This is a genomic window from Liquorilactobacillus sicerae (assembly GCF_029916425.1).
Lineage (GTDB): Bacteria > Bacillota > Bacilli > Lactobacillales > Lactobacillaceae > Liquorilactobacillus > Liquorilactobacillus sicerae.
The window spans coordinates 57672-115342 of the sequence record NZ_JAHAVQ010000008.1 but is presented as its reverse complement, the minus strand read 5'-3'; the positions used below and the strand labels follow the sequence as shown (position 1 = coordinate 115342).

Below are 57671 nucleotides of genomic sequence, written 5' to 3'. Positions count from 1 at the left end.
TTATTTAGGACTGACTTTGATCTTACCACTTTCAATTTGTTGCTGATAATTTTGAACCACTTTCCAAGTTTTGGCTGACATATTATCATTTACCAAACCAACACCGTTATCTTTTAAATTATAAGTAACCGTTTTTCCACCTGGGAATTTGCCCTTCATTGCTTGATTCGACAAATCCTTAACAGCTGTCCCAACTTTCTTAACAGCTGAGGCTAAAGTTACATTACCGCCTTTATAAGCACCATCGGCTTTTTGATCTTGATCAACACCGATTACCCAAACCTTTTTACCATTTTTAGCTGCATTTTTAGCTGCTGTGAAAACACCAGCACCAGTGCCACCAGCCGCATGGAAGATAACATCCTCATTATTGTTATACATTGCTGTTGCCAATGATTGACCAACATCAGCTTTACTGAATGAACCAGCATATTTAACATCAACTTGGATCTTTGGATTAACCGCTTTGACGCCTTGTTTAAAACCTGCTTCAAAAGTCTTGATCACATCACTTTGCATTCCACCAACAAAACCAACTTTATCAGTTTTAGTCGTTTCTGCTGCTGCTACTCCAGCTAAGAATGATGACTGTTCAGTTTTAAAAGTTACCGAAGCAACATTTTTCCGATTTTTTACGACCGAGTCAATAATTGCAAAATTAGTTTTGGGATTTTCTTTAGCTGCCGTTCCAATGGCATTGTCCAACTTGTACCCAATTCCAAAAATAGTTGCATATTTTGCCTTGATCAACTTGTTGATGTTAGGCAAAAAGTCTGAATCATCATCTGACTGCGCGTAATTATAGCCATTTACACCCTTTTTCAAATTATGGCTCTTGCCCCAGCTTTTCAAGCCTTCCCATGCCGACTGATTGAATGACTTATCATCGATCCCTCCGCCATCAGTAACTAATGCGGCAGAATGTTTAGTGCCTTTGCTACTTGAAGATTGATTACCACATCCCACCAGAACTGTTCCAAGTGCGAAAGTCGTTGCAACCAATGCCATCCATTTCTTTTTCAATCAAATGACCCCCAAAGTTATTTTTTCATGACTCATAGTATACCCTTCTTTTGTAATTAAATCAATACATTTATTTGAACACAATCAAAAATAGTTCGCTTTCTATCATATATCCTAACATATTAGCGTTATAACAATGATTTTAATTAATTTTGACGAACGTTTTCATATTTTATATAATTGAATTAATTTTATAATGTGAGGAGTTTAATTATGATCAAAAATGTGTACTTCGACCATGATGGTGGAGTTGATGACTTAATTTCACTTTTTTTATTACTACAAATGGATACTATTCGCCTAATCGGAGTAGCAGCAGTTAATGCCGATAGTTATTTACAACCTTCCTTAGAAGCTAGCCGCAAAATCATTGACCGCTTTGGTCACGGTAAAAAATTAGCTGTAGCGGCTTCCAGTGCTCGGGGGGTCCATCCCTTCCCTAAAGAATGGCGACTGACAACTTACTCAGAAAATGCTTTGCCTCTTTTAAATGAAAGCGGCAAGATTATTACGCCACTAGCTGAACAACCTGCCCATTTAGATCTGATAGCTAAGCTGCAAGCTGCGACCCAACCGGTAACCTTGTTATTTACTGGCCCACTCACCGATTTAGCTGCAGCCTTGAAAGTTGCTCCAACCGTTAGCCAAAAAATCGAACGAGTGATTTGGATGGGCGGAACCTTTCTAAAAAAGGGTAATGTTGAAGAACCTGATTCTGATGGAACACAAGAATGGAATGCTTTTTGGGATCCAGCAGCTGTCAAAACAGTTTTTGATGCGCCAATCAAGCTTGACTTGGTCAGTTTGGAAAGTACTAACAATGTGCCATTAACACCCAAAGTCAGACTTCATTGGGCTGCCCAACGCCGCTTCACTGGTCTCGATTTTATTGGCAATAGTTATGCCTTTGTCCCTGAGCTTAATCAATTTGCTACCAACTCAACTTATTACTTATGGGATGTATTAACTACCTGTTATTGCTATGACTCCTCTCTCGTCAAGACTAAAGCCATTAATTGTGATGTCAGTTTAGCTGCTCCCAGCGATGGAAAAACCTTCTTGACTACTAGCGGTCGACCAGCTACTTTAGTTTATGACGTTGATCGACAGCATTTCTTTAATTTGATCGATCAATTAGCTAAACGAGCCGACAATTAAATTTCAAATTCCCGGCCTGTAAGCGTATAATGAGTGTTAACAGTTTAATTCTTATTACTATACTCTTTCTGGTGAAAGGTGAACTAAATGACAAAGTCAAACAATCCTCAATTGCCTTCATTCCTAGAACTTGAAAAAAGCGTTCAATTGTTTAAAGCTTTTGGTGATCAGACAAGATATAAGATTTTATTCCTACTAGCTGAAAAAAGTTTATCTGTTAACGAATTAGCTGATATCATTGGCATCTCTCAGTCAGCTATTTCGCATCAGCTGAAACTATTGCGGCAAACAGGATTAGTCCGTGGCTTACGTGCTGGACAAAAGATAAATTATCAACTTTCTGATCGACACGTAATTACTATTTTCAATCAAGTTAGAGAACATATTCGTGAAAAAAACACTTAAAAAAAGCTCTAGAGTCTTACGCTCTAGAGCTTTTTATCTACTTATCATTTAAGCTTATCTGATACATTTTTCAAATAACCGCTAGCTTTTGTTTCACATGGAACGAAATTATGCTTGTGTGCCATTTTTGATGTTTTTAGCAATATTTTTGATCAATTCCACATCATGTTGATATTCCTCAACAGTCATATCGACTTGTGAAAAACAAGACTTCATTTTTCGCTTAATCTCACATTTTTTGACTTTGGCTTTGCGGCTTAAACAAATATAAACTTTACGTGCATCAGTCTGTGAATGTTTTCTAACGATCCAATCACCTTTTTCCATTCTTCGTAATAAAGGCGTTAAGGTTCCGTTATCCAAATCTAACTTTTTCCCTAATTCTTTAATCATCATCGGTTCATCACTTTCCCAAAGTGCCAAAAGCGTAATATATTGTGGATAAGTTAAATGATATTCTTTTAAAGAATTGACATAGAATTTATTGTAAACTTTTTGGGCAGTATAAATAGCAAAGCAAAGCTCGTCATCTAATTTGTTAGGTTCATGATTTAATCCCATTTTTTTGCCTACTTTCTTCATTTCTTATCAGGATAAATTTTAACATATCGATGTGGCTCCTTGCCTACCGATATAGTTTCAACATTGCTTCTAGCTAAAGTTTGGTGAATAATTTTTCGCTCAAAAGCCAACATTGTCGGACAATTAACTGGTTGCTGAGATTTGAGAACCTGCTCCGCCTTTCGTTTAGCCATTCTCACCAAGTTTTTTCGTTGTTCTTCGCGATAATTAGCAACATCTAAAATTATATCCAATTTTTGGCCTTTATGTCTAGCTAAAAAATTTTCTGCCAGTGTTTGCAATGCATCCAAGGTTCGACCGTGTTTTCCGATCAGTTGGCCAACTTGTTGCGTGTCAAAAGCATAAGTGACTAACTTTTCATCTTGAGTAACTTCAATCTCTGTTTTAATACCCATTGCTTCAGTTACATCTGCTAAATACTCGCCTAAAACCTCAACTGCTTGATTTTTAGCTAATCTTCTTTCTGCTGCTAGTGTTACATCTTTTTCAACAACTGTAGCTTCTTTGTTTATTTCTTGCAAATCAATAACTGCTGGCTTATTTCCAATTCCCAAAAAGCCTCGTGAACCCTCAGTTATAACTTTTAAATTTACTTGATTTCGATTTAACCTTAATGCTTTCAGCCCTTTATTCAAAGCATCATTAACCGTTTTTCCAGTAAACTTTGTCATTATCTATCCTCCGTGTACATTTATAAAATATTATAACATTAAAATCTATTGAAGGTTTGGCTAACTTCTTAACTTCCAAAATTCAGAAAATAGTTTAAAAATCATTTTACAATCAAATTGTAGTAGAATAGTGGTGAAAATCAAAATAATAAGTGAGGTCTTGTTGAATGAAGAGCTTAGTTGACACTTATACCTTAGCAAATGGTGTAAAGATTCCAGTAGTTGGTTTTGGTACTTGGCAAACCCCAGCTGGCGAAGTTGCCAAAACTGCTGTTAAAGAGGCTTTAACCTCAGGATATCGTCATATTGACACAGCTGAAATGTATGGCAATGAACAAAGCGTTGGTGAAGGCATCAGAGAAAGTGGAATTGCCCGGCAACAAATTTTTCTAACTAGTAAGTTGAATAATCATGCTCATAACTACCAAGCTGCTACAGCGGCGATTGATCAATCATTGAAAGCTCTTCAAGTCAAATATCTGGATCTATTTTTAATTCATTGGCCAAATCCTAAGGCTGCCCGCAATGCCAACTGGAAGCAGCACTTGCAAGATACTTGGGAAGCTTTGGAGGATGCCTACAAAGCCGGCAAAATTAAAGCTATCGGAGTTTCCAACTTTCGTCCCCATCATTTACAAATTTTAGCAGAAACACAGACCGTTCAGCCAATGGTCAACCAAATTCGGATTTGTCCTGGTGATTTAGATCTGAAAACTATTGATTACTGCCGGCAAAATAATATTTTGTTGGAAGCTTATAGTCCCCTAGGAACTGGTAAAATTTTTGCTAATGATACTTTAAAACAAATTGCTGCTAAAAATCAGCGGACGGTCGCTCAAATTTGCTTACGTTGGTCTTTACAACATCAGTTTCTTCCATTACCTAAATCAGTCCATGAGAATCGGATTGAAGAAAACTCACAACTTTTTGATTTTAATTTATCTAAAACCGATATGAAAACAATTGATCAACTTAAAGGAATTGTTGGTTATGCAGCTGATCCTGATACAGCTGAATTTTGATTGAGCTAAAAATAATTTAAATATCATTTTGCAAGTCTCATCGATATTGATTATATATGATTTTTCTTCTATACTTTAGTGTAAAGACGATATGGTATTTGCATAACCATTTTGTATGTGCAAGACTATTTAACCTGTTCGCCAATTTTTAGCGTCCCCTTTCGATTTTTAAATGTTTGGCTTTGACACCTACATTTTAAATCTTATGGAGGCGTTTTGGTTTAACCGTTTGCTTTTCCACCCGCAAAGCAGGTGGTTTTTTTGTTTCGCACGCAAGCGAGCTCAACTAGGTCTAAAGACATTAATAAAAAGAGTCAAGGCAAAATAACTCGTGCCTTGACTCTTTTTAAAACTAATGATTAACCCTTGACAGATATTCATCATTGAAACGTGTTTTTGAATAAATCAGCAATAACATCAATGAACAAAGAACCATCTGTAAAATCAGCATAAAAGAAATATCAAAATAAACAAACCCAACTACCATCGTAATAATCGAACTAACACCAATTGTATTAAGTGTTAAGCCAACTGACTCCCGATACGTATTAATCGTTACATAAGGACTTTTGCGTGCCATCCAAACGAAGACCGCAGCTAAAAAGACTAATATCATATTGGTTAAAACAATGACACTACCAATAATCAATAACATTGAAAAAGCAACTGCTCCCTTATTATTTTGATACCATAACCAATTAACTTGTTTTTTAAAAGATCCTGCTTGCATATTACGCAAAGCTGAATAGTTTAATTTATAAACCGCACCCTTTTCTTTCAAATAAATATTATTTGAATTAACACTGACCGCAACTTTATAATTTGCTAGTTGTTTTTTCGTCAGTTCAATTCCTAAAATTTCAATTTTATTCCTTTTTAAAATTTTTGTTCCATGAAACTTAAATGTCTGTTTAGTATAATCAGCTTGTTTTATTTCTCTTCCTAATTGAGTATTAGCTAATAATTTATTAACCTTTGGCAGATAATTCCCCATATCGACCTCTTGCATATGTTGGTAATGAAAAGGAATCGGCAAAACCATCAATGCACATAAAAAAGTAAACATCAAGATAATCTGCATCCACGTCATAGATTTTCTTCCTGAAAAAGATCTAATTGGTGAAACCATATTATAAAAAAAACTTAGCGGAAATTTTTGACTGATCATAAACTATTCAACACTCCAATACTAACTAGCCCTTAGTACCTCCAGCGGTTAATCCAGTTACAAAGTATCTTTGTAAGTAGAAGAACAGCAAACTAATTGGCAAAGCAATTAAAATTGCACCGGCTGAAAATAGAGTAACTTGCTGGTTTTCAGTGTTTTGAATAAACTGTTGCAAGCCAACAGCAACCGTCAAATGGGCATTAGTCCTTAACAAGTAACTGGCTGTCATATATTCTCCGAACGGTGTCATGAACGCCCACAATGCTTGAACCGCGATCATTGGTTTAACTAATGGTAACACGATTTTCCAAAAAATGGTAAAGTTTCCTGCCCCATCCAGCTTGGCAGATTCATCAAGATCATACGGAACGGTATCAAAATATCCCTTCATTAGCCATGCATTCATTGGTATTCCACTCCCAATATAAATTAAAGCAAGAAACCAATAATGATCTAATCCATTTAAAATCATTGCTAATACATAAAATGCAGTCAATGCAGCCAAGGTAGGAATCATTTGAACAACTAAGAAGAAAATTAATGTCCATTTTTTCCCAACAAACTTGTAACGACTATATGCATAACCAGCCAATGTAACTGCTGTGACTTGAATAAGCATGGTACCAATTGAGATTACTAACGTATTCCAATACCATCTGCCATAGAGTGTATGAGTAAATAAATCTTTAAAGTTCTCTAATGTCCATGGTCCCTTGAAACTTAATGTAAAAGCAACAATGTTAGTACTCTTAAAAGCCGTAATTGATGTAATTAGTAGTGGATAAATAATAATAATTGATAAAACTACCAAAAACAAATACGTAAAAAAATGAGTAAGAAAACGTCCTCGTTTAATTGATCCTGCTTTTTTTACTTTTATTTTCTCAGCCATAACTATCCCTCCATATCAAATGCATGTGATTTTTTAAATACAAATAACGAAACTGCAATGACGATAGTAGAAATAATTAAAGTAATCGCTGAAGCTAACCCATATTGTGGTGTATTGCCAGTTGTCAGTTTGTAAATCCAAGAAATTAAAATATCTGAGTTTCCAGCTCCACCAGCTCCAACATCACCTGGGCCACCATCATTAAACAAATAGATAATGGAGAAGTTATTAAAGTTAAAGGTATATTGTGTTATAAAAGTCGGAGCAGCCACACCTAAAATTGCTGGAAAAGTAATATGATTAAACTTTTGAATTGCCGTAGCACCATCCATTGTAGCAGCTTCATACAGATCGTCTGGAATTGACTGCAAAATACCTGTAACCAAAACATAAATATATGGGAAGCCCAGCCATCCTTGAATCATAATCAAAGCAACCTTGGTCCAAAACGGATCAGTCGTCCAACTAATTTGTGGAATTTTAAACAGTAAGAAATGATTTAAAAATGGAATTACTTGTGCATTAATCGCACCAGCAGAGTCATTAAAAATATTCGAAAAACTCATAATTGTTACAAAAGCCGGTACAGCCCAAGGAAGTAAAAATATGATTCCAAAGAATTTTTTCCCTTTTATAAAATTTTGATGTGCAATAACTGCAGTAAAAATTCCAAGTGCTATTTGTAAAGTTGAAGCACATAAAGTCCAAATTATTGTCCAACTAAACACTGCTCCGAACGTTGCTCGATATGAACTTAGGAAAAACATATCAGTAAAGTTCTTCAATCCTGTCCAAGAAATTAGGACAGCTGGCGGAATATGATTGAAATCATAATTAGTAAATGCCATAAACAATGTTACTAAAACTGGCAAAATAATTACAAAAATCATCAATATATACGCAGGAAAAGTTAACAAGTATGGAAATCCTGTAGTGACTGTTGCCCTAAAAAGCTCTTTAGGAGTTGAAGTAACATGTTCCCCTCCATTTATCGCATTAGCAACTCTTTTTGCATCGTACATATTAACAAAATAGAATATCAAAAAAATTATCGTTATTAATAATTGCAATGTTCCTTCAATCATTAAAAACATTGAATTATCTCGCATTGGTACGGTACCTAGAGTAATCAAGCCTTTGAGTGCTGAAAAACCAAATAATATCATTTCAATTACAAATAGAATAAAAATTCCAAGAAATGTATAGCCTTTGATTTTTTGACCATTGCTAATTTGCCCTAGGCCTGGAACTAATGAAAGCCACATTGCCTTTTGCGGATCTTTCTTTCTCATTTCTGTCCTCTCCTTTGTGCTAGCTTTGGTGGATGGTGGAGTGTTGCTCCATAATAATGAAGGGCTTTGATTGCCCAAAACCCTTCAAAAAAAGTTTTAAATCTCGTTATTCAATTTAGTTACTATACTTTTGCTTGATTGTCTGTGCAATTTCTTTAACAGCAGCATCTGCAGACTGTTTTGGCGTCTTCTTGCCAGAAGCTGCATTAACTATCAGATTTTCTGCACCAGTCCAAACCTCGGTCATAGCAGGCATATTCGGCATTGGTTCAGCAGACTTGAACTCTGTCAAAACAGCTTTAGCTACTTCACCACGAGTTCCACTTGCCTTTGAGGCTGTCTTACGAGCGGCTTCATTAGCAGGGACCTCATATGTCATTTTGTTAAACTTATTCTGATTCTTTGTATTAGTTACGTAGTTTAACCATTTTTGAGCAACTGACTTATGCTTTGAGTACTTCGAAATAACCCAAGCTTTACCACCAGCAAATGGCTGATACTTCTTACCATTTTTCAAGGTAGGAATTGCTGCAACACTATACTTCAAACTCTTTGTTTGGTTATATGTTGAAGCCATCCATGAACCATCTAAAACAACTGCAGTCTTACCACCAGTAAATTGAGATGTAATGAAGTTTTCATTAGAAGTTGTTGATTGCATCCCTTTTGGCCAAACATTTTTAAACCAATTAGTGATATAAGTCAATCCTTCAACAGCTCCAGAATTATTCAAGCCTAAATCATTGATATCTTTATTATTTTTACCCCCAAATACATAACCACCGTAACCTTTAATTAAACCATAAGCATCATAAAAGTTTGTCCATTGTACCAAAAAGCCAACATTTTTAGTTTTATCATTTGAATACGCATACTTACTGTCTTTTGAGATATCTTCTAATTGTTTAAAATTCGTTGGCGCTGTTTTAAGGTATTTTTTGTTATAGTACATAACCATGGTTTCAACAGTTGCTGGTTCACCATAATATTTGCCATTCATTGTAACCAGTTTCTTATCTTTAGTACTGTAACGTCCTGAAGCTAATTTAACTGACGCTAATTGTCCTTGCTTACCTAAAACACCTACATTATCATACGCAGCCATCATAACATCAGGAGCTTTGCCTGATGGTCCATCAAGTTTCAATGCATCCAATTGATCTGACATTGCTTTAGTCCGAACCTTAACTTTAACATTATACTTCTTTTCAAACTTACCTTTAATCTGATTTACAAATTTTTTGTAAGTATTACTACTATTATCAACCGAAACTGTCAACGTCTGTTTCTTACTACTGCTACTACTACTGCTGCCACAAGCTGCCAACGAGAAAGTCAAACCCACGGCCAACACCAACATTCCTAACCTTTTGAAGTTTTTCCTCATTTGGAAAATCCCCCTTCTTTTTTTCAAATTCTTTACAGTTTTCATTATTATCCTGTTCTTTTTTCAATGCAACCGTTTTCTTAATGTTATCGGTAACATAATGAAACTGGTTACACTATGTAACTATTTCAAGATCATAAAACCTTCCGCATCTAAAGTATTTGTTGCCTGTTGCCATCCCTGACTGAATAAAATTTGATCTTTAACTTGCGAAAGTGACTGCTGTTGCTGACTATGGTTAAAAATAGCCGTAATTTGTTGCTGTCCCAATTTTCTTTGCACAATGATCATTCCTGTCCGATCATCAACTAACTTCCAAATCAACTTTCCTTGACTTAAGACGGTGGCATAATTTCTTCTAAAATGAACTAGTTGTTTAATAAATTGCAGCATTTGTTGATCTTGCCTAGCTGGATCCCAAATCATACAAGCTCTACAATCCGGATCGTAACCACCAGCCATTCCAACTTCAGTGCCATAATAAAGACAGGGAGCACCAATTTGCAGAAACATAAAAGTCAAAATTTGTTTTTGCAATTGTTGATCACCTTGACATAAAGTTAGCAAACGAGCAGTATCGTGAGTATCCATTGCGTTAAACATAACTTCATTTGTTTGTCGTCGATAAAGCATTAATTGTTCATTTAAGGCTGAGACCATTTCACTGGCCGTTAAGGTTTTTTTAACAAAACATTCACTAATCAATTCTGTATATGGATAATTCATTGCAGCATCAAATTCATGACTGCTTAACCATTCCTGAGCTGAATGCCAGACTTCTCCCAAAACGTAAAAATCTGGCTTTAACGCATGGGTTGCCTGATAAAATCTACGCCAAAAATGATGATCAATTTCATTAGCAACGTCCAAACGCCAAGCATCAATATCAAATTGTTTGATCCAATAAGTCGCAATTTCTAGTAAAAAATCTTGAACCTGCGGATTAGCCGTATTCAGTTTAGGCATATGTGGCGTATTGGCAAAAACATCGTAAGTAATGTTTTGGGCTAATTCATTATTAGCCGTTTTCTCGTAAGAAACTGGAAACTTTTTGATGTGAAACCAATCAGCAAAGTGTGAGCCTTTGCCTTTTTGAATCACATCCTGCCATTGCATCGAAGTATCCCCTAAATGATTGAAAACCGCATCTAACATAACTCGAATTCCCCGAGCATGAGCTTCATCAACTAATTTTTTAAACGTTGCTTTATCACCAAAGGCTGGGTCGATCGCTAAATAATCAATGGTGTCGTATTTATGATTGGAATGAGCATAAAAAATCGGACATAAATATAAACCATTGATTCCTAAATCCTTTAAATAATCAAGATGATCAATAATACCTTGTAAATCGCCACCAAAAAAGTTAGTTGGAGTTGGCTCAACACTGTCCCATGGTAAGGTTCCCTTAGGATCATTTGCTTTGTCACCATTAGCAAAACGTTCCGGAAAGATTTGATACCAAACAGTTTTTTTGACCCATGTTGGTGGAGCAATTCGATCAATTTCATGAAAATATGGCATCCGAAAAGCTGCTAGATTATCAATTGCTGCTTGACTATATGAACAGATATGGCGATCGTCATAAAAAACTTCCTCTCCATCTCGACCATATACATGAAAAGCATACTGCAAGCGTCGAAGTGGCATTGAAACACTTGCTTGCCAGTAATCATGCGTTTTGGTTGCTGCAACCAGATTCATTGCCTTTAATTGGTAATCCCAGCTGCCTTGAGCTTTTTCATTGACTTTCAGTCCATATGGATCACCGTAAAGTAATTCAACTTTTTGTACATCATCATGTTTCGTGCGGAGACGAATATGAAAATCATCCTTGGTATACAAATAAGCCATTTCGCTATCTGGACGATGATATAAAGCTGATTTTTCCATCTAAAAAAATTCCTCCTTAATTAACTTTAATAACCAAGCTGCCATAAGCTGAAAGGGTAATCAAATCCTGAGCAAGCGTTATGCGACCATTTTGCAGCAAAATGTCATCAGCCGGTTGCTGCAACTGATATTGCTGAGCTTGATGAGTTAAATTACAAATCACTATGGCAGTCTGATTTTTAAGCGTCCGACGATAAACATATAAGTCATCATTAGTATTTTCCAAAGTAATTTTTCCATCAACAAACAATTGCTGCTTTTTTAGTTTTAATAACCGGCGATAATACTGCAAAACACTTTGATCATTAACTAATTCATCGTGGACATTAACTGCTGTGTTGTGTCCAAAATTCCATGGCTTGACATCTGAAAAGCCGTTATACTTACTAGCATCCCATTGCATTACCCCACGTGCAGCCATTTTATGACTGCGGCAAATTAGCTCTAAAGCTTTGTTAGCTGACATCTGCTGGTCAACTGCTGCTTGCCAAGCCTTTTTTGCTTGTTCATCATGAAGCGCATCAATTTGATCATAACTTAAATTCTGCATACCAATTTCCTCACCATAATAAATGCAAGGAATCCCTCGTTGTAAATACATTAAAGTTGCCAACATTTTGGCAATTGTTGGCTGACTGCGATAATTAATCCCAACTTTTTCTAAAACTCGTGGCATGTCATGATTGTTCCAATATAAAGTTAAATAACTAATGTTTTCCAAGTTCTTCTGCCAAGTTGCCATTACCTCTTTCAAGTGTCCAAAATCTAACGGTAGCGATTGCAATTCTTTTGGTAAACGTTTATCAGCCTGCTCCGTTAACGACTCAAAATAACGAAAAGTTACCACCGTATCACAAAGTTCATCCTGTGGGTTAGTATAGGCTGCGGTTAAATCTATATCGGCACTGGCCGCTTCACCTAAAATCAATAAATCTGGTTTGATCAAGCGCAATTGGTGCACAAACTCTCGCAAATAAGTTCTGACTTGTGGTAGATTAGCATAAAATGGTTCAGCAATTACTGGCTCTTTTTTTCCATGTGCTGGAAAATCTTGATTAAAATCTGCTTTAGCTAAGTGAATAAATGCATCTAACCGAAAACCATCAACACCATGACTCAACCAAAACTTAGCAATATTAACCATTGCTTGACGGACCTCAGGACATTTCCAATTTAAATCCGGCATTCTTTTATCAAATAAATGAAAGTAATAATTATTCGGTTGACATGGATCCGCTTCCCAAACACTGCCGCCAAAAAACGAGGCCCAGTTGTTTGGCAAATGTCCATTTTGACCCTTAGCCCACAAGTAATATTCTCGGTAGATACTTTTGGGATTTTTGATTGCATCTTGAAACCACGGATGTTGATCAGAAGTATGATTCAAAACCAAATCTAGAATAATCTTTAATTTTCGCTGATGAGCAGCTTTGATCAATTGATCAAACTCCTCGATAGTTCCCATTTTTCCATCAATTGCATAGTAATTAGAAACATCATAGCCATTGTCAACTTGTGGTGAAACAAAGATTGGATTCAACCATAAAGTATTGATTCCCAAATTTTTCAAGTAATCTAATTTATTAATGATCCCCCGTAAATCACCAATTCCATCATGATTAGCATCCATAAAACTTTTAGGATAGATTTGATAAATAATTGCATTTTTATAATCTGCACGTGCCATTTTTTCACCCCTTTTTATTCTTCTAAGTCTAAAATAGAGAAAACCTGGCCTCAAAACAAGTCTGTTTGATCTGTTACCGCTATCAAAATAAAAGAGACTGAATAAATAGCTTCTCAGTCTCCTAATATTTTTATCTTGAAAATCATTTTCTCTGCAAAAAATCAGTAACTATCTAGTCGTTTCACGTGCAACTAAAGTCGGGACAAAGAGCCTTTCACCTTGCGGGGCACCAGCTTGTTCAATTTTTTGCAACACCATTTTGGCACATGCTTCACCCATTTTAGTCACATCTTGACGAATCGTTGTCAAGCGTGGATCAGCTACTTGATCTAAAAAAACACCATCATGACCGATGATTCCATATTCTTCAGGAACCCTTCCTTGCTGCTTCATTACAGCTCGTTCGACTCCTAAGGCCATCCGGTCACTGGCACAAACAAAACCCGTATTGCTTGAAAACTTACTCCAATTTTTGCCAATTTTTTTTTCAGCTGAATGTGAATGATTACTGACGCGAATAATTTGCGGTCTTTTTTGAACCTGTTGCATTACTTGCAGGTAACCAGCTTCACGCGAGTATTCAAATGGCTCATTCAAATCGATCCCAACAAAAATTATTTGCTGATAATTACGATCAAGCATATATTTTGTTGCCATTTCTATTCCTTTTTGATTATCAGTATCAATGAAATCATAGCCATAGTGATTTTCACCAAATAAAACAACCGGTTTCTCTAAACGACCGATCCACTCATAATCTTGATCGCGCATTCCAGTAATAATATAACCATCACAGCCACCAATATCGAAACTATGCTGAGTAACTAATTGTAAAGAATATTGCCTTTTTTCTAATCCCCGAGCAATTCCGGTCAATAAAGACATATAGTATGGCTCAACTGTCGACATTTCTTCTAAAATAAAAAGTTTAATAATTTGCGTTCGATTTCTTGCTAAAGCTTTTGCAGCTACATTGGGACGATAATTCAATTCTTTCATTGCTTTGAAAACCAGTAATTTCAATTCATCTGTCACTTGTTCTGGATGATTGATCACCCTGGAAACCGTCATTTTCGAAACATTTGCTTTTTTGGCAACATCTGACAAAGTAACCACTTTTGATCGCCCCTTTATAGCACGAAATTTCTACTCTTTATCATAGCAAACTTATTAAAGTCAAACTAGTAAATTTGTTTAAGCCCCTTGAAGCTTTTATCTGATACACTTTTGAATTACAATAGTTTTTATACAAGACGAAAAGAGGTTGCAAACTTTGAGTAAATCAACAATCAATCCGTCCTTAATCAAGGACGACTTATACCAAGCAATCAATGGAGCTTGGCTGAAAAATGCCAAAATTCCAGCAGACAAACCGGTCACGGGCGGCTTTGCTGACTTAGCTGACACAATCGAAAAAACTTTAATGGCTGATTTTAAAAACCTCCAACCAACTACGGTCACTGATCCATATTTAGCTGAATTTTTAAAGTTTTACCAGTTAGCTGCTGATTTTAAAAAGCGCAATCAGCTAGGCTATGAGCCAATTCGAGCTTATGCTGAAAGAATTTTAAATCTTAAGGACCTCACAGATTGGCAAACTCAGTTAGGTGATTTGACTTTTGCTGGCTATCCTGTCCCATTTCCACTTTACGTGGAACCAGACATGAAAAACACTTCCCAATATGCTTTAATGGCTGATGTTCCTAGCCTGATTCTGCCTGATAAAACCTATTATCAAAATGAAAATCCAGCCGCTGCTGCTTTATTAAAAATATACCAGCAAATGTTGCATGAGGTCTTAAAACTAGCTGGCTATGATGAAGCATTGATCAACAAAGTCACCGCCGAGACATTAGCTTTTGACCAATTACTTGTACCACACGTGAAAGACAGCACAGAACGGGCAGATTACGTTAAAGCTTATAATAAATATTCCCTGGAAGACTTTGCTGCTAGCAGTTCAAATATTGATTTAAAGCACTATATCCAAAGCCTGATTGGCACTTTGCCTGATCAAGTAATTGTTACCGAACCCCAATATTATGCTGCTTTAAATCAGTTGGTCACCGCCGAAAACTTTGAAAAAATCCGCAGTTGGATCTTTGTTAAAACTGTTTTAAACAGTACTGGTTTCTTATCTGATCAGCTGCGGATCATTGGTGGTCAATATCACCGAGCAATTTCTGGTAGTAAAGAACCTATGAAACCGCAAAAAAGTGCTTATTATCTTGCTACTTCTCAATTTGACCAAGTGGTTGGGCTTTATTATGCACACAAATATTTTGGTTCTCAAGCCAAAGCCGATGTTACCGACATGGTTCAGAAAATGGTGGCAGTCTATAAAAAAAGGTTAGCAAGTAACGATTGGTTAAGCCAAGCAACTAGAGATAAGGCAATCCTTAAGCTTGATAAATTAGGAGTTCAAGTCGGTTATCCAGAAAAGTTAGCTGAATTATATAAGAAATTTAAGGTTGATGGTAACTCTTTAGTTGCAAATGTGTTGCGTTTTGAGCAAATTGCCAATCATGATCATTATGCTAAATGGGGCAAATCAGTTGATCGCACACGTTGGGAGATGAGTGCACATACGGTCAATGCCTACTATAATCCGTCTTACAACATTATTGTCTTTCCAGCAGCTATCTTGCAAGCTCCATTTTATAGTCTTGACCAAAATGCTAGTGAGAACTTTGGTGGAATTGGCGCTGTCATTGCACATGAGATTTCCCACGCTTTTGATAACAATGGTGCTCATTTTGATGAATACGGTAATCTGCATAATTGGTGGACCAAGGAAGACTTGGCTCATTTTGAAAAATTATCCCAGCAAATGATTACAGAATTTGATGGTTTAAAGACTCCAGCCGGAAAAGTTAACGGTAAATTGGTCGTTTCCGAAAACATCGCTGATGCCGGTGGTTTAAGCTGTGCACTTGAAGCTGCCAAAAGTGAACCAGCTCCAGATCTGAGGGCCTTTTTTATCAACTGGGCACGCATTTGGTGCATGAAATCCTCACTAGAACGTCAAAAACTTTTATTGAATATTGACGTCCATGCCCCCAATGAATTGCGGGCTAATATCCAGCCTAAAAACTTGGCTGACTTTTATCAAACATTTAAAGTTCAGCCTGGTGATGGAATGTATCTACCACCAGAAAAACGTGTCAATATTTGGTGATTAGCCTGAGATCGTTTAATTAATATTTAGCAGAAAACCCTCACCTTAGTGATGAGTGATTGACAAACTGAAAAAGTCGTTGGAATTGAGCGTAATTCCAACGACTTTTTCAATTTCAATTAAAAAGAGTTTTTATTCTTAATTTTCTAAAACTCTAATCAATGATTTAATTATTAACTATTTTTTCTTGCTTTTTAAAGCCCGGCGTTTAGCTTTAGCTAATGTTCTTTGTTTTTTCTTTGCTAGCTGTTGCTTCTCTTGCCGTTCATGATTGATTTTAAACGGATTATTGAACATCAGTGTCTGTAAAGCGGAAAAAGCATTGGTAATCACCCAGTAAAGTGACAACGCGGCTGGAAAATTGATCGCCGTTATTAAAATTACCACTGGCATTCCGAGTGTCATTGCTGTGCTCATTCCATTTTGTTCTGGTTGTGACATCATGCTCAATTTTGAAGTAATGTAAGTAAAGATTGCTGCTATAATCGGTAAAATAAAATATGGATCTTTATCTCCCAGCTGCATCCACAAAAAGGAACCAGTCTTCAAAACGGGCGAACGAAAAATTGCTTGATACAAAGCATACAAAATCGGCATTTGAACTATCAATGGCAAACAACCGGCAACCGGATTGACACCCGCTTCAGCATATAGCTTTTGCTGTTCCTCCCGCAATTTGTTCTGTGTTTCTAAATCCTTAGCGGAATACTTTTGCTGCAATGCCTTTAATTGCGGTTGAAGGTCCATCGTTTTGCGCATGCTTTTGGTTTGGTAAAAGAATAAGGGTAACAAGATTACCCGAACTGCAATCGTAAAGAAAATTATTCCCCAGCCGTAATTACCATGAATACTTAAGAATTGAATTGCTCGAATAAAATTCCAAACAATATAATGATCCCAAAAGCCGGTACTATTTTGTGTAACTGCCGTGTTGCTGCAACCCGAAAGCACCACAATCAACGATAAGGTGCTGAGAATCAATAATAAGCGTTTTATTTTTTTCTTCACAGAATCAAACCTCTCTTTAAGCGCTTCGATGTGGCAGCAATTGAGCTAAATGCAAAACATGCATTAAATGCTGCTTAACAACATTCATTGATTGTCCCGCAATCGTTGGCCGAGCAATCACGATAAAATCACAATTTTGTTTCAATTGTGGTTTTAGTTCCGTCAAGCTTTGTCTGATTCGCCTTTTTACCCAATTGCGAGCAACAGCATTTCCAATCTTTTTACCGACTGAAATTCCGACTCGAAAATGGGGTTGACTTGGTTTTTCTAAAACATAAACCACAAATTGTCGATTAGCAAAAGATTTCCCGTTTTCAAAAACTTGTTGAAAATCTCTTTCACTTTTAACACGGTATGATTTTCGCATAATCCATCTCCAAATACCGGTTGTTACTACCATCAAAAAAATAAAAGACCACTGACGGTCAGTGGTCTATGCAGACAAAACTCTTCTGCCCTTGCGGCGTCGACGTGCTAAAACTTTGCGACCGTTGCTTGTACTCATTCGTTTACGAAATCCATGAACTCTTTGACGATGACGTTTTTTTGGTTGATATGTTCTCTTCATTTAGTAACACCTCCTGTAACTACGAACTTAACAAATAGATTTCAATCCTTACTTGATTAAATTGTCAAGTCACACAATACTTATTGATGATATCACAAATTGATTTATTTTTAAAGTTCTTTTTAGCTTCTGTCAAAAAAAGTTATCCACAAATTGCTAACGTTAAATTACTTTTCTGTGGATTAGTTGTCAACTGTGGAAAACTATCAACTTAACTCTTAACCGATTTTTACACAAATTAACAGCCTGTTTTTAACTTATCCACAAGCAATTTTTTCTTTGTGGACAAGCCTTAAAAAGCTTATTATATTGGGATAATTGCTTCACATACAGCTTGTGGAAAACTTAAAAATCAGACATAATTTTTAGTTTCACACAGCACTGTGGAAAACTAAATAACAAGCTGTTGAACAAATTAAATTAATTTTCCACACCTGTGGAAAACTATGCTAAAATAACAAGTGAACTTTTATCAAAAGGGGGGAATCTTAGGTGCCTGATCTTGAAACATTGTGGCAATTTATTTGTGATGAATTTAAGAAGAAACTATCAACTATCAGTTACAATACTTGGCTTAAAGCTGCCAAACCGATCAGCTTTAGTCAAAAAAGACTTGTCATTGAAGTTCCAACTGCACTTCACAAAGACTATTGGAATGCTAATTTGAGCCAACAAGTAATTTCAATGATCAAAAACAGTATCAATCAGACAATCAAAGTCTATGTCAAGCTGCCCAATGATCCAGATCCATTAAAAGGTGAACCGGCTTGGAGAACTGATTCACCTGCTAATCAGACAACTGCAATCATTGAAAAACGTCAACCCACTTTTATGCGTGAAACAAAGTTAAACGATAAATATACCTTTGAAACTTTTGTGATCGGTAAGGGCAATCAAATGGCTCATGCAGCAGCTTTAGTTGTCGCCGAAGAGCCTGGGGCATTATATAATCCACTATTTTTCTTTGGTGGTGTTGGTCTAGGGAAAACCCATTTAATGCAAGCAATTGGCCATCAAATGTTGACCAATAACCCTCAAGCCAAAGTTAAATATGTTACTAGTGAAGCATTTGCTAATGATTTTATTAATTCAATTCAAACTAAACGCCAAGAAGAGTTTCGCCAAGAATATCGCAGCGTTGATCTACTACTCGTTGACGATATTCAATTTTTTGCTGATAAGGAAGGAACTCAAGAAGAATTCTTCCATACTTTCAATACACTTTATGATGATAAAAAACAAATTGTTTTGACTTCTGATCGTTTACCAAATGAAATTCCTAAGTTGCAAAAACGTCTTGTCTCACGTTTTAAATGGGGACTTTCGGTTGATATCACACCGCCAGATTTGGAAACCAGAATTGCTATCCTACGTAGCAAAGCCGATGCTGATCGTTTAGCAATTCCTGATGATACACTAAGTTATATTGCTGGTCAGATTGATTCAAACATCAGAGAATTAGAAGGTGCTCTAGCTCGTGTCCAAGCATACGCTTCTTTGCTACATTCACCGATTACAACCAGCTTAGCAGCTGATGCATTAAAAAATCTCAAATTAACCGGCAAATCCAGTGAACTGTCAATTGCTGTTATTCAAGATAAAGTAGCTAAATATTTTCATTTGTCGATCAGCGAGCTTAAAGGTAAAAAACGGGTCAAAAACATTGTGATTCCAAGACAAATTGCCATGTATTTAGCTCGCGAATTAACAGATGCTTCATTGCCAAAAATAGGCAATGAATTTGGTGGGAAAGATCACACCACAGTAATTCATGCTCACGAAAAAATTTCTGAAATGTTGGAAACTGATAGTAATCTCCAACGATCAATTGCTGACTTAAAAAGTGAGCTTAAAAAGTAATATTGTGGAAACTGTGGATTTCTTTATAAATTATCCACAAGATATGCACAAGTGGATAACTTTGAATTGCCAGAAAGTTTTCAACTTATCCACATAATCCACACCATCTACTACTATTACTAAAAAAACTATTAATTAATATAATTTAACTAGGAGGTTCAGTATGAAATTTTCTATCAAAAGATTAGCTTTCATGCAGCAATTAACTAATGTCCAACGAGTAATTGCCAGTAAAACAACGATTCCAATTCTAACTGGGATTAAACTTACACTAACAAATGAAAAGTTGATCTTAACAGGCAGTGATTCTGACATTTCAATTGAAGCTGCTATTATAAAATCAGATGACAACGCACAATTAGAAATTGGAGAAACAGGTGCAATTGTATTACCAGCTAGATTTTTTAGCGAAATCATCAAAAAACTCTCTGGCGATACTTTTTCATTAAATACTTTTGAAAATCAGCAAACGCAAATCTTAGCTGGAAAATCTGTTTTTAAAGTAAATGGCATTTCAGCTGAAGAATATCCTCATTTACCAGAAGTTGAAATTTCCCAGAAAATTTCATTATCTGCGGATTTACTAAAAAAAGTTATTAATCAAACCGTTATTGCTACGTCAAATCAAGAAAGCCGGCCAATCTTGACTGGAGTTCACTTAATAATTTCTCAAGGACAGTTAACGGCAGTTGCTACTGATAGTCATCGTTTAAGCCAACGCAAAATTCCATTAGATATTAACGAATTAAATTATGACGTTATTGTTCCGAATCGCTCTTTAGTTGAACTGGCACGAATGCTGCCAGATAGTTCAGAAAAAGTTGAATTGCGAATTTCAGAAAATCAAATACTATGCCTGTTTGATCAAACTGTTTTTTATTCACGACTTTTAGAAGGAAATTATCCAGATACGGCTCAATTGATTCCCACTAGTTCTGAAACGGATCTTGAAGTTAACGCTAGTGATTTTTTAGCAGTGATTGATCGAGCTTCGTTATTATCACATGAAGGAAACTACAATATAGTTAAGCTAACTCTTGATCCAGAGCAACATTTAGCAAAAATCTATGGGAATTCACCGGAAGTTGGAACGATTGATGAAGTTTTGAATTTTGAAAATCTAACTGGTAAACCGTTGGAGATTTCTTTTAACCCAGATTACATGAAAGATGCATTACGTTCTTTTGGGCAAACGACGGTCAGAGTGAATTTCACTCAGCCTTTAAGACCATTTACGTTAACTCCAAGCGAAAATCAAAACGATTTTATCCAATTGATCACGCCAGTTAGGACTTTTTAATAACAAGCTATTTATAATGATCAAGAAGCGATGGCTAACATCGCTTCTTTTTTGGCTTGAGCTTTAAATTTTGAGCTACCTAGTTTAAAAACGATTTTTTGGTGATTTGAGCAATTTTGACTAATGGTAAATAAAACATATTATGGTTGGTTAAAAGCTCTTAAAATCGATTTAGAGGCGATATAGAATTGCCATTCAGGTTTAGAAAGGTTATAATTATCTTAGAGACGGTTAAAAGGCGGGTGAAAAATTTGAATCAAACTTTGAAATTAACAGCTCCCTACATTACCTTAGGACAACTGTTAAAAAATGTGGATGTTGTTAGTTCTGGAGGACAAGCAAAATGGTACCTGAAAGATCATCAGGTTTTATTAAATGGTCAACCAGAACAACGACGCGGAAAGAAGCTTTATCCCGCTGATCGCATTCAAATTGCGGAAGTTGGAACAATTATACTGACAAAAGTTGAAACAGATCAGAAATAATGTATTTAAAAAAATTAAAACTAAAAGATTTCAGAAATTATTCACAAATCGAATTAAATTTTTCACCCGCAACGAACATTTTAATCGGTGAAAATGCCCAGGGAAAAACTAATCTCTTGGAGTCAATTTATGTTTTAGCAATGGCTCGGAGTCAGCGGACGAATAATGATCATGAATTGATGCGAATGGGTAAAGACTCAGCAATTATTCAAGGGAAGCTTGCGAACCGTTTAGGGACAACTAAATTGGAAATTGCTTTGAGTCCTAAAGGAAAAAAAGCAAAAGTTAATCAATTAGAGCAAGCCAAGCTTTCTCAATATATTGGGAAAATGAACGTGATTTTATTTGCCCCGGAGGATCTTTCGTTGGTTAAAGGGTCACCAATTGTCAGGCGAAAATTCATAGATATGGAATTTGGTCAGATCGATAGTCATTATTTATATGACCTTAGTCAATATAAAGCAATTTTGCGGCAACGCAATCGTTATTTAAAACAATTGCAACAAAAGAAAGTCAAAGATTTGTTACTGTTAGATGTATTTTCTGATCAATTAGCAGCTTTTGGAGCAGAATTAATCGTCAAACGAATCGATTTTCTAAAAGATTTAAGCAACTTTGCTAATCAATTGCAGCTTGAAATTACTCATCAACAGGAAAAATTAGTCTTAGAATATCTTTCAACAATCACTTTACCAGCAGCAAATGACAGTCCAGAGCAACTTTATCAACTCTTAAAAAGGCAGTATACAATACATCGTGATAAAGAAATATTTCAAGGAAATACCTTGTATGGTCCACATCGTGACGATTTTAAATTTATTGTGAATGAACAAAATGTTCAGCTTTACGGCTCACAAGGACAGCAACGAACGGCAGCTTTAGCCGTTAAATTAGCTGAAGTAGACCTTATGAAAAAACGAATTGGTGAGTATCCAATACTTTTATTAGATGATGTTTTATCAGAATTAGATGGTAACCGCCAGACTAACTTATTGCGGGCGTTTCAGCAAAAAGTCCAGATATTTTTAACAACCCCTAGTCTGAATGATATTACACGTCAATTGATCAAAGATCCAAAAATATTTAGGATTCAGCACGGACAAGTAGCGGTTGAACAAGAAAATCAGGGAGGAATGCAAGGTTGACAGACAAGGAAAAGCAAGCATTAGCAAAAGAGAAAAAGGCTCAGGAATATGATGCTAGTCAAATTCAAGTATTAGAAGGTTTGGAAGCTGTTAGAAAACGTCCAGGAATGTATATTGGCTCAACTAGTTCTCAGGGATTGCATCATTTAGTTTGGGAAATTATTGATAATGGGATCGACGAAGCCTTGGCGGGTTTTGCTGATGAAATTAATGTAACTGTTAAGCCAGACAACAGTATCATTGTTAAAGATAATGGACGTGGAATTCCAGTTGATATCCAAACTAAAACTGGTCGACCAGCATTGGAAACGGTTTTTACTATTTTACATGCTGGTGGTAAATTTGGCGGCGGTGGTTATAAAGTTTCCGGCGGCTTGCATGGAGTTGGAGCTTCAGTCGTAAATGCCTTGTCAACTGAACTCGATGTTAAAGTTAAGCGAAATGGTAAAATTTATGCAATGGACTTTAAACGTGGCAAGGTAAACCATGAAATGCAGATCATTGGAGCCTGTGGTGAACATGAACATGGAACAATTGTGCATTTCTTACCGGATCCAGATATTTTTACTGAAACTACGACTTATGATATCAATGTTTTGACAACCAGGATTCGAGAACTGGCTTTCTTAAATAAAGGCTTGCGGATCACGATTAAAGATTTGCGACCTGAAAAACCAACTCTGCAACAATTTCATTATGAAGGTGGAATTCGACATTATGTTGAGTTTCTAAATAAGAGCAAAGCAGCCTTGTTTCCAGAACCAATCTATGTTGAAGGTGAGCAAAATGGAATCACGGTTGAGGTTTCGTTACAATATACTAATGACTTTCATTCAAATTTACTGACTTTTGCCAATAACATTCATACCTATGAAGGTGGAACACATGAAGCTGGTTTTAAGACCGCTTTAACCCGTGTGATCAATGACTATGCTAAAAAAAACAAATTGCTCAAAGATTCAGATGACAATTTGTCTGGTGAAGATGTTCGTGAAGGCATGACAGCGGTTGTCAGCATTAAACATCCAGATCCACAATTTGAGGGGCAAACAAAAACTAAATTAGGAAACTCGGATGCAAGAACTGTCACGGATCACTTATTTTCAGAACACTTTTCTAAATTCATGCTTGAGAACCCAGCAGTTGCTAGAAAAATTGTTGATAAGGGAATTTTAGCTTCTAAAGCACGGGTGGCTGCTAAGCGAGCTCGTGAAGTTACTCGTAAGAAAAATGGCCTTGAAATTAGTAATTTGCCTGGGAAATTAGCTGATAACACCAGCAAGGACCCAAGTATTTCAGAATTATTCATCGTCGAGGGTGATTCTGCCGGTGGATCAGCTAAGCAAGGTCGTTCACGTTTGACTCAAGCAATCCTGCCAATTCGTGGGAAAATTTTAAATGTCGAAAAAGCAACTTTAGATCGAATTTTAGCTAATGAGGAAATCCGGTCTTTATTCACAGCATTAGGAACCGGTTTTGGCAATGACTTTGACATTGATAAGGCTAATTATCATAAATTGATCATTATGACTGATGCGGATGTTGATGGAGCACATATCAGGACTTTACTATTGACTTTGTTTTACCGTTTTATGCGGCCAATGATTGATCATGGTTATGTTTATATTGCTCAACCGCCTCTATATCAAGTGCGGCAAGGAAAAATGATTAAGTACATTGATACTGATGAGGAATTGGACGAAGTGGTTGGCCAATTGTCACCAGCCCCTAAGCCGGTTATTCAGCGTTATAAAGGTTTAGGTGAAATGGATGCTGAGCAGTTATGGGAAACAACGATGGATCCTGAAAAACGTCGCTTACTTCAAGTTGAACTCTCAGATGCAGAAGAAGCCAATGAAGTTTTTGAGATGTTGATGGGAGATAAAGTTGAACCACGACGAGAATTTATTGAAAAAAATGCAACCTTTGTTGAAAATTTGGATGTTTGATATTTCCTGGGAAATATCAAATTAGGTGAATAATTAATTTGGGAGGTAAAAAACTTGGTAGATTTGCCAAATCGAATTAAGCAAGCTGATTTGTCAGGAATTATGCGCAAATCATTCTTGGATTATGCGATGAGTGTCATCGTAGCGAGGGCATTACCAGATGTCAGAGATGGATTAAAACCAGTTCATCGCCGAATCTTGTACGGCATGAATGAGTTGGGAGTAACACCGGATAAACCGTACAAGAAATCTGCTAGGATCGTTGGGGATGTCATGGGAAAATTTCATCCACATGGCGACTCAGCGATTTATGAATCAATGGTTCGGATGGCACAAAATTTCAGTTATCGCTATATGTTGGTTGACGGTCACGGCAATTTTGGCTCAGTTGATGGCGACAGTGCAGCGGCTATGCGCTATACTGAAGCACGAATGAGTAAAATTGCAACTGAGATGTTGCGGGATATCAATAAGGATACAATTGATTTTGAGCCCAATTATGATGGTACTGAACGTGAACCAGTAGTTTTACCAGCCCGCTTTCCTAATTTACTAGTGAATGGAGCAACTGGAATTGCAGTTGGGATGACGACCAATATTCCGCCACATAATTTAACAGAGGTAATTTCTGGAATTCATATTTTGATGAAAAATCCAACTGCTACAATAGCTGACCTAATGGAAGTTATTAAGGGACCTGATTTTCCAACTGGTGGAATTGTAATGGGTAAATCAGGAATTCGTAAGGCTTACGAAACAGGAAAAGGAACTGTTATTTTAAGAGCCAAAGTCGAAATTGAGAGCCAAAAAAATGGTCGTGAACAGATTATTGTCCATGAACTGCCCTATATGGTAAATAAAGCTAATTTGATCAAACGAATTGCTGAACTAGCTCGTGAGAAAAAAATTGATGGAATTACTGATATTCATGATGAATCCGATCGTGAAGGGATGAGGATTTCAATTGATATTCGGCGAGATGTTAGCGCCTCGGTTGTTTTAAATAATCTTTATAAACTAACCTTAATGCAGACGACCTTTAATTTTAACATGTTGGCGATCGTTAATGGCACTCCACGAATCCTAAATATAAAACAAATTTTGCAATATTATTTAAAGCATCAAGAAGAAGTTATTCGGCGGCGAACAGCTTTTGATTTGCGTAAAGCACAAGCACGAGCTCATATTCTGGAGGGATTGAGAATTGCATTAGATCATATTGATGAAATTATCAATATTATTCGCAATTCTCAAAGTGGCGAAGTTGCAAAGTCGAAATTAATTGATAATTACAGTCTTTCTGATAAACAGGCTCAAGCCATTCTCGATATGCGTTTAGTACGGCTGACTGGCTTGGAGCGTGAAAAAATTGAAGATGAGTATCAGGATCTGTTAGTAAAGATTGCTGATTATCAAGATATTCTGGCTCATAATGAACGAATTGATAAAATTATTTATCAGGAGCTATTAGAAATCCAAGCTAAGTATGGTGATGAACGCCGGACTGAATTAATGGTCGGAGAAGTCTTAAGTATTGAAGACGAAGACTTGATTGAAGAAGAGGATGTAGTTGTTGTTTTGACGCATAATGGTTACATCAAGCGTTTGCCAATTAGTGAGTTCAAGGCTCAGCATCGAGGTGGCCGTGGCATTCAGGGAATGGGAGTCCATGATGATGATTTTATTGAACATCTAATTAGTACATCAACTCATGATGAATTATTGTTCTTTACGAATTTAGGAAAAGTGTACCGAATGAAAGGCTACGAGATACCTGAATACAGTCGAACAGCTAAAGGTATTCCAATTATCAATTTACTGGGAATTGAACCAAAAGAAAAAGTTCAAACAGTGATCAATGTTTCCCGGGAAATCAAGGTGAAAAAAAGTTTCCTTTTCTTCACGACAAAATACGGTGTTGTAAAACGAACATCAGTTGCTGAATTTTCAAATATTCGTAAGAATGGTTTAAAAGCAATTACGTTAAAAGATGATGATGAATTAATCCGTGTTTTAATCACTAACGATCAGCGTAAGCTAATCATTGGGACACATTTGGGCTATGCCGTTAGCTTTGCTGAAACAGCTGTTAGAGCAATGGGTCGCACAGCAAGTGGGGTTCGTGGAATCAGATTACGTGAAAATGATTATGTGGTTGGTGCAGCAATTCTTGATCCTGAGAGTAAAGTCTTTATTATCAGTGAAAAAGGTTACGGGAAGCAAACACCAGCAGCTGAGTATCCAATTAAAGGTCGCGGCGGCAAGGGAATCAAAACGGCTAATGTTACAGGAAAGAATGGGCCAATAGTTGGTTTAACAACGGTCAAAGGTGATGAGGACATTATGCTAATCACTGACAAAGGTGTAATGATCCGTTTTAATATTCAAAGCGTTTCAACCACGGGTCGAGCAACATTAGGGGTACATTTGATCAAAGTTGCAGCTGATGCGTCAGTTGCAACAATGGCAAAAGTAGCAGCAGAAGACGAAAATGAGGATTTACCAGCCACAGATGACAATGAAAACTAACAATTTGCAAAACTTTGCGTAATTAATAATAGCCGAATGTTAAACTGTGTCTTGCAAATTGAAGATTAAAATGTTAAAATCAGGGATTGTTAGTATCTAACTAGAAATAGCTTTAGATTACTTTCCTTGTTCTTAATAAAAGTTAAGGACCATTAGTCCATAAGGAGGTGCAAACAGTCGTGAAATATGAAATTACTTATATTATCAGCCCAGCAATTGATGAAGCTGCTAAAGCAGAATTAGTTGAAAAATTTGATAACGTTTTGAAAGATAATGGGGCTGAAGTAATCGATTCAAAAGACTGGTCTAAGCGTCGTTTTGCCTATGAAATCGGTGGCTTTACAGAAGGCATTTATCATATTGTTAATGTCAAAGCTCAAGATGCTAAAGCAATTGACGAATTTGATCGTCTTGCCAAGTTCAGTGATAGCATTCTGCGTCATATGATCGTTAAACGTGAAGCATAATGATTTATTTAAAAGGAGGAGCTGAACTTTGATTAATCGTGCAGTATTAGTTGGTCGATTGACTCGTGATCCTGATTTGAAATATACAGCAAGTGGGGTAGCAGTTGCAACCTTTACTTTAGCTGTTAATCGTCAGTTTACTAATCGTCAAGGAGAGCGAGAAGCAGATTTTATTAATTGTGTAATTTGGCGTAAGCCAGCTGAAAATTTTGCTAATTTTACGCATAAGGGTTCACTTATTGGTATTGATGGTCGGATCCAAACCCGATCTTATGAAAATCAACAAGGAACGAGAGTTTATGTTACTGAAATCGTAGTCGATAACTTTTCATTGTTGGAGTCTAAATCACAGTCTGAACAATATCGTCAACAACATACTGGCGATCAAAGCTTCAATCCTGCGGCAAATAGTTCTTCAAACGGAAATAATAATGGATTTACGGGCAGTCAAGCAACTAAAAGTCCAAATCCAAGTAATCAGAACCAGCAAGCAAAGAATAATTCGGGTGATCCATTTGCTGATAGCGGTCAACAAATCGATATTTCCGATGATGACTTGCCATTTTAATTGAATAAAAAGTTGAAGGAGGGAATTTGACTGATGGTACAACAACGCAGAGGTGGTCGGCGCCGTCGTAAGGTAGACTTTATTGCAGCCAACCATATTGAATATATTGACTATAAAGATACGGATTTGTTAAAACGGTTTGTTTCTGAACGCGGAAAGATTTTGCCACGTCGAGTAACTGGGACAAGTGCTAAGAATCAGCGTCGCTTGACGGTAGCTATCAAGCGTGCACGTGTGATGGGTTTACTGTCATTTGTAGCAGAAGATTAATTAAAAATGACTGATGTTAGGAATTATCGTGATCTATTAATTAGGTCCGTGTCCAGCATCAGTTGTTTTTTTGTTTATAAGTTTATTGAGAATTAAATTGTGTTAAAATAAATGCAAATAGCTTTTTTTACGAAGTTGAATTCAACTATTAAATGCATTTTCAATTGTGAGGAAGAAAATGAAACAATTATTCTCAAAAAGTTTTTGGCATTTGCCGGCATTTATGAAAAATAGTCAGTTACGATTGATTGCAATCTTTCTTTTAGGGTTGGCAATCGTCTGTGAAATCATGGCTTTTTTAGTAAATCCGATTTTAGGGGCTGTGTTGCTGATTTTGGTTTTTTTAACAATTGGTGCTTCTTTTTTAACTTTAAAAGAAATTACTGAGGATACCAATGAATATATTTCTGATCTTTCTTACCGAATAAAGCGCGGTGAACAAGAAGCGTTGATCAAAATGCCAATTGGTATTTTGTTTTTTAATGATCAGACTGAAGCAGAATGGATTAACCCCTATCTGCAAAAATATTTTGGCAAACGCGAAGTTTTAGGCAAAAAGCTAAAAGACATCGATCTGCAATTAGCTAAGCTGATTGAACAGCATTTTGATGAGAAAAAACCGGTTGAGGTCAAGTGGGGTGAACAATATTTTCAGCTATTGATTCAAAAGGAAATTCATGCGGCTTACTTAATGGATATTTCTCAATATGCTAAAATTGAACAGCATGATTTGGAAACCGATGCGGTTCTGGGCCAAATTTTTTTGGATAACTATGATGAGGTTACCCAATCGATGAATGACAAAGAGATTTCAGATTTAAGTAATTATGTGACTAATGAGTTAGCAAATTGGGCACGGAAGCATGAGATGTTTTTGAAACGGATCGATGATGATCATTTCTTTATCTTGGCATATTCCAAAGCTTTGCAACAACTTGAACAGGAAAAATTCCGAATTTTGGATCGGATTCGGGAGCGAACTTCAAAGCAGAACTTTCCATTAACTTTGAGTCTTGGAATTGCTTATGGTGATGATAATTTAGCACTTTTGGCACAAACTGCCCAAAGTAATTTGGATTTGGCTTTGGGCCGTGGTGGTGATCAGGTAGTTGTTAAATCACCTGATGGACAAGCTAGATTTTATGGTGGCAAGACTAATCCGATGGAAAAAAGAACACGAGTCAGGGCAAGAATGATTTCTCAAGCTTTGCAGGAATTGATCAATCAAGCTGATCAAGTTTTTGTGATGGGTCATCAACGTTCTGATATGGATTCAATGGGAGCTTGTTTAGGAATCAGGAGAATCAGCAAGATGAATCATAAGGATTGCTGGATTATTATGGATCAAGCAACACCGCATTCAGATATTTTGCGTTTGATGCAAGAATTAGAACAGTACCCGGAAATTAAGGGGAGCATTATTACTTCAGCTGAAGCAATCGAAAAAGCTAATCCGCAAAGTTTGTTGATCATGGTGGACCATTCAAAGCCATCAATTTCAATTAGTACAGAGCTCTATCAAAAAATGGCTGATCGGGTGATGGTGATCGATCATCATCGACGTGGGGAAGAGTTTCCTGAAAACCCAGTATTGGTCTATATTGAACCATATGCATCGTCAACGTGTGAGTTGATTACTGAAATGTTGGAATATCAATCACGTGATAGTGAACCAATCAATAAAATTGAAGCGACAGCAATGTTAACGGGAATTATTATTGATACTAAGTCATTTTCACTGCGAACAGGCACACGGACTTTTGATGCGGCCAGTTATTTGCGTTCTGTAGGTGCTGACTTGACGATGACACATCATTTTATGAAAGAAAACGTCCAGAGTTTTATGCAGCGGAATCATTTGATCGATCGGTTAGAGTTTTTAGGTGATCGATTAGCGTTATGCGCTGGTGAGCCTGATCGAATTTATGATCCAGTCACGGCAGCTCAAGCAGCTGATGCTTTGCTGAATATTAGTGGTGTAGAGGCATCTTTTGTGATTACTAAACGTCAAGATGAAAAAATAGGAATTTCAGCGCGTAGCAATGGCAAAGAGAATGTTCAAGTCATCATGGAGGAATTAGGCGGTGGCGGTCATTTATCAAATGCAGCGACTCAGCTAACAGACATGACCGTTGCTCAAGCACGAGAACAATTATTAAAAGTTTTAAAAAAAGATCAAAAATAAGAGGATGACGATCCTTACAGGGAGGAATTATTCGATGAAAGTAATTTTTTTGCAGGATGTTAGAGGTAAAGGAAAACGGGGAGAAGTTAAGGAACTTTCTGGTGGATTTGCTAATTTTTTAATCAAAGCTAATAAGGTAAAACCAGCAACTGCTCAAGCTATGAGTCAATTAAAGGGTCAAAAACGAGCCGAAGAAAAACGAGATGCTGAGGAATTAGCCACAGCAAAGAAAATTAAAGAAGCACTTGAATCCGGTGAAATGGTTGTTGAATTACAGGCTAAAGCAGGGACTGACGGCCGTTTGTTTGGCTCAATCACCAGCAAGCAAGTTGCTCAAGCTTTGGAAAAACAGCATGGCTTGAAAGTTGACAAACGAAAAATGGAATTGAATGAGCCAATTCGATCACTGGGATATACTAATGTGCCAGCACGATTACATCCTAGAGTAACTGCTAAAATTAGAGTTCACGTTGCGGAGAAAAAATAGGGACATTTTTAGGCAGAATTAATTTGAAAGGTGATTTAAATGGCTAAAGATCTGTCAATGGATCGACTACCTCCACAAAATATTGAAGCTGAACAGGCCGTTCTAGGGTCTGCTTTTTTAAGTGCTGACGCTTTAATTGAAGCAATGCAATATGTACAAGCCGACGACTTTTACCGGCGTTCACATCAAATTATCTTTCAAACTATGATGGATTTAAATGATCAAGATAAGGCAATCGATGTCATAACGGTTAATAACCAGCTGACAGAACAAAACTTATTGGATGATGTTGGCGGTGTTAGCTATATTGCAGAACTAGCAGCGGCAGTTCCAACGGCTGCTAATGTCGGTTATTATGCCAAGATAGTCAAAGAAAAAGCTATCTTGCGGCGACTAATTGCAACTGCAACTAATATTGTTACTCAGGCTTATAATGAAGATGAAAACGTTGATGATTTGTTAGATGATGCTGAACGACAAGTTATGGACGTTTCTGAGCAAAAAAATAATAGCGGATTTCGACCAATCAAAGATGTTTTAACGGTAGCAATTAATGATGCCGAACGACTTTATCAACAAAAAGAAGATATCACGGGTTTGCCGACTGGTTATCACGATTTAGATAAAATGACAGCTGGGTTGCAACCAGATAATTTGATCATTATTGCAGCACGTCCTGCAGTCGGTAAAACGGCTTTTGCTTTGAATATTGCACAAAATGTTGGCACTAAAACAGATGAGACAGTTGCTATTTTTTCTTTGGAAATGAGTGCAGAGTCCTTAGTTAATCGGATGTTATGTGCGGAGGGGAGCGTTAATGCTAATCATTTGCGGACTGGTCAACTTAGTCCAGATGAATGGAAGAATTTAATTGTGGCAATGGGTTCTTTATCACAGACTTCAATTTTTATTGATGATACGCCTGGGATCAAGATGTCAGAAATTCGTGCTAAATGTCGACGACTAGCCAAGGATCAAAAAAATTTGGGGTTGATCGTAGTTGATTATTTACAATTGATCGAAGGTACTAATAAGGAAAATCGCCAGCAAGAAGTTTCAGAGATTTCACGACAATTAAAAAAATTAGCCAAAGAGTTATCAGTACCCGTAATTGCGTTGTCTCAGTTGTCACGTGGCGTTGAACAGCGGCAAGATAAGCGACCAGTTTTATCGGATATTCGTGAGTCTGGTTCGATTGAACAAGATGCGGATATTGTCGCCTTTTTGTATCGGGATGATTATTATGACCGGAATAATGATGATCAAGCTCCTAAAAAGGATGATGAAACCCAAGATGTTGGTGAAGTTGAAGTCATTATTGAAAAAAATCGTTCTGGTCCTCGGGGAACAGTCAAATTATTATTCGTAAAATCGTACAATAAATTTTCATCAATTGCCTATGTGCCAGAGAACAAATAAAAAGCAGGGACGACCATTATTGAAATGTTTATGGTTATTAAGCAAAACATTCAATAAGAGTTGGTAACTGTTTTTTTTACTGCATGATTATAGTTCGTAATTTTTTCTTTCTAATTATAGAAAAAATATTAATATTCGGAATTTACTTGAACTTTGCTAGTTTGATTGTTACAATTATCGAGGTTGGTAGATTTTTAAAAGCTAGGCAAATTAATAATGAGGTGAAGTTAATGTCATCAGTTGTAGTTGTTGGCAGCCAGTGGGGCGATGAAGGAAAAGGCAAAATTACTGATTTTTTGAGTCAAAATGCTGAAGTAATTGCCCGTTATTCAGGTGGAGATAATGCAGGACATACAATCGTTTTTAATGGTGAGACATTTAAATTAAGATTGATTCCATCGGGCATTTTTTATCATGATAAGCTATGTGTTATCGGAAATGGCGTTGTCCTGAATCCAAAGTCCTTAGTTGAAGAGTTGGAATATCTTAATAAACGTGGAGTTTCAACTGACAATTTAAGAATCTCTGATCGAGCGCATGTCATTTTGCCTTATCATATCTTGTTTGATGGACTTCAAGAGAAAGCTAAGAAAGAAAACAAAATCGGAACCACCAATAAAGGTATCGGGCCAGCTTACATGGATAAAGCGGAGCGAATTGGGATCCGTGTTGCTGATTTATTGGATAAAGAAATTTTTGAGGATAAGTTAAGCAGGAATCTTGAAGAAAAGAATCGAGAATTGGTTGGTTTTTATAATCATGCACCACTAAAATTTGAGGACATTTTTGAACCATATTATAATTATGGACAAAGATTCAAGGATTATGTTACTGATACTTCAGTTGTTTTAAATGATGCTCTTGATAGCGGCAAACGCGTTTTGTTTGAAGGAGCGCAGGGAGTAATGCTAGATATCGATCAAGGAACTTATCCGTTTGTGACGTCTTCTAATCCAGTAGCAGGTGGAGTTACGATTGGAAGTGGCGTTGGACCCTCGAAGATCAACAAGGTAGTGGGGGTTTGCAAGGCATATACTTCACGAGTTGGGGATGGACCATTTCCAACAGAGTTAAATAATGCAACTGGTGATTTTATCCGTGAAGCAGGTCATGAATATGGAACGGTTACTCATCGGCCACGACGGATCGGCTGGTTTGATAGTGTAGTTTTACGTCATGCTAAACGGGTTTCAGGGATAACTAATTTGTGTTTGAATTGCGTTGATGTTTTGACAGATTTAGACGAGATTAAGATCTGTGTAGCTTATGATTTAAATGGTAAACGGATCTATCATTATCCGGCGAGTCTTAAGCAACTGAGTCAATGCACACCAATTTATGAAACTTTGCCTGGTTGGAAAGAAGACATTACGCATTGCAAACGTTTAGAAGATTTGCCGCAAAATGCTCGTGATTATATCCATCGAATTCAAGAATTAGTCGGAGTAAAAATCTCAACCTTCTCTGTTGGTCCAGATCGAAAGCAGACTAATGTGCTAGATAATGTTTGGGCACAGGTTTAAAGAAGTGAATAAGAACTTTTTGATTTTTAATTGAAACGATAATAAAAAAGCGATGGAAAAACTTTTCCCGTCGCTTTTTTGTCAAGGTTAAAAATCAATTTGTATTTTGATTGTAATCAAAAAGTTTTATTTATTTGTTTTTCTAGAACAGCACTGGATCTTTCGCGATACTCAGCAAATTAAGGCTAAAAATAACCTCGTTTTTTTGTTCAAAGCGGTATAAAATAAACACTGCATGTTAAATAATTACGAAGGAGTGATAACAATGGCTTTTTCAAAAGAAACCAAGCAAGTAGTTGAAACGGTTATGAAGCAGCGAGCTTGTTCGTATGAAGAAGCAATTGCTTATTTAATCGCGATACTTAATAAACAAGAAACATATTAGTTGATTTTGAGCTGCGGATTTAGCTCCTGATTAGCGGCAATCCGCTGTAGATTAAACTTTTTCCGTGTAGGATATGTCTGACAGACAGCAATTTCTTCGATAGTTTCCGGTTTTATTGCCGGTAACTGACAATTTTTATTTAATGCAACGAAGGTTAAAAAAGCAGTAGCACCTAGAAATGGTTTACCATGACTAGCAGGATAACCAATTAGTTTTGCAAATATCTCTAATGAACGTGTTCCAACACCACTTACATAACTAATGATGCGAAATGAATCTTTTAACTTAAAAGGTGCAATAAAATTAAACTGATCAATCGAAGCGGTGACTAATTGTTGTTGGGCAAACTTGGTTGCAGAAATAGAAGCTGTCCCATCAAGAGTCTCCAGTAATTTTCCTCCGTAGACGGTATTATGTTCATTTAAATCACCATTTAAAACCAGATGATCGGTAATAGCTATGGTTTGTTGGCAAGTAATGTAAGTAAGCAGAATGAATCCTCTCCTTAAAAATTGAAATGTTATCTATTATTTTGGGACTTTTAGTGATTTTTTTCAAGCCGGACAACTAAGAGCAAAAAACAATTGACAGTTTGTCAGCTAAATGCTATGCTCAATATAATTTAATTTAGAAAAGCGGAATGCCATATTAAGTAGTCTTGCTAGCTGGGCGTCAGGAAGTTGGTGGTTGCTGCGAACCAATCAGGTTAGTTTGATGAAATACCATGGCAGAGTTTCAATATGAACGGCTAACACAACGTTATGGTGTTAATGAGTGAAAACTGGCTTAGGTCGGTTTTAATTTGGGTGGTACCACGAATAATTCGTCCCTATCGTATTTTATTACGATGGGGATTTTTTTTATTTTGAAGAACAGAAAGGAATTATTTTATGAAAAAAGCAGGAGGACTTCTTCGATATCAAAAGCAAGTTGTTTATTTTAAATAACAATTGTTTTGGGCGAAAGGGAGCTACAATATGGAAAAGAAGATAAAAATCAGTGTGTTTGAAGCAAGTATTATACTAATTATTGTTTTGGCAATTATGGGGATCGGTGTAATAGGAGTTGGACTATCTCCGCAAGTGCCAGTTATGTTGGCGATGAGCTTTGTGATCTTGTGGTCAAAGCTAAGAGGATTTGACTGGTTGAATGTTAATGTGGGAATAAAAGATGGTATTGAAAAAGGGATTGTTCCAATTTTTATTTTTATCCTAATTGGCGCAATGATCAGTACGTGGATTGCAGCTGGTACAATTCCATCTTTAATGGTTATTGGTTTCAAAATAATTAGTGTTCGCTGGTTTTTGCCATCAGTTTTTATTGTTTGTACCTTAGTTGGCAGCGCAGTCGGTAGTGCATTTACTGTCGCTTCAACCGTTGGAATTGCTTTTATGGGTATGGGGATTACGATGGGATTGAATCCGGCAATGGTTGCGGGTGCAATTATTTCTGGGGCAATTTTTGGCGATAAGCTTTCACCATTATCTGAAACTAATAATTTAGCGGCTGCAGTTGTTGATACAGATTTATTTCAGCATATCAAGGATCTATTATGGACAATGGGCCCAGCTGGAATTGTCACCTTGATTTTGTTTGTCCTTTTGGGGCATGATGATGCTCGAAGCAGTTTGACCAAAATTAATCAAACGGTTCAAGTTTTACAAAATAATTTTAATATTTCCTTTTGGGTTTTATTGTCGATTATTTTAGTTTTTGTTTGTGCAGGTTTTAAAATGCCTGCAATTCCAACTATGTTGTTGAATATTTTGGTAACGAGTGCCATTATTTTGATTCAGCAGCCGGCTTTGACGATGAATAAATTAGCAACCATTATTACAAATGGTTATGTTGCTAAAACAAACAGTTCAACGGTTAATACACTGCTTTCACGTGGAGGAATTGTTAGCATGATGCCAACAGTAGCATTGATTGTATTAACTTTATCACTGGGAGGCTTATTAGTTAAATTTAAATTGATTTCTGCTTTGATGGTACCACTGAACCAACATTTGGATAGCAGTTTAAAACTGGTTGCAGCCGGTTTAGCGGCTTGTTTAGGAATTAATATTTTTGTTGGTGAACAGTTCTTGTCGATCATTTTACCAGGCAGAGCATTTAAAACTGCTTTCAACCAGGGGGGACTTTCAAATGATGCATTAGGACGAGTGCTTGAAGAAGGGGGAACAGTTATTAATTACCTGGTACCATGGGGAGTTGGTGGAGTCTTTTTAGCCAATACGCTTGGGGTAGCGACGATCAATTACTTACCATTTGTTTTCTTCAGCCTACTTTGTCCGGTGTTTTCACTATTAAGTGCAATTAGTGGAATTGGTTTATTAACAAGTAATAAATCAGCTGTATTGTCAGATTAAAAAAACATGAAACCAAAAGAGATTGAACTGTTTAATTAACAGTCCAATCTCTTTTTTGTTTCATGTGAAACAATGGATTAAACAACTTATCAGAAAACAAAAAAATAAGAGTCAATTGACTCTTATTATATTCTAACTGCTCAGGCAGGGTTCGAACCTGCGACCTCTTGATTAACAGTCAATTATTCTACCACTGAACTACTGAGCAATAACTTATCGACATATAATATTAAACCATAAATTCGATAAGTTGTAAATACTTTTTTTTACAAATATTAAAAAATCATGACTGATATAAAGTTAATTCTAAGAACTAATGAAGTTTATTAATCAAATTCTTCATATTCATTAGGATCTTGTCCATCGATGCGACCAGCTGCTTTTTCTAAAGAATTGATTTTTGAAATTTCATCGTTGGTTAGTTTGAAATCAAAGATATCAAGATTTTGTCGTTGATGGATTAAACTGCTTGATTTAGGGATTGGAAGAATACCTCTTTGATTATGCCAGCGTAAGATAATTTGAGCAGGACTTTTTTGATATTTTTCAGCTAAATCAACAATAACCTGTTCATTAAGAGCCGCGTTTCCACGCCCAAGCGGACTCCACGCTTCAGTGATAATTCCAAGTTTTTGATCAGCTTGCAGCATGCGTTTTTGTACCCAATAAGGATGTACTTCAATTTGATTAACTGCTGGAACAACACCGGTTTCTTTAATTATCCGATTTAAATGCTGAGGTTCAAAATTGGAAACTCCAATTGAACGAATCAAACCTAACTTTTGGGCCTCAATCATTGCTTTCCATGCTTCAGGATATAAGTCACGTTTAGGTAATGGCCAATGAATCAAATACAGATCAAAGTAGGTTAATCCCATTCGACAAAGTGATTCTTGAATGCTGTCCAGTGTATCATTAAAATGATGATACTTACCTGGTAATTTTGTAGTGACAAAAAATTCAGCTCGTGGAATACCGGAACGTCGAATTGCTTCACCTACAATGCCTTCACTGTCATAATTGGTTGATGTATCAAGCAAACGGTAGCCATCTTGAATTGCCGATAATATTTGGTCAATTCCTTGACCACCGCGAATTTGATAGGTGCCTAACCCGATTGCTGGAATATAGTGACCATCATTAAGCAAAAGACTTGGAATTTTCATGTAATTAACCTCCAAATTTATTAGACCTTGTATGATCAGTTTATGACTAAACTAGTTTTTTGCAAAATGTTTTGTTTTTCTAAGTTACAAAGAAACTAACTTGAAACAACATCGTCACTATAATTGGGAAAGTTATTTTTTAGCAGTGGCCGCAAGGATGGCAAAAACAAGCCAAATTTTTGGTTTACAAAACAAACATATGTTCGTATAATTGCTTTGGGTGGAATAAAATGAAAATCAGACAAATTACTGAAGCAGAAGCAGAATTCTTTTTTAAAAATTATTATCAAGATAGGGGTATGTTGAAGTGGCAAGGTTTTTTCTTGAGTGATCATACTCAGGCACTTAAAAAAGCAACTAATCAACAAGCTCCAAATTATCTTCCAAAACAAAAACCGGGAGCTATAGCTGATATTTTAAAATCTAGCTGGCTAGCAAAAAGAAAAATTTTGGTTCAGCTTGATCAATATCAAACCAAGGGAAAAGGAATAATCGAGTATGTTGGTATAGTTAAAGGATACAATGAAAATAGCATAATTTTAGATAATGGCACTCTTCAAGTGAGTGTTGATTTTGATGATATTAGGGGATGCAAAATAATTTAATCGAAAACAGTGTCAGATACTTGTTTATGCTAATGCTGTGGAAATGACTGAAACTGCATTAATAAGTTAACTTCATGGTTGTTGCACTTGAGTTGCCAAGTAGGAACTTTTTTAATGCTTATACTTCCATTAAAAAACTGCTACTCAATTTTGAGTAACAGCCACTCACTGTCAGAAGATATTTTTGATTCTCTTTTATTATTATTTATTAGAAATAGACGAACATATATATAAAAAAACCAGCAATAAAAGTGATTCTAACACTCATTATTACTGGTTAGTAAACCTCTGATGGGTGGCCAGGGGATCGAACCCTGGACCCACGGATTAAGAGTCCGTTGCTCTGCCAGCTGAGCTAGCCACCCAAATAGATCATATCAACAAGAAATATATTAACATAAATGGATGCCTTTTAGCAATAGCAAATTTATAAATCTTTTATTGAACGATTTAAAAAGCTGGAAAAGCAAATTAATTAATAAAAAGTATTTTAAAATTAATTCATTAAATGAGTAGCATCAAAAACTTTTTTGGCTAAGAAATATAAGATTGGAACACAAATTGCTGTTGAAATCGAATTAATCACTGTTGCTGGCAAGCTTATAAAAGCGGCAACTAAAGCAGTTTTAAAAGCTGTTCCAACCATTAAGGCTTCAACAATTGAAACACAATAGGAAGTTACAATCTTTGTTGCTCCAGCAGCAACTGAAATAACAATTATGTGCTTTTTAGAATCTTGGTAGTGAAAAATATGATAAATTCCTTCAATTACCATAGCAACGACTAATACTTCCAGCATTGTTAACCAAGAAGTTGCAGCGTAGCCATTTAAAATATCAAAACCTCCTAAACCAATGATTCCAGCAAGCGCGCCATTTCGAAAACCGAGAAACAAAATAGCTAAGGCAGTCAGTGTGTTTCCAAAATGAATAAAAGGTCGGCCAACCATAGCTGGAATTGGAATTCGCAAAATAAAAATGCCTAAATAAATAATTGCAGCAAATAAGCCGGTTAGAATAATGCTTCTTAATGAATTTGGTTCTTTTCTCATAGATTACTTTCCCCCTTTAAACTCTAATTGTTTTAATAATACGGGTAGTTGCGAAGAATAATCAAGCCCAAATCGCTGGTCGAACGTTTTTTTTATTTCAAACGCACTGATGTTTTTTAAAATAAAATTCATTGAAAGCTTTACGGCTGTTAGTAAATCATAATGATGAATTAGATAAGCTAATAGCAAGCTTGCAAATAAGTCACCTGTGCCAAAAAAGTTTCCTGGCTTTTTAGTGGCAGTGACTTGCCATATTTCCCGGGAAAAGTTTTCAAGTCCTAAAACGGCAATTTGATTTTTTAATGTAACTCCAGTTAAAACAATTGCCGTAGTTGGAAAAACATTTTTTAAGTCTCTAAGTAAATTTTGAGCTGCAGTTAAGGTGATTGAACCATTAGTTGGAGTTTGACCAAGTAATAACTCTGCTTCGGTTACATTAGGAGTCAGTAAATTTGCTTGACTAGCAAGTTTCCGAATTTGAGATACATAATTTAAATCAAAACCACGGTATAATTGACCATTATCTGCCATCACGGGATCTAATAAAATAAACGAATTCTTGGTACTGATCAAAGGCAGACAATTTAAAATTATTTTTGCTGGTTGTCTGCCTAAGTAACCTAATAAAACATTGGAAAAAGTCAAAGGAATTGTTTGCCAATGCTGAATTATTTTAACCATTTCATTGCTGAGGTCTAAGTAAGTATTATTACCAAAACCGCCGGTATGAGTTGATAGTAATGCAGTAGGTAAAACCGTTGGTTGACATCCAGCTGCACCTAAAATTGGCAGAGCACTAGTGAGTGAAACCTGGCCTGCGCAAGAAAGATCTTCTACAATTAAAGCATTCAGTTCCATTGAATAGGATCACCTCCTTTTGTTATGAGTATAAGCTATTATAGCATGATTGACTTTTTTAACCGGTTTTGCTTTGGGTTTTAGATAGGTTATAATATAAAATGTAATCCTTTTTATAATAGAGAAAGTCAATTATCCGTAACAATTTTTGCTGATTTAACAGCAACGTAAAAACTCTTTTAAATTAAAAGAGTCAGGGAGGAATCTTTTTAATGAAGAAAATTTTAGTTGTCGATGACGAGAAACCAATTTCTGATATTGTTAAATTTAATCTTACTAAAGAAGGATTTGATGTTTATACAGCATATGATGGACAAGAGGCATTAGATCAAGTAGAAAAAGTCAAACCAGATTTAATTTTACTAGATTTAATGCTACCTAAAATTGACGGTTTGGAAGTAGCTCGTCAAGTTCGTAAAAAGTATGATATGCCAATCATCATGGTCACAGCAAAAGATGCTGAGATTGATAAAGTTTTAGGCTTGGAATTAGGTGCGGATGATTATGTTACTAAGCCTTTTTCTAATCGCGAATTAGTAGCCAGAGTTAAAGCAAACTTGCGGCGTCAATCAACAGTTGCTGCTAATGCACAGCAAGAAGAAAAAGAAAACAACGATGTTAAAATTGGTGATTTAACGATCCATCCAGAAGCATATACCGTTTCTAAACGTGACCAGAAAATTGAACTAACTCATCGTGAGTTTGAATTATTGTATTATTTAGCTCGGCATATTGGACAAGTAATGACGCGAGAACATCTTTTACAAACAGTTTGGGGATATGATTACTTTGGTGATGTCCGAACTGTCGATGTTACCGTGAGAAGATTACGGGAAAAAATTGAGGACAACCCAAGTCGGCCAGTTTGGCTAGTTACACGACGCGGAGTAGGTTATTATTTGCGTAATCCGGAAGAAGATTAATTGCAAAATTGTCAGCAAAAGTATGAGGCTTGGTTTTCATGAATAAAAAATTACATTTCTTTCAGTCAATCCATTTTAAAATTGCTTTAGTTTTTGCTTTGCTGTTGTTAATAACCTTTCAAATTGTTGGTGCTTATTTTTTACAGCAGTTGAAGCGCGAAGATATAAAAACTTTTAAACAACAAACTGAGTTATCAAGCTATGTAGACAATTCGTTGATTCATAATTTAACTAAAAGCAATATTCAAGAAGCAGACGATAATATTCGTGATCTGCTGGAAGATACTAATAACTCGAATATAACTGAAATCCAAGTAGTTGATACTAAAGGGACAGTCCGTGGAGACAGCGATGTCAATAATCAAGATCTAGTGGGACAAAAAGCGACCGATAGTGACATTAAACAAGTCTTATATAACGCTAAGACATATACTAAATTAACTTATGATCGGTCTGATAACAAACGATACTATGTGTCAATCACACCATTATTTAGTGCTGGAGGCAATACTAATACTTTAGTTGGGGCAGTGTATTTAAGAGCTAGTTTGGAGCCGGTATATTCGGCACTTAATAAGGTCACAACAATTTTTGTGACGGCTTCTTTGATTGCGACAGGATTAGGAATGATTTTAGCAATTTTGATTTCAAGTGCGATTACTAAGCCAATTGATGAGATGAAAAAACAAACGTCTAGAATTGCTCGTGGCGATTATTCCGGACAGGTACAGATTTATGGTCAGGATGAATTAGGACAATTAGCACAGGCTGTTAATAACTTATCAATTCGAGTTGAGGAAGCACAGGAAGCATCGGAAGCTGAACGTCGATGCTTAGATAGTGTTTTGTCACATATGTCAGATGGAGTAATTGCCACTGATCGCCGTGGTAATGTGATTATCATGAATGAAACTGCTTCAGAGGATCTGGACATTGATGCTAATATTGCTGAAGGACAGTCGATCTTAGATATTTTAAATATTCGTGGTCGTTATACTTTACGTGATCTGCTTGAGAACCAAGATGAAATTGTGATTGATTTATCTGATGAAAATCATGAACAAATTTTGAATGCCTATTTTTCATTGATTCAACGTGAATCGGGTTTTATCAGTGGTTTGGTCTGTGTGCTGCATGATGTTACTGAACAACAGCGGATCGACCGTGACCGTCGTGAATTTGTTTCTAATGTATCTCATGAATTAAGAACACCTTTAACTAGTGTTAGAAGTTATATTGAAGCACTGAATGATGGTGCTTGGAAGGATTCTCAAGTAGCACCCAAGTTTTTAAAGGTTACTCAAGATGAAACAGATCGGATGATTCGAATGATCAATGATTTGCTGAGTTTGTCACGAATGGATTCTGGAACAGCTAAGTTAGAGTTAGAATTAGTTAATTTAAATGAATTGTATAATTATATTTTAGATCGTTTTGATATGATGCTAAAAAATCAACAACATAATAAAAAGATTAAAAAATACTCAATCAAACGTGACTTTACACGACGTGAACTATGGGTTGAGATTGATACAGATAAGTTTATGCAAGTTATCGATAATATAATGAATAATGCCATTAAATATTCTCCTGACGGCGGTGTGATCACCTGTCGGTTGCTAGAGACGCATAGTCAAGTGATTTTAAGTATCTCAGATCAGGGACTAGGGATTCCTAAAAAGGATATTGCTCATATTTTTGACCGCTTTTTCCGGGTCGATAAGGCAAGATCACGTGCCCAAGGCGGAACTGGTTTAGGACTGGCAATTTCTAAAGAAGTAATCGAAATGCTAGGTGGTAAGATTTGGGTCGAAAGTATTGAAAGTAAAGGCTCGACCTTTTATATTTCCTTGCCATACGAAGAATATGAGGAGGATTTGTGGGATGAAGGTTAATAATTGGTTATTACACCTTGGTTTAATAATTACGGTTGCCATCAGTTTGGTACTTCCAGCAATTATTTGGTTCAATCCGGCAACATTTCAACGTGACTCTAAATCTTCGACGGCAACTGGGGATCAATTAACAACTAAAACTAATAAAAAACTTGGGGACATTTATTTACCAACCCAAGTCGTTCAAAATAAAGAGAATGTTTCTTATCAATTATCAAGTAGTAAAGTAGATTTAGTTCAGAAAATGCGACAACAAATCAAGCGTTGGACACCAACTTCTATTTCACAACAAAGTTTCAAAACGGATAATGACTATCAAGCATTGTTAGATCAGAATAATGCACTTGCATTAAATTATGGGTCAGCAGTCAATATTAACTTATTTAATCAGGCTTTTGGTCAAAAAATCAAAAAGTTTAGAACAGCTAAATATAATCGAATTTTAGTTTTACTGGGAAATAAACGTTGGATTTATTTGATGAACGATCAAAAAAGGCAGGTATACTTAATAAAGTTTAAATCAGCTTCAATCCAAAAATTTATGACTAATTTGACTTCAACAAGCCTGTTACAGTTGCCAGTTGATTATGTACTGCAAAATGGTCAATATCAATTAAGTTATAATCAAACTGTCAAATTGCCAAGTTACAGTTATTTGATCAATAAAGCTAGTGCGAGCTCCTTAGTACCGCAACTTTTAGGATCCAATAATCAATCAACGATCACGACAAAAGCTCAAAAAAATGAAACGATTTATGCTGATGGTGAGGATAATCGAATGCGATTCAATAATCAAACCGGCGAAATCAAATTTTCAAGCTATTCGAAGGAAAACTATTATGATGGTTCACAACGCTTGCATGTAAAACGTCTAAGTTATAATAGTCGTTTAAGACAAAGTTTTTTGCGGATCAGTTCTCTTAGCAACTATTTAGATAATGTTCGATTCGCAGCTTATGACCCAACCGACAGTGAAGTTATTTTTCGCAGTTTTGTTGCAGGTTTCCCAATCATGACTAAAAATAGTTACGGTACCTTTAAAATTCAAATTACGAATTTTAGTGGTCAAAAATATATATTTTCAATTTATAGTTTGCAAGCCCAGGTTCCTTCGAGTGGACAGCAAGTAACATTGCCTGCGACTGACCAAATTTATCGACAACTGTTACAGGCGGGACTGACAGCCAATAAAATTCAACAAATTGAGATTGGCTATCAATGGCAGACTAATCATTCTTCAAAATTAGTTGTCGATTTAGTCCCCACATATTTTGTTAAATATAATGGGCAATGGAACAGTTATCAAGGTTGGATTTCTGCCCAGACGCAAACATCACAGCAATAAGGAGGGAATCAGAATGAATTTTAAAAGAATTGAACTGATTTTCTTCATTGCTTTTATTTTGTTGGATATTTTTTTGTTTGCTTCATATAGCCAAAAGGATAACCTTGTTGAATCAACCGTTTCAACGACTACCAAGCATAGTTCAAACTCAATTTTAAAAAGCATCAAAAGTGATCAGATTTCAGTTGGTGAATTATCGACTAAAAAGGCCAATGGTTATTATATTGCAGCTTTTGCTAAAGATGCTTGGCATTCAGATGCTGGTAAATTGCATGATGTGCTTTGGTCTTTTAATTCCCACCGGTTAACAGCAACTTTTGAAAATCGCATTAAACTTAAGAATTCTAAAAAGCCCCAGCAAACACTAAATGGAATAGTTAAAGATACAACTAAAGTGATTAACGGTGATAATTACGTTTATGATAAGTATCTTTCAACGAAAAATACGGTTGTCTATGTGCAGCAGGTCAAAAACAAACCAATTTATTCAACTGCTGGACAGATTCGTTTTAATTTGAAAAAGAATTATGTTTTAGGCTATACTCAAAAATATATCGCTGAAATTAAATTTTTAAAAGGTAAAAGACCAATTATTAGTCAAGAGAGAGCATTGATTTGGCTGTATCAGTATAATAAATTAATGAATAATAGCACAGTAAAATGGATTAGATTAAGTTATACGCGGCTTTTAAATGTGAATAACAGCACGATTTACATTCCAACTTGGGTCTTAGCTGTAGAGAGTAATTCATCAGGAAGCGTTCAATATCGCCGCATCAATGCATTTACTGGTGCTTATATGGAAGAAAATGTATCCTTGCGGTAGTTAATTCAAGTTTTTTGAGAGGTCGTAATTTAAAACAATGACAGATATTCAAAAAGATGACTTAAAAATTAGTGTGTTAGCCAGCGGCAGTACGGGAAATGTTACTTATGTTGAAACTCCAAAACGCAAAATGCTGGTTGACGCAGGTTTAAGTGGTAAAAAAATTGCCAAACTCATGGAATCAATTGGCCGTGATCTAGCCGAGGTAGATGATTTATTGGTGACTCATGAACATAGTGATCACTGCCGAGGAGTAGGCGTTCTGGCACGACGTTATCACCTAAATGTTTATGCTAATCAAAAAACTTGGCAAGCAATGGCTACAAAAGTGGGAAAAATTCCAATTGATCAATGTAATGTTTTTAAAATGGGGGCAACTAAAAGTTTTGGTGATTTAGATGTTGAAAGTTTTGGCGTCTCGCACGATGCAGCGGCTGCTCAGTTTTATCGCTTAAATCATCATGGCCATTCATTTGTCATTTTGACTGATACGGGTTATGTTTCAAAAAAAGTTGAGGGTACGATCAAAGATGCTAATGGATATTTGATTGAATGCAATCATGATCCTGAGATGTTGCAAATGGGTGCTTACCCATGGTCACTGAAACAACGAATTTTAAGTGACACTGGACATTTATCAAATGAAGATGGAGCCGATGCGATGATTGATGTGCTGGGTAACCAGACAAAGAAAATCTATTTAGGCCATTTAAGTCAGGACAATAATGTTAAAGAACTAGCTCATTTAACAGTTGCTTCAATTATGAAAGAACATGATTTGGCGGTCGAACATGATTTTAAGATTTTAGATACAGATCCTAATCGTGCTACTAAGTTAACGAGTATTTAAAAATTCATAATTCCTTTAAAATAATTGTAGGACTAAATTCATGATTTTTTCAAAAAAAATCGGTAAAATAAAATTACAAAATTATTTAAGGGTCTGAAGGGAGGAAGGTACAGTTGATGATAGGAGACTGTGCGCGGATGTATGGCTGAGGATAAAAATCAGGTTCCTGAAACTCAAATAAACAATGGGAATAAAAAACAACGTCCTTCAAAAAATAATGGTTATGGAAAAATTTTACTCGTTGCGTTGATTGGCGGTGTTCTTGGTGGCGGAATCGTCGCGGGTGGTTATCAATACTATCAAAATAATTCTGCAACGGTTGAAAACTCAAAGGGAACGACGAAAGTCAGCAATGTTAAGGTTAATGTAAGTACGCAATCAACCAAAGCATTTAATAAAATCAAAAATGCTGTTGTTTCAGTCGAGGCATATTCAGAAAGCAGCAGTAGTAATGCTTTGGATGGCTTGTTTGGATCGAGTTCTGGAGATGATACGACTGAAAGTGAGAGCGAAGGATCAGGTGTAATTTATAAGAAAACAGGAAACACCGCCTTTATTGTTACTAATAATCATGTTATTTCCGGGGCAGACAAAGTTGAAATTTTGTTAAACAGCGGTAAAAAGTTAAAAGCTACTGTAGTCGGACATGATTCGATCACTGACTTAGCCGTTTTAAAGATTAATGCTCAGTATGTTAAGCAGGTTGCTTCATTTGGTAATTCAGATGACATCAAGGTTGGCCAGACGGCTTTAGCAATTGGGTCTCCGTTAGGGTCTAAGTATGCAACATCATTAACTCAGGGAATTATTTCAGCTAAAAAACGGACAATTGATACAACTGACAGTTCAGGGATGACAACTGGTCAGACAACGGTCATTCAAACCGATGCAGCGATTAATCCAGGAAACTCTGGTGGTCCGTTGATCAATCTTGATGGGCAAGTCGTGGGGATCAACTCGATGAAGTTGTCGTCAACTGATTCAAGTTCTGATTCAAGTTCTGATTCATCGACTTCAGTTGAAGGAATGGGTTTCGCAATTCCAAGTAATGAAGTCGTGAAGATTATCAATGAGTTAGTGAAAAATGGTAAAATCAGCCGGCCAGCATTGGGAATTTCCTTAGTTGATCTTAGTTATATTTCTTCAACTGACCAAAAATCTGTTTTGAAGTTACCTTCCAGTGTCTCAAGTGGCGTGGTCGTCTTGAAAGTTTCTAATAACTCACCAGCCAAAAATGCTGGCTTGCAGAAATATGATGTGATTACATCATTAGGCGGTAAGAAAGTGAAAGGATTGGCAACTTTACGGGAAGCTCTGTATGAGCATAAAATTGGTGATACAGTTCAAATTCAATATTATCATGATGGTTCACTGAAAACTGCTAGTGTTAAGTTAACTTTGGAAGCTAATGATAAGAATACTACAACTTCTTCAAATTCAGGAAATTAATAATTAAATTCAAAGATAATTATTAATTATGGGTAAAAGCCGATTAGCATGAAAAAACTTCATGTTAATCGGCTTTTTTGTATAAAAAGGGTCCAAAAATGAATTTAATTAACAGGGTGTGGAAAAAATGGTGGATAAGTTATAATTGAGCTGTTAAGAAGTCAAAGAGCTTTACGAAAATAAGTTTTCATTGCTGTTTTTAGTTATCCACAGTTGAATAAAATAACTGTTGATAACATTTGTTTTTACAGAAAGCAACTAGCTTGAAACTCCGATAAATCAACAATTAATGGGGGTGTGGTTATCAATATTCATAGGCAAATAACTGTGGATAACTAATTAGAACTTGACAAAACAGACTTAAATAAATCTTGTGACGAAAGTTTGTTCGTAACAAGATGTTGACTAGTAAATTGTGGATATGTGGATAACTTTGTGGATAAAGTGTGAAAAGGTGATAAGTTGTGAACATCAAGTTGATAGTCGTCGGCAAATTGAAAGAGAAATACTTAAAACAGGGAATTGCAGAATATACTAAAAGATTAGTTAAATTCTGCAAATTTAAGATCATTGAAGTTCCAGATGAAAAAGCACCAGAAAATTTAAGTCTGGCTCAAATGGAGCAAGTCAAGGAAACTGAGGGGCAACGTTTGTTAGCTAAAATTAAGGAAAAAGAGTATGTTTTTGCTTTAGCAATTTTAGGCAAAGAACGAACCTCGGAAGAATTTGCTAATGAGGTCGAACAGTTGACAACTTATGGCCATAGTGATTTAACGTTTGTAATCGGTGGTTCATTAGGGTTAAGTCCAGCTGTTCTAAGTCGTGCAGATACACAGATTTCATTTGGACGTTTTACTTTGCCACATCAATTAATGCGCTTAGTTTTGACAGAACAGATTTATCGGGCTTTTATGATCAACAATGGTAGTCCCTATCATAAATGATTAATGACTTTAAATTTAGAATGTTTTAATTTATACTTACTATTGTGCATTTAACAAATGAGTTTATAACTCGACTGGTTCGTGAACTTCCCAGGATAAAAAACCAAGGATCTCATCCCTAAGTGGGGAAAGGAGGTTGGAAAATGAATGCAAGACAAAAAGTTATTATTGATTGTGATCCAGGAATCGATGATAGTCTAGCATTATTGTTAGCTGTGAATTCGCCAGAGCTTGAAATTTTAGGTATTACGATCGTTAGTGGAAATGTACCAGCTGAAATCGGGGCGCAAAATGCACTCAAGGTTTTAGACTTTGCTAGCCGTTTGGATATTCCGGTGTATGTAGGGGCAACTAAGCCTTTAAAAAGAACGTATGTCAGTGCTCAGGACACTCATGGACAAGATGGTTTAGGTGAAAGCCAGCTTCCACTGGTTACTAAAGTCAAGGTTCAGCCGGATGCAATTGAGTTTATCGAGCAAACTCTGGCGCAAAACAAGCAAGTTGTGATTTTGGCAATTGGGCCGCTAACCAATTTGGCGTTAGCGCTTAAAGCTCAGCCGGCAGTTTGGCATAATTGTCAAGCAATTGTTTCAATGGGTGGCAATTTCCGTTCACATGGTAATTGTTCGCCAGTAGCTGAGTATAATTATTGGTGCGATCCAGATGCAGCAGCTTATGTTTTTGATCACACTCCAGTTTCAATCAAAATGGTTGGTCTAGATGTGACCCGAAAAATTGTTTTGACGCCGAATATTCTTGAATATATTTGGCAAAAAAATCGGCGAGTCGGTAATTTCATAAAAAAAATAACTCGGTTTTACTTTGATTTTCATTGGCAGCAGGAAAAAGTCATTGGTTGTGTGATCAATGATCCGCTAGCTGTTGCTTTTTTACTTGAGCCAACTTTGTGCCAAGGCTTTGAAGCGCGAGTAAAGGTTGTAACTAACGGTTTAGCAATCGGTCAAAGTATGGTTGATATCCAAGGTTTTTGGCAAGAAACAAGTAATGCACTTGTTTTGACAGAAGTTAACGTCCAGAAATTTATGCACATGTTTTTACAAAGAATCATTCGAGCAAAGGATCCAGAACTTACGGAAGTTTTGAATCAAGTCATGTGCAAAGGGGACGAAACAAATGTCAACTAAGAAGAAAATCTCGCTGCAATTTATTATCATTATTGCGATGGCGGCGGCTTTAAACATTGTCGGCAGCAATTTGGCTTTATTATTGAAATTACCAGTTTATTTAGATACGATTGGAACAATTTTGGCAGCCGCTTTATTAGGTCCGCTTGCTGGGTGTTTTGCCGGTGGAATTACTAGTGTTATCATGGGCTTGACAAGTGATCTAATCTCATTATATTATTTGCCGGTTCAGTTAGTGATTGGACTTGGTGCCGGTTTGTTGTATCATAAATGGCAACCTGATAAATGGAAAAGCCTTTGGTTGGTAGCACTGCTGATTTCTTTGCCAGGAACAATTGTTTCAACAGCAATTACTTATTTTTTATTCCATGGAATCACTTCATCTGGCTCAAGTATTATTGTGCAATTATTATTGGGATTTGGTTTGAATAAGGCTTTCGCCGTTTTTATTGTCCAATTGATCACTGATTATTTTGATCGCTTGATTGGAGTTAGCGTAGTTGCCGTTTTGTACCGGGTGTTAAAAACAAAAATCATTAAGTCTTTATAACTAAAGTCATGAAGCAGTCAGTCAGGCAAATCTGGTTGACTCTTTTTGTATTCCATAAGGAGGTTTTTATGAAAATAATCATTTCGCCAGCCAAAAAAATGCTGTCAGCAACTGATGACTTTGCGATTCGAGGGATGCCAGTTTTTCTAAAAGAAACTCAGCAATTATTAGCTTGGATGCAGACGTTAAGTTACCAGCAATTGAAAAATGTCTGGCAGTGCAGCGATCGGCTGGCTAAGATTAACTGCCAAATCTTGAAAGAGATCAGTTTAACTCAAGCATTAACTCCAGCAATTATGGCTTACAATGGTATTCAGTTTCAAGCAATGGGTTCAGAAGTCTTTTCTCAAACTGCTTTGGATCAAGTGGCAGCCGATTTATATATTTTATCGGGTTTTTATGGTGTCTTGCACGCCTTTGATGGGGTTCAACCGTATCGTTTGGAAATGCGTGCAAAAATTAACGTTAACGGTTATCAAAACTTATATCAATATTGGGGTGACCGATTATATCGTCAAGTTTTTCAAACACGGGAACCAGTTATTGATTTGGCCTCCAAGGAATATTCCCAGGCTATTGAAAAGTATTTGCAACCAGGGGATTGCTTGGTAACATGTAGTTTTAAACAATTTAGTCAGGGAAAGTATCGGCAATTGGCAACTGCTGTCAAACGAGCACGAGGAAATATGGTCCGATTTATTGTTGAAAATCAGCTTAAACAAGTTGGGGAACTGAAAGATTTTAATTTAGAAGGTTATCGGTACCAACCAAAATTATCCAGTAAAAGTAATTTGGTCTTTGTTAAAGAAAGTAAACGCAAATAAAAAAACTTTCCCCTCCAGAATTGAGCGGAAAGTTTTTTATTTGTTTTGATTGGCAACTAAACATAAATAGCTAGCCAACGATATTGGTGATACGTTGCTCTGGCTGTTTAAGCGACCACCAATTATTGCGATAATATAAGCTGTAAAAGAAAATTCTTATGGAGATTTAGTTACATTCCAACTATATCTGCATGGAGTTATTCCAAGATTTGATTATTAGTTTCCGGACCTAAGAAAACAACAACTAAAGCTGCAATAATTGCAAAAGCACTCATAATGACAAAAATCATCGTTGCATTAGCAACAGTCAACAGCCAAGAAACAAATAAAGGCATCCCGACAGTAATCAGTTTGGAAGTTCCATTAGCAATTCCAGATCCGCGAAAACGATATTTGGTAGTGAACAACTCAGAAACATAAACGGCAACTACGGAAGCCATCAGAATGTAGAAACAAGTTGTCAGCAAGAAGCCATTAATCATCACACCAATAGCTGTTGCCTGATGGGTATAAGTTAGGCCTAAGATAGCGGCACCGACAAACGCAATTACAATCGTTGGTTTTCGACCGATCCGATCGACCAGCTGCGAGCCAATAAAGGCACCAACTGGAGCTCCGATCATCATCACGGTACTAAAGCCTAAAGAAGAAACAATATTAATACCTTGTTTAACCAATAAAGTTGGAACCCAAGAGGTAAAAGTATATTGACAAACAATGGTTGCTGAGACGGCGAAAATAGCCACGAATAAATTACGCGCAAAATGTGAATTAATTTCCGTAGCAACTTTTTCAGCAATTTCTGGCTTTACAGTTTGTTTGACTTGGGCAATCTGAGCGGTCTTCATCTCATTTTCGAGTTGATCAATAACGATTTGAGCTTCTTGATAACGTTTATGGTTAATACTCCAGCGCGGTGATTCCGGCAAATTTCGACGAAAATACCATAAAATTAAGGCAGCAGCTCCAGCAATTACAAACATAATTCGCCAGGTAAAGCGTGGGATCAGGAGCGTACATAATAACATTGCTAGTGGTGCACCACAATTAGCGATAAAAGAAGTGGTCGCACACCAGCGACCGCGGCTTTTGATAGGAGCAAATTCATTGATCATTGAAAAGCCAGTCACAATTTCAGTACCTAAGCCAATGGCCGCGATGAATCGACAACCAATTAGGAAATGCATATTTGGAGCAAAGGCCCCTAACAAGGTAAAGCCACCGAAGATCAGCAGATTTAATTGATAAGCACGCTTGCGACCAAAGAAATCACCAATTATACCAGCAAAGACGGAGCCAAGAAAAAGTCCTAAAAATCCAACTGACAAGAAGATCGAGTTTAGTTGTAAGGTTGACCAGCCAGTTTTTAACATATAACTGCTAACTCCACTAGCTAAGTACACATCAATTGCATCAAGAAACATCCCGGCTGAAACTAAAATAAAAATCTTATAAAAAGTTTTAGTTGGTTGAACTTGATCCATCCGAACTTTCAGGCTACGTGCTTTGGTTTGATCAAATTCACGTTCGTTAACGACTTGCTCCATTTAAATTCCCCCTATGATAAATCAAGCTATCCAAAATTTGGCATTTTCTGTTCAAAAGTACTGATTTGTCGTTCATAGCGCAGAGTTACATCAATGTCATCGGTTCCGTTAATAAATTTTTCTTTCCAAGTTGGATCGATTTCAAATGAATAACTGGTCGTTCCATTAATTACTTTTTGCTTGGGCAGATCAATAGTGATTTCCTGAGCTGGAGCAAGCTTGGCTAATTGCTTACGGGCAGCTTGGGGTAAAATAATTGGCAACAAGCCATTCTTAGTACAATTCATGAAGAAAATATCACTGTAGCCACCAGCAATAATGATTTTAAAACCCCAGTCCTTTAAAGCCCAAGCAGCATGCTCACGGGAAGAACCGCAGCCAAAATTGTCACCGGTAATCAAAATAGTAGCCTGCTGACGGTCAGCAGCATTTAAAATGAAATTTGGATCAGGCGTGCCATCATCTCGGTAACGCCAGTCATTAAATAAGTGTTGGCCATAACCAACTTTTAAAATATTCTTTAAAAACTGCTTAGGAATAATTTGATCAGTATCAATATTGTTATTCATCAGTGGAATTGTTGTGCCACGATGTACAGTAATAGCCTCCATTTTAAATAGCCTCCTTTTGGCGTATATCAACGAAATGTCCATAAATTGCTGCCGCTGCGACCATCGCTGGGCTAGCTAAATGAGTTCGAGCATTTTTCCCTTGTCGACCTTCAAAGTTTCGATTAGTAGTTGAGGCACAGTGAATGCCTGCCGGAATTTTATCAGGGTTCATCGCCAAGCAGGCTGAACAACCAGGATCACGCCATTCGCAACCAGCATCTTTGAAAACTTTATCAAGTCCTAATTTTTCGGCTTCGTTTTTGACGGTTCGCGACCCGGGAACAATCCAAGCAGTAACTTGGGGTGAAATATGATGACCTTTAATAATCTTAGCAGCTTCTTCGATATCTTCTAAGCGGCCATTTGTGCAAGAACCAATAAAGATCCATTGAATAGGGATCTCGGTAGCTTTAATTCCCGGTTGCAAGTCCATATAGTGATATGCACGTTCAAAGTTCATGTCACTCGATTTTGGTAAAGAAGCAGTTATTGGAATTGCCATCGAAGGGTTAGTCCCCCAAGAAACATAAGGAGCTAACTGGCTGACATCAAAGTCGATAATTTGATCATAATCACTTGGATCATCAGTATAAAATTGCTTCCAATAATCAACAGCTGCTGAGAAGTTTTGCGGAGCATATTTGCGGCCTTTTAAATAATCAAAGGTGGCTTGATCTGGCCTCATCATTCCCATTTTAGCGCCACCTTCGATAGCCATATTGCAAATAGTCATACGATTTTCCATTGATAGTTGCTGTAAAGTATCACCATAGAATTCGACTGCATAACCAACGCCAAAATTAACTCCATGTTGAGCAATCAAGGCCATGATAATATCTTTGGCGGCAACACCTGGTTGAAGCTGACCATGCAAATGGATCCCCATCGTTTTTGGCTTCATTTGCCAAATGGTTTGGGTTGCCAGGACATGTTCAACTTCAGAGGTACCAATTCCAAAGGCAATTGAACCGAAGGCACCATGAGTTGCAGTGTGTGAGTCACCACAAACAATTACTTGACCTGGTTGAGTCAAACCAAGCTGTGGTCCAATTACATGGACGATTCCTTGATCGGCAGTTCCCATTTTAGCTAAGCGAATTCCGAATTCTTGGCAATTTTGTTCAAGGGTTTCAATCTGCTTCTTTGAAATTTGGTCTTTAATGTTAAAAATGTCTTTAGTTGGTACATTGTGATCCATTGTCGCAAAAGTACGCTCTGGTCGCCGGACATGACGCTGATTTTCACGCAGGCCTTCAAAAGCTTGCGGCGAGGTGACCTCATGGACCAAATGCAGGTCAACATAGATCAATTGTGGTTCACCAGCTTGACCAGTGATCACATGTTTTTCCCACACTTTATCAAATAATGTTTTTCCCATTTTGTTTCATCCTTTCAAATTTTCAATAATTTTGGCGGTTACTTCTTTGGTCGTTGCTTGGCCGCCTAAATCGGGCGTTACAATTCCAGCTTTGATGGTCTGTCTAACTGCGGTAGCAATCTGATCAGCAATTTGATTTTCATGGAATGATTCACGAAGCATCATTTCGACACTTTGAATCATTGCCAATGGATCTGCAATCCCTTTGCCAGCAATATCTGGAGCTGAGCCATGAATTGGTTCATAAAGATTTGGGCCATTGTTGCCGGCACTCATCGAAGGAATCGTTCCTAATGAACCAGTTAAAACTGAAGCTTCGTCACTTAAAATATCGCCAAACAAGTTGGCAGTGATGATCACATCGAAGAAGGTCGGCTGGCTGATTAACTTCATTGAAGCTGCATCGACGTAACTATAATCGACCTTGACAGCTGGAAAATCCGCCTGAACTTGTTGGGTAACTTGACGCCAAAGCTTGGAGGTTGCTAAAACGTTGGCTTTGTCGACGATCGTAACATGTTTTTTGCGGTGTTCACTCATCGTAAAGCCAAATCGCAAGATCCGTTCAACTTCCTGTTTAGTGTAAGTTGAAGTATCAAGGGCAGCAGTAGCAGTTTGTTGCCGCGGTTGACCAAAGTAAATTCCACTGGTCAATTCACGAACAATCACAAAATCAGTTCCCTGAATAACAGCTTCTTTGACGGGAGAATTTTGAGCAAGAATCGGATCGACCCGGGTTGGTCGAATATTAGCAAATAACTGCAATTCATTTCTGATTTGTAGCAGTCCGGCTTCAGGACGTTTCTTGGCCTGATCCCACTTAGGACCGCCAATTGCACTTAACAAAACAGCATCAGCTTCTTGGCAACCGTGAATCGTTTTAGCTGGCAAGGGATCGCCAACTGTATCGATTGCTTGACCACCAAAGGGTAAATCTTGAGTTTGATAAGCAAATTTGTCAGCACAGGCAGCAGCTAAAACTGCTAAGCCAGCAGCCATGATTTCTGGTCCAATATAATCTCCACGTAAAATAGCAATTTTTTTGGTAGTCATCGAATTACTCCTTTGAAATTTTTAAACTATTAAAAAAGCGCCTCATTCGTAATCAGAATGAGACGCTTTTTCATCGAGCCCCACTCCGCTAACTGCAAATAGGACTCGACATAATTGATGTCAGAGTCCTCGGTCATAGTAGTAGGGCAAATTCAATTGCTGAATGATTTGAATTTATTTGCAGCATGACTAAGAACTCCTTTCGTTTTGTTTAATAATAATTTAATCCCGTTTTAATTTCATGTCAATAGTAAATTAGAAATTTTTCTAAAGTAAGCAAACTTGTTTCACGTGGAACAAGTAATTTTTTTAATCCAACTATAGCAACATTTAGTGGCTTTGTCCGTACACCTAATAAAAGCTTGCTTTCAATTCGTACTTGATGATATCTGAAAGCACGCTAGATCATATTAGTGATTATCCATTTGAGAAGGCAAATTCACTATAAACGATCTGGAGTTAGTATAAAGCTTGAGACAATTCTTGTGAGAGAGTAAAGTTATTTAGCGATGAGCAGCTATTTTTTAAAAGAGGGTGGTAATGATCAAACAAAAGTTAATGGAAGCATTAAAAGCAACCGGTTGGGAAAATTTGGTCGATCGAAGCACTTTAAAGTTGCTAATGGCTCGCCCAACCTTGATTACGCAATTAAGCTTGATTGGTTCACCACTCTATACTCGAGCTTTTAAAAACTTAGCTTTACCAGCAGCAGCTAGATTACAGCTGGTTTTACGACATGCGCAGGCCAGCGTTGATCAAAATAATTTTTTGCAAATTGATCGACAGCAGTTTTATCCGCAATTGGCCCCGCATGCTGAGTTTTTAGTTGAATTCAGAAAACAAGTTCAGCGAACTTTTCCAGCAAAAAGTTTGCGGGCATATGCAACGGATTCTGTACAACCGCAACTAGCTGAGTTAGCAAAGGAAGTACATTTGTTTCGCAGTTACCTTGATTGGCAAAATATTCGTTATGTTCGAACAAATTTTTCCGGCCAAACTGACTGGGAAAAACTGCAAAACTATTGTCAAGTTTTTAAGATTAAACTTGATTACAGTACCAGTGCACGTCTCCACAATCGGTATTTACCCAAAGAAAACTTTAACTACCCACAAAACTTTAAAGTTCAAGTTGATAGCTGGTATCGCATGTCGGAATTCATTTTGGAGTTGGACACACAAAAATTTGTGACTGAATGGGATGTGTATCAGCAATTGAACAATCAGTTAATTGATTCCAACAAAAAAATTTATCCATTGTCAGAATTACCAGCAGTTGCTAACACCGGTTCATTCAATTTCGGCTTGCCAAAAGGGCGGTGGGCATGGCTGCTAAAGTTTAGTGATACTCATCAACGATTAGATTTCATGCATCCTGATGATCCACAATTACGTCACTGGTTACTAAAAAGAAAATTTCAAACACCGATTAGTTATCGTCACCAAGGAGAATATATCGACTTAATTGTCAACAAGAGAGATTTTATTAGTTGGCAGAAAGTTCCCATTTCAAAGTGGCGTATAGTCTATCATGACTTTCGTTGGTTTTATCAGCAAAAATTGCCAGCAAGAAATCGGGGTTTTGCTTATTATTGGCAGCAAAGAGGAAACAAAATGTTTAATTTTAGCTAAAAAAAAGAGTGGATCGTTCCACTCCATCAAGGTCCAACTTTCTAGAGGTCACTACAATTCAAGGGATTTTATCGCTTAATCAATCTAATTGACGGAGATCTAGATTTGTTTGTATTTTTTGGTGATTATCAAAAAAATTAAACT

At 36.6% G+C, this 57671-nt stretch carries 51 protein-coding genes, 2 tRNA genes, 1 pseudogene and 1 riboswitch; of the genes and pseudogenes, 30 read left to right on the top strand and 24 right to left on the bottom strand.

Features of this window, described 5'->3' with window-relative positions; genetic code table 11:
• Entirely contained in the window at nucleotides 1-1023 is a 1023-nt protein-coding gene (locus tag KH893_RS06960; RefSeq protein ID WP_281165431.1) for a BMP family lipoprotein, read from the bottom strand.
• A gap of 213 nt (nucleotides 1024-1236) precedes the next feature.
• Between KH893_RS06960 and KH893_RS06955 the strand changes: the two genes are divergently transcribed.
• Both KH893_RS06955 and KH893_RS06950 read left to right on the top strand, forming a co-directional pair.
• The gene (locus KH893_RS06955; RefSeq protein WP_281165430.1) at nucleotides 1237-2181 is read left to right on the top strand and encodes a nucleoside hydrolase; all 945 of its coding nucleotides are present in this window, start codon (nucleotides 1237-1239) and stop codon (nucleotides 2179-2181) included.
• A gap of 87 nt (nucleotides 2182-2268) precedes the next feature.
• Nucleotides 2269-2586, top strand: coding sequence for an ArsR/SmtB family transcription factor (locus tag KH893_RS06950; RefSeq protein ID WP_281165429.1), 318 nt, complete (start codon nucleotides 2269-2271; stop codon nucleotides 2584-2586).
• A gap of 108 nt (nucleotides 2587-2694) precedes the next feature.
• On the opposite strand, the gene KH893_RS06945 is transcribed toward KH893_RS06950, so the two are convergent.
• Together KH893_RS06945 and jag are read right to left on the bottom strand one after the other, a co-directional pair.
• Nucleotides 2695-3147, bottom strand: coding sequence for a MarR family winged helix-turn-helix transcriptional regulator (locus KH893_RS06945; RefSeq protein WP_281165428.1), 453 nt, complete (start codon nucleotides 3145-3147; stop codon nucleotides 2695-2697).
• Between the two features lie 17 nt (nucleotides 3148-3164).
• Entirely contained in the window at nucleotides 3165-3839 is a 675-nt protein-coding gene (jag, locus tag KH893_RS06940; protein ID WP_281165427.1) for an RNA-binding cell elongation regulator Jag/EloR, read from the bottom strand.
• A 167-nt stretch (nucleotides 3840-4006) separates the two neighbouring features.
• Between jag and KH893_RS06935 the strand changes: the two genes are divergently transcribed.
• A complete protein-coding gene (locus KH893_RS06935; RefSeq protein ID WP_281165426.1) occupies nucleotides 4007-4861 on the top strand; it encodes an aldo/keto reductase in 855 nt (284 codons plus the stop codon).
• Between the two features lie 40 nt (nucleotides 4862-4901).
• Here KH893_RS06935 and KH893_RS06930 read toward each other — a convergent pair.
• The 8 genes and pseudogenes from KH893_RS06930 to KH893_RS06895 form a co-directional block, all read right to left on the bottom strand.
• A pseudogene (locus tag KH893_RS06930) lies at nucleotides 4902-5006 on the bottom strand (IS200/IS605 family transposase); the annotation flags it as partial.
• Between the two features lie 207 nt (nucleotides 5007-5213).
• Complete coding sequence (locus KH893_RS06925; protein ID WP_281165425.1) at nucleotides 5214-5951, bottom strand: DUF1189 family protein; 738 nt, start codon at nucleotides 5949-5951, stop codon at nucleotides 5214-5216.
• 103 nt (nucleotides 5952-6054) lie between these two features.
• Nucleotides 6055-6921 (bottom strand): sugar ABC transporter permease, encoded by an 867-nt coding sequence (locus tag KH893_RS06920; protein ID WP_281165424.1) that lies wholly within the window; start codon nucleotides 6919-6921, stop codon nucleotides 6055-6057.
• Between the two features lie 2 nt (nucleotides 6922-6923).
• On the bottom strand, nucleotides 6924-8213 hold the full coding sequence (locus tag KH893_RS06915; RefSeq protein WP_281165423.1) for a sugar ABC transporter permease: 1290 nt from the start codon (nucleotides 8211-8213) through the stop codon (nucleotides 6924-6926).
• A 115-nt stretch (nucleotides 8214-8328) separates the two neighbouring features.
• Nucleotides 8329-9600 (bottom strand): extracellular solute-binding protein, encoded by a 1272-nt coding sequence (locus KH893_RS06910; RefSeq protein ID WP_281165422.1) that lies wholly within the window; start codon nucleotides 9598-9600, stop codon nucleotides 8329-8331.
• A gap of 123 nt (nucleotides 9601-9723) precedes the next feature.
• On the bottom strand, nucleotides 9724-11493 hold the full coding sequence (locus KH893_RS06905; protein ID WP_281165421.1) for a glycoside hydrolase family 13 protein: 1770 nt from the start codon (nucleotides 11491-11493) through the stop codon (nucleotides 9724-9726).
• Between the two features lie 16 nt (nucleotides 11494-11509).
• A complete protein-coding gene (locus tag KH893_RS06900; protein ID WP_281165420.1) occupies nucleotides 11510-13180 on the bottom strand; it encodes an alpha-glucosidase in 1671 nt (556 codons plus the stop codon).
• Nucleotides 13181-13348: 168 nt separating this feature from the next.
• Nucleotides 13349-14296, bottom strand: a complete 948-nt coding sequence (locus KH893_RS06895; protein WP_281165419.1) for a LacI family DNA-binding transcriptional regulator — start codon at nucleotides 14294-14296, stop codon at nucleotides 13349-13351.
• Nucleotides 14297-14453: 157 nt separating this feature from the next.
• On the opposite strand from KH893_RS06895, the gene KH893_RS06890 reads away from it, so the two are divergent.
• Entirely contained in the window at nucleotides 14454-16358 is a 1905-nt protein-coding gene (locus tag KH893_RS06890) for a M13 family metallopeptidase (RefSeq protein WP_281165418.1), read from the top strand.
• 177 nt (nucleotides 16359-16535) lie between these two features.
• On the opposite strand, the gene KH893_RS06885 is transcribed toward KH893_RS06890, so the two are convergent.
• The 3 genes from KH893_RS06885 to rpmH form a co-directional block, all read right to left on the bottom strand.
• Nucleotides 16536-17366: a membrane protein insertase YidC gene (locus KH893_RS06885; protein WP_281165417.1), complete on the bottom strand. Its 831-nt coding sequence runs from the start codon at nucleotides 17364-17366 to the stop codon at nucleotides 16536-16538.
• Nucleotides 17367-17382: 16 nt separating this feature from the next.
• A complete protein-coding gene (rnpA, locus tag KH893_RS06880; protein WP_281165416.1) occupies nucleotides 17383-17733 on the bottom strand; it encodes a ribonuclease P protein component in 351 nt (116 codons plus the stop codon).
• A gap of 66 nt (nucleotides 17734-17799) precedes the next feature.
• Nucleotides 17800-17934 (bottom strand): 50S ribosomal protein L34, encoded by a 135-nt coding sequence (gene rpmH, locus KH893_RS06875; RefSeq protein ID WP_281165415.1) that lies wholly within the window; start codon nucleotides 17932-17934, stop codon nucleotides 17800-17802.
• 492 nt (nucleotides 17935-18426) lie between these two features.
• On the opposite strand from rpmH, the gene dnaA reads away from it, so the two are divergent.
• The 13 genes from dnaA (at nucleotide 18427) to KH893_RS06810 (ending at nucleotide 34121) form a co-directional block, all read left to right on the top strand.
• Nucleotides 18427-19794 (top strand): chromosomal replication initiator protein DnaA, encoded by a 1368-nt coding sequence (gene dnaA / locus KH893_RS06870; protein WP_281165414.1) that lies wholly within the window; start codon nucleotides 18427-18429, stop codon nucleotides 19792-19794.
• 163 nt (nucleotides 19795-19957) lie between these two features.
• The gene (dnaN, locus tag KH893_RS06865; protein ID WP_281165413.1) at nucleotides 19958-21094 is read left to right on the top strand and encodes a DNA polymerase III subunit beta; all 1137 of its coding nucleotides are present in this window, start codon (nucleotides 19958-19960) and stop codon (nucleotides 21092-21094) included.
• 251 nt (nucleotides 21095-21345) lie between these two features.
• Complete coding sequence (yaaA, locus tag KH893_RS06860; RefSeq protein ID WP_281165412.1) at nucleotides 21346-21579, top strand: S4 domain-containing protein YaaA; 234 nt, start codon at nucleotides 21346-21348, stop codon at nucleotides 21577-21579.
• Nucleotides 21579-22724 (top strand): DNA replication/repair protein RecF, encoded by a 1146-nt coding sequence (gene recF, locus KH893_RS06855; protein WP_281165411.1) that lies wholly within the window; start codon nucleotides 21579-21581, stop codon nucleotides 22722-22724. The genes yaaA (KH893_RS06860) and recF overlap by 1 nt, the downstream gene beginning before the upstream one ends.
• The gene (gene gyrB / locus KH893_RS06850) at nucleotides 22721-24673 is read left to right on the top strand and encodes a DNA topoisomerase (ATP-hydrolyzing) subunit B (protein WP_281165410.1); all 1953 of its coding nucleotides are present in this window, start codon (nucleotides 22721-22723) and stop codon (nucleotides 24671-24673) included. The genes recF and gyrB overlap by 4 nt, the downstream gene beginning before the upstream one ends.
• A 54-nt stretch (nucleotides 24674-24727) precedes the next feature.
• Nucleotides 24728-27202, top strand: coding sequence for a DNA gyrase subunit A (gene gyrA, locus KH893_RS06845; RefSeq protein WP_281165409.1), 2475 nt, complete (start codon nucleotides 24728-24730; stop codon nucleotides 27200-27202).
• 179 nt (nucleotides 27203-27381) lie between these two features.
• Nucleotides 27382-27669 carry a 30S ribosomal protein S6 gene (rpsF, locus tag KH893_RS06840; protein WP_034991708.1) on the top strand — a complete coding sequence of 96 codons (288 nt, stop codon included), beginning with the start codon at nucleotides 27382-27384 and terminating at the stop codon, nucleotides 27667-27669.
• 28 nt (nucleotides 27670-27697) lie between these two features.
• Nucleotides 27698-28237: a single-stranded DNA-binding protein gene (gene ssb, locus KH893_RS06835; protein ID WP_281165408.1), complete on the top strand. Its 540-nt coding sequence runs from the start codon at nucleotides 27698-27700 to the stop codon at nucleotides 28235-28237.
• Between the two features lie 33 nt (nucleotides 28238-28270).
• Nucleotides 28271-28507 carry a 30S ribosomal protein S18 gene (gene rpsR / locus KH893_RS06830; RefSeq protein ID WP_281165407.1) on the top strand — a complete coding sequence of 79 codons (237 nt, stop codon included), beginning with the start codon at nucleotides 28271-28273 and terminating at the stop codon, nucleotides 28505-28507.
• 178 nt (nucleotides 28508-28685) lie between these two features.
• On the top strand, nucleotides 28686-30692 hold the full coding sequence (locus KH893_RS06825) for a DHH family phosphoesterase (RefSeq protein WP_281165406.1): 2007 nt from the start codon (nucleotides 28686-28688) through the stop codon (nucleotides 30690-30692).
• 34 nt (nucleotides 30693-30726) lie between these two features.
• A complete protein-coding gene (gene rplI, locus KH893_RS06820; RefSeq protein ID WP_281165405.1) occupies nucleotides 30727-31179 on the top strand; it encodes a 50S ribosomal protein L9 in 453 nt (150 codons plus the stop codon).
• A gap of 39 nt (nucleotides 31180-31218) precedes the next feature.
• Nucleotides 31219-32598, top strand: coding sequence for a replicative DNA helicase (gene dnaB, locus KH893_RS06815; RefSeq protein ID WP_281165404.1), 1380 nt, complete (start codon nucleotides 31219-31221; stop codon nucleotides 32596-32598).
• Between the two features lie 230 nt (nucleotides 32599-32828).
• A complete protein-coding gene (locus KH893_RS06810) occupies nucleotides 32829-34121 on the top strand; it encodes an adenylosuccinate synthase (protein ID WP_281165403.1) in 1293 nt (430 codons plus the stop codon).
• 381 nt (nucleotides 34122-34502) lie between these two features.
• On the opposite strand, the gene KH893_RS06805 is transcribed toward KH893_RS06810, so the two are convergent.
• Nucleotides 34503-34949, bottom strand: a complete 447-nt coding sequence (locus KH893_RS06805) for an acyl-CoA thioesterase (RefSeq protein WP_345803727.1) — start codon at nucleotides 34947-34949, stop codon at nucleotides 34503-34505.
• Nucleotides 34950-35483: 534 nt separating this feature from the next.
• Here KH893_RS06805 and nhaC point away from each other — a divergent pair.
• The gene (gene nhaC / locus KH893_RS06800; protein WP_281165402.1) at nucleotides 35484-36878 is read left to right on the top strand and encodes a Na+/H+ antiporter NhaC; all 1395 of its coding nucleotides are present in this window, start codon (nucleotides 35484-35486) and stop codon (nucleotides 36876-36878) included.
• Between the two features lie 136 nt (nucleotides 36879-37014).
• Here the strand turns inward: nhaC and KH893_RS06795 are convergent.
• A tRNA-Asn gene (locus KH893_RS06795) sits at nucleotides 37015-37086 on the bottom strand.
• Between the two features lie 118 nt (nucleotides 37087-37204).
• Nucleotides 37205-38044, bottom strand: coding sequence for an aldo/keto reductase (locus tag KH893_RS06790; protein WP_281165401.1), 840 nt, complete (start codon nucleotides 38042-38044; stop codon nucleotides 37205-37207).
• A 230-nt stretch (nucleotides 38045-38274) separates the two neighbouring features.
• Between KH893_RS06790 and KH893_RS06785 the strand changes: the two genes are divergently transcribed.
• Nucleotides 38275-38649 carry a hypothetical protein gene (locus KH893_RS06785; protein ID WP_281165400.1) on the top strand — a complete coding sequence of 125 codons (375 nt, stop codon included), beginning with the start codon at nucleotides 38275-38277 and terminating at the stop codon, nucleotides 38647-38649.
• Between the two features lie 292 nt (nucleotides 38650-38941).
• Here KH893_RS06785 and KH893_RS06780 read toward each other — a convergent pair.
• The 3 genes from KH893_RS06780 to KH893_RS06770 form a co-directional block, all read right to left on the bottom strand.
• Nucleotides 38942-39014: transfer RNA gene (locus KH893_RS06780), tRNA-Lys, on the bottom strand.
• 131 nt (nucleotides 39015-39145) lie between these two features.
• A complete protein-coding gene (locus KH893_RS06775) occupies nucleotides 39146-39700 on the bottom strand; it encodes an ECF transporter S component (protein WP_281165399.1) in 555 nt (184 codons plus the stop codon).
• 3 nt (nucleotides 39701-39703) lie between these two features.
• A complete protein-coding gene (locus KH893_RS06770; protein ID WP_281165398.1) occupies nucleotides 39704-40558 on the bottom strand; it encodes a pyridoxamine kinase in 855 nt (284 codons plus the stop codon).
• A gap of 212 nt (nucleotides 40559-40770) precedes the next feature.
• Between KH893_RS06770 and yycF the strand changes: the two genes are divergently transcribed.
• From yycF to yaaA (KH893_RS06720), 10 genes are all read left to right on the top strand, one after another.
• On the top strand, nucleotides 40771-41481 hold the full coding sequence (gene yycF / locus KH893_RS06765) for a response regulator YycF (protein WP_281165397.1): 711 nt from the start codon (nucleotides 40771-40773) through the stop codon (nucleotides 41479-41481).
• A 38-nt stretch (nucleotides 41482-41519) separates the two neighbouring features.
• Nucleotides 41520-43376, top strand: coding sequence for a cell wall metabolism sensor histidine kinase WalK (gene walK, locus KH893_RS06760; RefSeq protein WP_281165396.1), 1857 nt, complete (start codon nucleotides 41520-41522; stop codon nucleotides 43374-43376).
• Nucleotides 43366-44721 carry a YycH family regulatory protein gene (locus KH893_RS06755; RefSeq protein ID WP_281165395.1) on the top strand — a complete coding sequence of 452 codons (1356 nt, stop codon included), beginning with the start codon at nucleotides 43366-43368 and terminating at the stop codon, nucleotides 44719-44721. The genes walK and KH893_RS06755 overlap by 11 nt, the downstream gene beginning before the upstream one ends.
• Before the next feature lie 13 nt (nucleotides 44722-44734).
• The gene (locus KH893_RS06750) at nucleotides 44735-45547 is read left to right on the top strand and encodes a two-component system regulatory protein YycI (protein ID WP_281165394.1); all 813 of its coding nucleotides are present in this window, start codon (nucleotides 44735-44737) and stop codon (nucleotides 45545-45547) included.
• A 37-nt stretch (nucleotides 45548-45584) separates the two neighbouring features.
• A complete protein-coding gene (locus KH893_RS06745; RefSeq protein ID WP_281165393.1) occupies nucleotides 45585-46397 on the top strand; it encodes an MBL fold metallo-hydrolase in 813 nt (270 codons plus the stop codon).
• Between the two features lie 141 nt (nucleotides 46398-46538).
• Entirely contained in the window at nucleotides 46539-47846 is a 1308-nt protein-coding gene (locus KH893_RS06740) for a S1C family serine protease (RefSeq protein ID WP_281165392.1), read from the top strand.
• 464 nt (nucleotides 47847-48310) lie between these two features.
• Entirely contained in the window at nucleotides 48311-48790 is a 480-nt protein-coding gene (gene rlmH / locus KH893_RS06735; protein WP_281165391.1) for a 23S rRNA (pseudouridine(1915)-N(3))-methyltransferase RlmH, read from the top strand.
• Nucleotides 48791-48858: 68 nt separating this feature from the next.
• A riboswitch (PreQ1 riboswitch) is annotated at nucleotides 48859-48903 on the top strand.
• A gap of 30 nt (nucleotides 48904-48933) precedes the next feature.
• Nucleotides 48934-49935 (top strand): nucleoside hydrolase, encoded by a 1002-nt coding sequence (locus KH893_RS06730; protein ID WP_281165390.1) that lies wholly within the window; start codon nucleotides 48934-48936, stop codon nucleotides 49933-49935.
• Nucleotides 49925-50485 (top strand): ECF transporter S component, encoded by a 561-nt coding sequence (locus tag KH893_RS06725; protein WP_281165389.1) that lies wholly within the window; start codon nucleotides 49925-49927, stop codon nucleotides 50483-50485. The genes KH893_RS06730 and KH893_RS06725 overlap by 11 nt, the downstream gene beginning before the upstream one ends.
• A gap of 68 nt (nucleotides 50486-50553) precedes the next feature.
• Nucleotides 50554-51309 carry a peroxide stress protein YaaA gene (yaaA, locus tag KH893_RS06720; RefSeq protein ID WP_281165388.1) on the top strand — a complete coding sequence of 252 codons (756 nt, stop codon included), beginning with the start codon at nucleotides 50554-50556 and terminating at the stop codon, nucleotides 51307-51309.
• A 197-nt stretch (nucleotides 51310-51506) separates the two neighbouring features.
• On the opposite strand, the gene KH893_RS06715 is transcribed toward yaaA (KH893_RS06720), so the two are convergent.
• Genes KH893_RS06715 through leuB form a run of 4 tightly spaced genes read right to left on the bottom strand, consistent with a single transcriptional unit; the run spans nucleotide 51507 to nucleotide 55898 of the window.
• Nucleotides 51507-52856 carry an MFS transporter gene (locus tag KH893_RS06715; RefSeq protein ID WP_281165387.1) on the bottom strand — a complete coding sequence of 450 codons (1350 nt, stop codon included), beginning with the start codon at nucleotides 52854-52856 and terminating at the stop codon, nucleotides 51507-51509.
• A 26-nt stretch (nucleotides 52857-52882) separates the two neighbouring features.
• Nucleotides 52883-53467 carry a 3-isopropylmalate dehydratase small subunit gene (gene leuD / locus KH893_RS06710; RefSeq protein ID WP_281165386.1) on the bottom strand — a complete coding sequence of 195 codons (585 nt, stop codon included), beginning with the start codon at nucleotides 53465-53467 and terminating at the stop codon, nucleotides 52883-52885.
• A gap of 1 nt (nucleotide 53468) precedes the next feature.
• Nucleotides 53469-54845 carry a 3-isopropylmalate dehydratase large subunit gene (gene leuC / locus KH893_RS06705; protein ID WP_281165385.1) on the bottom strand — a complete coding sequence of 459 codons (1377 nt, stop codon included), beginning with the start codon at nucleotides 54843-54845 and terminating at the stop codon, nucleotides 53469-53471.
• A gap of 6 nt (nucleotides 54846-54851) precedes the next feature.
• Nucleotides 54852-55898 carry a 3-isopropylmalate dehydrogenase gene (leuB, locus tag KH893_RS06700; protein ID WP_281165384.1) on the bottom strand — a complete coding sequence of 349 codons (1047 nt, stop codon included), beginning with the start codon at nucleotides 55896-55898 and terminating at the stop codon, nucleotides 54852-54854.
• 540 nt (nucleotides 55899-56438) lie between these two features.
• Here leuB and KH893_RS06695 point away from each other — a divergent pair.
• Nucleotides 56439-57527 carry a DUF3114 domain-containing protein gene (locus KH893_RS06695; RefSeq protein ID WP_281165383.1) on the top strand — a complete coding sequence of 363 codons (1089 nt, stop codon included), beginning with the start codon at nucleotides 56439-56441 and terminating at the stop codon, nucleotides 57525-57527.
• Nucleotides 57528-57671 lie beyond the last annotated feature (144 nt).

Bases quoted from the DNA above. Each gene is read 5' to 3' on its own strand.
- KH893_RS06955 (WP_281165430.1), top strand. From the start codon at position 1,237: ATGATCAAAAATGTGTACTTCGACCATGATGGTGGAGTTGATGACTTA.
- KH893_RS06950 (WP_281165429.1), top strand. From the start codon at position 2,269: ATGACAAAGTCAAACAATCCTCAATTGCCTTCATTCCTAGAACTTGAA.
- KH893_RS06945 (WP_281165428.1), bottom strand. From the start codon at position 3,147: ATGGGATTAAATCATGAACCTAACAAATTAGATGACGAGCTTTGCTTT.
- jag (WP_281165427.1), bottom strand. From the start codon at position 3,839: ATGACAAAGTTTACTGGAAAAACGGTTAATGATGCTTTGAATAAAGGG.
- KH893_RS06935 (WP_281165426.1), top strand. From the start codon at position 4,007: ATGAAGAGCTTAGTTGACACTTATACCTTAGCAAATGGTGTAAAGATT.
- KH893_RS06925 (WP_281165425.1), bottom strand. From the start codon at position 5,951: ATGACGTGGATGCAGATTATCTTGATGTTTACTTTTTTATGTGCATTG.
- KH893_RS06920 (WP_281165424.1), bottom strand. From the start codon at position 6,921: ATGGCTGAGAAAATAAAAGTAAAAAAAGCAGGATCAATTAAACGAGGA.
- KH893_RS06915 (WP_281165423.1), bottom strand. From the start codon at position 8,213: ATGAGAAAGAAAGATCCGCAAAAGGCAATGTGGCTTTCATTAGTTCCA.
- KH893_RS06910 (WP_281165422.1), bottom strand. From the start codon at position 9,600: ATGAGGAAAAACTTCAAAAGGTTAGGAATGTTGGTGTTGGCCGTGGGT.
- KH893_RS06905 (WP_281165421.1), bottom strand. From the start codon at position 11,493: ATGGAAAAATCAGCTTTATATCATCGTCCAGATAGCGAAATGGCTTAT.
- KH893_RS06900 (WP_281165420.1), bottom strand. From the start codon at position 13,180: ATGGCACGTGCAGATTATAAAAATGCAATTATTTATCAAATCTATCCT.
- rnpA (WP_281165416.1), bottom strand. From the start codon at position 17,733: ATGCGAAAATCATACCGTGTTAAAAGTGAAAGAGATTTTCAACAAGTT.
- rpmH (WP_281165415.1), bottom strand. From the start codon at position 17,934: ATGAAGAGAACATATCAACCAAAAAAACGTCATCGTCAAAGAGTTCAT.
- dnaN (WP_281165413.1), top strand. From the start codon at position 19,958: ATGAAATTTTCTATCAAAAGATTAGCTTTCATGCAGCAATTAACTAAT.
- recF (WP_281165411.1), top strand. From the start codon at position 21,579: ATGTATTTAAAAAAATTAAAACTAAAAGATTTCAGAAATTATTCACAA.
- rpsR (WP_281165407.1), top strand. From the start codon at position 28,271: ATGGTACAACAACGCAGAGGTGGTCGGCGCCGTCGTAAGGTAGACTTT.
- KH893_RS06825 (WP_281165406.1), top strand. From the start codon at position 28,686: ATGAAACAATTATTCTCAAAAAGTTTTTGGCATTTGCCGGCATTTATG.
- rplI (WP_281165405.1), top strand. From the start codon at position 30,727: ATGAAAGTAATTTTTTTGCAGGATGTTAGAGGTAAAGGAAAACGGGGA.
- dnaB (WP_281165404.1), top strand. From the start codon at position 31,219: ATGGCTAAAGATCTGTCAATGGATCGACTACCTCCACAAAATATTGAA.
- KH893_RS06810 (WP_281165403.1), top strand. From the start codon at position 32,829: ATGTCATCAGTTGTAGTTGTTGGCAGCCAGTGGGGCGATGAAGGAAAA.
- nhaC (WP_281165402.1), top strand. From the start codon at position 35,484: ATGGAAAAGAAGATAAAAATCAGTGTGTTTGAAGCAAGTATTATACTA.
- KH893_RS06790 (WP_281165401.1), bottom strand. From the start codon at position 38,044: ATGAAAATTCCAAGTCTTTTGCTTAATGATGGTCACTATATTCCAGCA.
- KH893_RS06785 (WP_281165400.1), top strand. From the start codon at position 38,275: ATGAAAATCAGACAAATTACTGAAGCAGAAGCAGAATTCTTTTTTAAA.
- KH893_RS06775 (WP_281165399.1), bottom strand. From the start codon at position 39,700: ATGAGAAAAGAACCAAATTCATTAAGAAGCATTATTCTAACCGGCTTA.
- KH893_RS06770 (WP_281165398.1), bottom strand. From the start codon at position 40,558: ATGGAACTGAATGCTTTAATTGTAGAAGATCTTTCTTGCGCAGGCCAG.
- yycF (WP_281165397.1), top strand. From the start codon at position 40,771: ATGAAGAAAATTTTAGTTGTCGATGACGAGAAACCAATTTCTGATATT.
- walK (WP_281165396.1), top strand. From the start codon at position 41,520: ATGAATAAAAAATTACATTTCTTTCAGTCAATCCATTTTAAAATTGCT.
- KH893_RS06755 (WP_281165395.1), top strand. From the start codon at position 43,366: ATGAAGGTTAATAATTGGTTATTACACCTTGGTTTAATAATTACGGTT.
- KH893_RS06750 (WP_281165394.1), top strand. From the start codon at position 44,735: ATGAATTTTAAAAGAATTGAACTGATTTTCTTCATTGCTTTTATTTTG.
- KH893_RS06745 (WP_281165393.1), top strand. From the start codon at position 45,585: ATGACAGATATTCAAAAAGATGACTTAAAAATTAGTGTGTTAGCCAGC.
- KH893_RS06740 (WP_281165392.1), top strand. From the start codon at position 46,539: ATGGCTGAGGATAAAAATCAGGTTCCTGAAACTCAAATAAACAATGGG.
- KH893_RS06730 (WP_281165390.1), top strand. From the start codon at position 48,934: ATGAATGCAAGACAAAAAGTTATTATTGATTGTGATCCAGGAATCGAT.
- KH893_RS06725 (WP_281165389.1), top strand. From the start codon at position 49,925: ATGTCAACTAAGAAGAAAATCTCGCTGCAATTTATTATCATTATTGCG.
- yaaA (WP_281165388.1), top strand. From the start codon at position 50,554: ATGAAAATAATCATTTCGCCAGCCAAAAAAATGCTGTCAGCAACTGAT.
- KH893_RS06715 (WP_281165387.1), bottom strand. From the start codon at position 52,856: ATGGAGCAAGTCGTTAACGAACGTGAATTTGATCAAACCAAAGCACGT.
- leuD (WP_281165386.1), bottom strand. From the start codon at position 53,467: ATGGAGGCTATTACTGTACATCGTGGCACAACAATTCCACTGATGAAT.
- leuC (WP_281165385.1), bottom strand. From the start codon at position 54,845: ATGGGAAAAACATTATTTGATAAAGTGTGGGAAAAACATGTGATCACT.
- leuB (WP_281165384.1), bottom strand. From the start codon at position 55,898: ATGACTACCAAAAAAATTGCTATTTTACGTGGAGATTATATTGGACCA.
- KH893_RS06695 (WP_281165383.1), top strand. From the start codon at position 56,439: ATGATCAAACAAAAGTTAATGGAAGCATTAAAAGCAACCGGTTGGGAA.